This is a genomic window from Streptomyces sp. C36, assembly GCF_040932295.1.
Lineage (GTDB): Bacteria > Actinomycetota > Actinomycetes > Streptomycetales > Streptomycetaceae > Streptomyces > Streptomyces triculaminicus.
In genome coordinates this window covers 1-56,911 of sequence record NZ_JBFQGI010000006.1, presented here as the reverse complement: position 1 = coordinate 56,911, position 56,911 = coordinate 1, and the positions used below count along the sequence as shown (strand labels likewise).

50 protein-coding genes and 3 pseudogenes (1 of these 53 cut by a window edge) are annotated in these 56,911 nt (G+C 69.1%); 32 read left to right on the top strand and 21 right to left on the bottom strand.

Translation table 11 applies throughout. The features are described from left to right. Both AB4K12_RS19335 and AB4K12_RS19330 read left to right on the top strand, forming a co-directional pair. On the top strand, nt 1–1,171 hold the 3' portion of the coding sequence (locus AB4K12_RS19335; protein WP_368435344.1) for a cytochrome P450. The gene continues 29 nt to the left of window position 1, outside the view; the window shows 1,171 of its 1,200 coding nt (coding positions 30–1,200); its start codon lies beyond the left edge, outside the window; the stop codon is at nt 1,169–1,171. 87 nt (nt 1,172–1,258) lie between these two features. Then, nucleotides 1,259–1,678, top strand: coding sequence for a nuclear transport factor 2 family protein (locus tag AB4K12_RS19330; RefSeq protein ID WP_368435343.1), 420 nt, complete (start codon nt 1,259–1,261; stop codon nt 1,676–1,678). Nucleotides 1,679–1,757: 79 nt separating this feature from the next. Here the strand turns inward: AB4K12_RS19330 and AB4K12_RS19325 are convergent, their stop codons facing one another. Continuing rightward, the gene (locus AB4K12_RS19325) at nt 1,758–2,264 is read right to left on the bottom strand and encodes a MarR family winged helix-turn-helix transcriptional regulator (RefSeq protein ID WP_368435342.1); all 507 of its coding nucleotides are present in this window, start codon (nt 2,262–2,264) and stop codon (nt 1,758–1,760) included. Between the two features lie 241 nt (nt 2,265–2,505). Between AB4K12_RS19325 and AB4K12_RS19320 the strand changes: the two genes are divergently transcribed. From AB4K12_RS19320 to AB4K12_RS19305, 4 genes are all read left to right on the top strand, one after another. Next, entirely contained in the window at nt 2,506–3,009 is a 504-nt protein-coding gene (locus AB4K12_RS19320; RefSeq protein ID WP_368435341.1) for a cupin domain-containing protein, read from the top strand. An 84-nt stretch (nt 3,010–3,093) separates the two neighbouring features. Then, nucleotides 3,094–3,747: an HAD-IA family hydrolase gene (locus tag AB4K12_RS19315; protein ID WP_368435340.1), complete on the top strand. Its 654-nt coding sequence runs from the start codon at nt 3,094–3,096 to the stop codon at nt 3,745–3,747. 197 nt (nt 3,748–3,944) lie between these two features. Next, entirely contained in the window at nt 3,945–4,592 is a 648-nt protein-coding gene (locus AB4K12_RS19310; protein ID WP_368435339.1) for a ClpP family protease, read from the top strand. Between the two features lie 4 nt (nt 4,593–4,596). Continuing rightward, nucleotides 4,597–5,205 (top strand): ClpP family protease, encoded by a 609-nt coding sequence (locus AB4K12_RS19305; RefSeq protein WP_368435338.1) that lies wholly within the window; start codon nt 4,597–4,599, stop codon nt 5,203–5,205. 99 nt (nt 5,206–5,304) lie between these two features. Here the strand turns inward: AB4K12_RS19305 and AB4K12_RS19300 are convergent, their stop codons facing one another. Further along, nucleotides 5,305–5,640 (bottom strand): helix-turn-helix domain-containing protein, encoded by a 336-nt coding sequence (locus AB4K12_RS19300; protein ID WP_368435688.1) that lies wholly within the window; start codon nt 5,638–5,640, stop codon nt 5,305–5,307. Nucleotides 5,641–5,816: 176 nt separating this feature from the next. Then, nucleotides 5,817–7,748: a S41 family peptidase gene (locus tag AB4K12_RS19295; protein ID WP_368435337.1), complete on the bottom strand. Its 1,932-nt coding sequence runs from the start codon at nt 7,746–7,748 to the stop codon at nt 5,817–5,819. A gap of 302 nt (nt 7,749–8,050) precedes the next feature. Here AB4K12_RS19295 and AB4K12_RS19290 point away from each other — a divergent pair, with 302 nt between their 5' ends. Together AB4K12_RS19290 and AB4K12_RS19285 are read left to right on the top strand one after the other, a co-directional pair. Continuing rightward, nucleotides 8,051–8,608: a hypothetical protein gene (locus AB4K12_RS19290; protein WP_368435336.1), complete on the top strand. Its 558-nt coding sequence runs from the start codon at nt 8,051–8,053 to the stop codon at nt 8,606–8,608. Between the two features lie 15 nt (nt 8,609–8,623). Further along, nucleotides 8,624–10,243: a purple acid phosphatase family protein gene (locus AB4K12_RS19285; RefSeq protein ID WP_368435335.1), complete on the top strand. Its 1,620-nt coding sequence runs from the start codon at nt 8,624–8,626 to the stop codon at nt 10,241–10,243. Between the two features lie 94 nt (nt 10,244–10,337). Here AB4K12_RS19285 and AB4K12_RS19280 read toward each other — a convergent pair whose 3' ends face one another. From AB4K12_RS19280 to AB4K12_RS19270, 3 genes are all read right to left on the bottom strand, one after another. Then, nucleotides 10,338–11,567, bottom strand: coding sequence for an MFS transporter (locus tag AB4K12_RS19280; protein WP_368435334.1), 1,230 nt, complete (start codon nt 11,565–11,567; stop codon nt 10,338–10,340). 376 nt (nt 11,568–11,943) lie between these two features. Next, the gene (locus AB4K12_RS19275) at nt 11,944–12,513 is read right to left on the bottom strand and encodes a LysE family translocator (RefSeq protein WP_368435333.1); all 570 of its coding nucleotides are present in this window, start codon (nt 12,511–12,513) and stop codon (nt 11,944–11,946) included. Between the two features lies 1 nt (nt 12,514). After that, nucleotides 12,515–14,014 (bottom strand): DUF885 family protein, encoded by a 1,500-nt coding sequence (locus AB4K12_RS19270; protein WP_368435332.1) that lies wholly within the window; start codon nt 14,012–14,014, stop codon nt 12,515–12,517. Between the two features lie 54 nt (nt 14,015–14,068). Here AB4K12_RS19270 and AB4K12_RS19265 point away from each other — a divergent pair, with 54 nt between their 5' ends. The 4 genes from AB4K12_RS19265 to AB4K12_RS19250 all read left to right on the top strand — a co-directional run bounded on the left by AB4K12_RS19265 (nt 14,069) and on the right by AB4K12_RS19250 (nt 18,878). Beyond that, complete coding sequence (locus AB4K12_RS19265) at nt 14,069–15,442, top strand: PLP-dependent aminotransferase family protein (protein WP_368435331.1); 1,374 nt, start codon at nt 14,069–14,071, stop codon at nt 15,440–15,442. Nucleotides 15,443–15,531: 89 nt separating this feature from the next. Further along, on the top strand, nt 15,532–16,161 hold the full coding sequence (locus AB4K12_RS19260) for a DUF6461 domain-containing protein (RefSeq protein WP_368435330.1): 630 nt from the start codon (nt 15,532–15,534) through the stop codon (nt 16,159–16,161). A gap of 224 nt (nt 16,162–16,385) precedes the next feature. Next, entirely contained in the window at nt 16,386–17,969 is a 1,584-nt protein-coding gene (locus AB4K12_RS19255; RefSeq protein ID WP_368435329.1) for a NucA/NucB deoxyribonuclease domain-containing protein, read from the top strand. A gap of 342 nt (nt 17,970–18,311) precedes the next feature. Continuing rightward, nucleotides 18,312–18,878: a hypothetical protein gene (locus AB4K12_RS19250; protein WP_368435328.1), complete on the top strand. Its 567-nt coding sequence runs from the start codon at nt 18,312–18,314 to the stop codon at nt 18,876–18,878. On the opposite strand, the gene AB4K12_RS19245 is transcribed toward AB4K12_RS19250, so the two are convergent. The 3 genes from AB4K12_RS19245 to AB4K12_RS19235 all read right to left on the bottom strand — a co-directional run bounded on the left by AB4K12_RS19245 (nt 18,862) and on the right by AB4K12_RS19235 (nt 21,066). Further along, nucleotides 18,862–19,110: a hypothetical protein gene (locus AB4K12_RS19245; protein WP_368435327.1), complete on the bottom strand. Its 249-nt coding sequence runs from the start codon at nt 19,108–19,110 to the stop codon at nt 18,862–18,864. The two genes, AB4K12_RS19250 and AB4K12_RS19245, sit on opposite strands and share 17 nt — an antisense overlap. 64 nt (nt 19,111–19,174) lie before the next feature. Next, entirely contained in the window at nt 19,175–19,831 is a 657-nt protein-coding gene (locus AB4K12_RS19240) for a helix-turn-helix domain-containing protein (RefSeq protein ID WP_368435326.1), read from the bottom strand. 218 nt (nt 19,832–20,049) lie between these two features. Beyond that, entirely contained in the window at nt 20,050–21,066 is a 1,017-nt protein-coding gene (locus AB4K12_RS19235; RefSeq protein ID WP_368435325.1) for an alpha/beta hydrolase, read from the bottom strand. Nucleotides 21,067–21,141: 75 nt separating this feature from the next. Here AB4K12_RS19235 and AB4K12_RS19230 point away from each other — a divergent pair, with 75 nt between their 5' ends. Together AB4K12_RS19230 and AB4K12_RS19225 are read left to right on the top strand one after the other, a co-directional pair. Further along, entirely contained in the window at nt 21,142–21,723 is a 582-nt protein-coding gene (locus tag AB4K12_RS19230; RefSeq protein WP_368435324.1) for a TetR/AcrR family transcriptional regulator, read from the top strand. Between the two features lie 157 nt (nt 21,724–21,880). After that, a complete protein-coding gene (locus tag AB4K12_RS19225) occupies nt 21,881–23,113 on the top strand; it encodes an MFS transporter (protein WP_368435323.1) in 1,233 nt (410 codons plus the stop codon). A 479-nt stretch (nt 23,114–23,592) separates the two neighbouring features. Here AB4K12_RS19225 and AB4K12_RS19220 read toward each other — a convergent pair whose 3' ends face one another. Further along, the gene (locus AB4K12_RS19220; protein ID WP_368435322.1) at nt 23,593–24,045 is read right to left on the bottom strand and encodes a hypothetical protein; all 453 of its coding nucleotides are present in this window, start codon (nt 24,043–24,045) and stop codon (nt 23,593–23,595) included. Nucleotides 24,046–24,642: 597 nt separating this feature from the next. Then, on the bottom strand, nt 24,643–25,476 hold the full coding sequence (locus AB4K12_RS19215) for an enoyl-CoA hydratase/isomerase family protein (protein ID WP_368435321.1): 834 nt from the start codon (nt 25,474–25,476) through the stop codon (nt 24,643–24,645). Between the two features lie 122 nt (nt 25,477–25,598). On the opposite strand from AB4K12_RS19215, the gene AB4K12_RS19210 reads away from it, so the two are divergent. The 4 genes from AB4K12_RS19210 to AB4K12_RS19195 all read left to right on the top strand — a co-directional run bounded on the left by AB4K12_RS19210 (nt 25,599) and on the right by AB4K12_RS19195 (nt 28,819). Continuing rightward, the gene (locus AB4K12_RS19210) at nt 25,599–25,988 is read left to right on the top strand and encodes a winged helix-turn-helix transcriptional regulator (RefSeq protein WP_368435320.1); all 390 of its coding nucleotides are present in this window, start codon (nt 25,599–25,601) and stop codon (nt 25,986–25,988) included. Between the two features lie 369 nt (nt 25,989–26,357). Next, nucleotides 26,358–26,813 carry a hypothetical protein gene (locus AB4K12_RS19205; protein ID WP_368435319.1) on the top strand — a complete coding sequence of 152 codons (456 nt, stop codon included), beginning with the start codon at nt 26,358–26,360 and terminating at the stop codon, nt 26,811–26,813. Nucleotides 26,814–27,105: 292 nt separating this feature from the next. Beyond that, nucleotides 27,106–27,915 (top strand): hypothetical protein, encoded by an 810-nt coding sequence (locus AB4K12_RS19200; protein ID WP_368435318.1) that lies wholly within the window; start codon nt 27,106–27,108, stop codon nt 27,913–27,915. A 67-nt stretch (nt 27,916–27,982) separates the two neighbouring features. Further along, nucleotides 27,983–28,819: a methyltransferase domain-containing protein gene (locus AB4K12_RS19195; RefSeq protein ID WP_368435687.1), complete on the top strand. Its 837-nt coding sequence runs from the start codon at nt 27,983–27,985 to the stop codon at nt 28,817–28,819. A gap of 163 nt (nt 28,820–28,982) precedes the next feature. Here AB4K12_RS19195 and AB4K12_RS19190 read toward each other — a convergent pair whose 3' ends face one another. Further along, nucleotides 28,983–29,627, bottom strand: a complete 645-nt coding sequence (locus AB4K12_RS19190; protein ID WP_368435317.1) for an MBL fold metallo-hydrolase — start codon at nt 29,625–29,627, stop codon at nt 28,983–28,985. Nucleotides 29,628–29,825: 198 nt separating this feature from the next. Here AB4K12_RS19190 and AB4K12_RS19185 point away from each other — a divergent pair, with 198 nt between their 5' ends. The 4 genes and pseudogenes from AB4K12_RS19185 (at nt 29,826) to AB4K12_RS19170 (ending at nt 32,924) form a co-directional block, all read left to right on the top strand. Next, entirely contained in the window at nt 29,826–30,251 is a 426-nt protein-coding gene (locus AB4K12_RS19185; protein WP_368435316.1) for a MarR family winged helix-turn-helix transcriptional regulator, read from the top strand. Between the two features lie 140 nt (nt 30,252–30,391). Next, nucleotides 30,392–30,640: pseudogene (locus AB4K12_RS19180) on the top strand (IS5/IS1182 family transposase); the annotation flags it as partial. Between the two features lie 303 nt (nt 30,641–30,943). Then, nucleotides 30,944–31,321 (top strand): hypothetical protein, encoded by a 378-nt coding sequence (locus AB4K12_RS19175; RefSeq protein ID WP_368435315.1) that lies wholly within the window; start codon nt 30,944–30,946, stop codon nt 31,319–31,321. A 793-nt stretch (nt 31,322–32,114) separates the two neighbouring features. Then, on the top strand, nt 32,115–32,924 hold the full coding sequence (locus tag AB4K12_RS19170) for a hypothetical protein (protein ID WP_368435314.1): 810 nt from the start codon (nt 32,115–32,117) through the stop codon (nt 32,922–32,924). Nucleotides 32,925–32,991: 67 nt separating this feature from the next. Here AB4K12_RS19170 and AB4K12_RS19165 read toward each other — a convergent pair. The 3 genes and pseudogenes from AB4K12_RS19165 to AB4K12_RS19155 all read right to left on the bottom strand — a co-directional run. Further along, nucleotides 32,992–33,151: pseudogene (locus AB4K12_RS19165) on the bottom strand (diiron oxygenase); the annotation flags it as partial. Between the two features lie 213 nt (nt 33,152–33,364). After that, entirely contained in the window at nt 33,365–34,405 is a 1,041-nt protein-coding gene (locus tag AB4K12_RS19160) for a VWA domain-containing protein (RefSeq protein WP_368435313.1), read from the bottom strand. A 226-nt stretch (nt 34,406–34,631) separates the two neighbouring features. After that, nucleotides 34,632–35,624: a helix-turn-helix transcriptional regulator gene (locus AB4K12_RS19155; RefSeq protein WP_368435312.1), complete on the bottom strand. Its 993-nt coding sequence runs from the start codon at nt 35,622–35,624 to the stop codon at nt 34,632–34,634. Between the two features lie 93 nt (nt 35,625–35,717). Between AB4K12_RS19155 and AB4K12_RS19150 the strand changes: the two genes are divergently transcribed. The 3 genes from AB4K12_RS19150 to AB4K12_RS19140 all read left to right on the top strand — a co-directional run bounded on the left by AB4K12_RS19150 (nt 35,718) and on the right by AB4K12_RS19140 (nt 37,623). Continuing rightward, nucleotides 35,718–36,116: a VOC family protein gene (locus tag AB4K12_RS19150; protein WP_368435311.1), complete on the top strand. Its 399-nt coding sequence runs from the start codon at nt 35,718–35,720 to the stop codon at nt 36,114–36,116. Beyond that, entirely contained in the window at nt 36,043–37,275 is a 1,233-nt protein-coding gene (locus AB4K12_RS19145) for an IS481 family transposase (RefSeq protein WP_368435310.1), read from the top strand. Before AB4K12_RS19150 ends, AB4K12_RS19145 begins: the two co-directional genes overlap by 74 nt. Nucleotides 37,276–37,452: 177 nt before the next feature. After that, on the top strand, nt 37,453–37,623 hold the full coding sequence (locus AB4K12_RS19140) for a hypothetical protein (protein ID WP_368435309.1): 171 nt from the start codon (nt 37,453–37,455) through the stop codon (nt 37,621–37,623). Nucleotides 37,624–37,780: 157 nt separating this feature from the next. Here AB4K12_RS19140 and AB4K12_RS19135 read toward each other — a convergent pair whose 3' ends face one another. Further along, nucleotides 37,781–38,290 carry a VanZ family protein gene (locus AB4K12_RS19135; RefSeq protein ID WP_368435308.1) on the bottom strand — a complete coding sequence of 170 codons (510 nt, stop codon included), beginning with the start codon at nt 38,288–38,290 and terminating at the stop codon, nt 37,781–37,783. 343 nt (nt 38,291–38,633) lie between these two features. Between AB4K12_RS19135 and AB4K12_RS19130 the strand changes: the two genes are divergently transcribed. The 4 genes from AB4K12_RS19130 to AB4K12_RS19115 all read left to right on the top strand — a co-directional run bounded on the left by AB4K12_RS19130 (nt 38,634) and on the right by AB4K12_RS19115 (nt 42,908). After that, nucleotides 38,634–38,951: a helix-turn-helix domain-containing protein gene (locus AB4K12_RS19130; protein ID WP_368435307.1), complete on the top strand. Its 318-nt coding sequence runs from the start codon at nt 38,634–38,636 to the stop codon at nt 38,949–38,951. After that, entirely contained in the window at nt 38,938–39,456 is a 519-nt protein-coding gene (locus AB4K12_RS19125) for an ImmA/IrrE family metallo-endopeptidase (protein ID WP_368435306.1), read from the top strand. Before AB4K12_RS19130 ends, AB4K12_RS19125 begins: the two co-directional genes overlap by 14 nt. Before the next feature lie 693 nt (nt 39,457–40,149). Beyond that, on the top strand, nt 40,150–41,154 hold the full coding sequence (locus tag AB4K12_RS19120; protein WP_368435305.1) for a cyclic GMP-AMP synthase DncV-like nucleotidyltransferase: 1,005 nt from the start codon (nt 40,150–40,152) through the stop codon (nt 41,152–41,154). Continuing rightward, the gene (locus AB4K12_RS19115) at nt 41,151–42,908 is read left to right on the top strand and encodes a ThiF family adenylyltransferase (protein WP_368435304.1); all 1,758 of its coding nucleotides are present in this window, start codon (nt 41,151–41,153) and stop codon (nt 42,906–42,908) included. Before AB4K12_RS19120 ends, AB4K12_RS19115 begins: the two co-directional genes overlap by 4 nt. 67 nt (nt 42,909–42,975) lie before the next feature. On the opposite strand, the gene AB4K12_RS19110 is transcribed toward AB4K12_RS19115, so the two are convergent. The 3 genes from AB4K12_RS19110 to AB4K12_RS19100 all read right to left on the bottom strand — a co-directional run bounded on the left by AB4K12_RS19110 (nt 42,976) and on the right by AB4K12_RS19100 (nt 46,069). Further along, a complete protein-coding gene (locus AB4K12_RS19110; protein WP_368435303.1) occupies nt 42,976–43,989 on the bottom strand; it encodes an SAVED domain-containing protein in 1,014 nt (337 codons plus the stop codon). A gap of 449 nt (nt 43,990–44,438) precedes the next feature. Continuing rightward, complete coding sequence (locus AB4K12_RS19105; RefSeq protein ID WP_368435302.1) at nt 44,439–44,561, bottom strand: hypothetical protein; 123 nt, start codon at nt 44,559–44,561, stop codon at nt 44,439–44,441. Between the two features lie 854 nt (nt 44,562–45,415). Next, nucleotides 45,416–46,069 (bottom strand): hypothetical protein, encoded by a 654-nt coding sequence (locus AB4K12_RS19100; protein WP_368435301.1) that lies wholly within the window; start codon nt 46,067–46,069, stop codon nt 45,416–45,418. Nucleotides 46,070–46,369: 300 nt separating this feature from the next. Between AB4K12_RS19100 and AB4K12_RS19095 the strand changes: the two genes are divergently transcribed. Then, entirely contained in the window at nt 46,370–46,846 is a 477-nt protein-coding gene (locus AB4K12_RS19095) for a hypothetical protein (protein ID WP_368435300.1), read from the top strand. 1,160 nt (nt 46,847–48,006) lie between these two features. On the opposite strand, the gene AB4K12_RS19090 is transcribed toward AB4K12_RS19095, so the two are convergent. Beyond that, nucleotides 48,007–49,038 carry a hypothetical protein gene (locus AB4K12_RS19090; RefSeq protein ID WP_368435299.1) on the bottom strand — a complete coding sequence of 344 codons (1,032 nt, stop codon included), beginning with the start codon at nt 49,036–49,038 and terminating at the stop codon, nt 48,007–48,009. Nucleotides 49,039–50,677: 1,639 nt separating this feature from the next. Here AB4K12_RS19090 and AB4K12_RS19085 point away from each other — a divergent pair. Next, nucleotides 50,678–52,336 (top strand): hypothetical protein, encoded by a 1,659-nt coding sequence (locus AB4K12_RS19085; protein WP_368435298.1) that lies wholly within the window; start codon nt 50,678–50,680, stop codon nt 52,334–52,336. A 531-nt stretch (nt 52,337–52,867) separates the two neighbouring features. Here AB4K12_RS19085 and AB4K12_RS19080 read toward each other — a convergent pair. Further along, nucleotides 52,868–53,293 (bottom strand): annotated as a pseudogene (locus tag AB4K12_RS19080) (transposase family protein); the annotation flags it as partial. Nucleotides 53,294–53,448: 155 nt separating this feature from the next. Here AB4K12_RS19080 and AB4K12_RS19075 point away from each other — a divergent pair. Further along, on the top strand, nt 53,449–56,070 hold the full coding sequence (locus AB4K12_RS19075; protein WP_368435297.1) for a DnaB-like helicase C-terminal domain-containing protein: 2,622 nt from the start codon (nt 53,449–53,451) through the stop codon (nt 56,068–56,070). Nucleotides 56,071–56,911 lie beyond the last annotated feature (841 nt).

Below are 56,911 nucleotides of genomic sequence, written 5' to 3'. Positions count from 1 at the left end.
AGCCTCCGAACGGGACCGGACCTGCCCCTTCGACCCGTCGCCGGATCTCCTCCGTATGCGCGAGGAGGACGGCCTGCCGCGGCTGCGCGTCCTCCACCCGATTCGCGGCGAGATCGAAGCCGTCGTCATCACCCGGTACGGCGACGTCCGGGCCGCCTTCGCGGACCAACGCCTGGTGACGGGCAACGGCATCGACCCGGCACTGCCGCGTACCCTGTTCAACCACCCGGGCTTCCTGCCCGCCTACAGCGGTCCGGAGCACGCCCGCCTCCGCCGCATGCTCACCGGCAGCTTCACCGTCCGCCAGGCCGAGCGGCTGCGGCCCGCGATCGAGATGATGGTCTCCGACCACCTCGACGCGATGGCGGAACACGGACCCGTCGTCGACCTGGTCGAGGCGTTCGCCCTGCCCATTCCCTCGCTGGCGATCTGCGAACTGCTCGACGTCCCCTACGGGACACGGTCCATGTTCCAGCGCTGCTCCCAGGTGATCATGGATGGGACGGCCGACGCCGAACGCCTGGTGGCCGCCTCGGCCGAACTGAACGCCGCCATGGCCGACATCGTCACCCGCAACCGGGCCACCCCTGGGGACGGGGTGCTGGGCACGGTGGTGCGGGAGCACGGCGCGGAGCTCACCGACGACGAACTCATCGGATTCGGAACCACCCTCCTCGTCGGGGGACACGAGACCACGGCGACCATGCTCGCCCTGAGCGTGCTGGCCCTGCTCCGCGATCCGGACCAACTCGCCGCCCTCCGCGACGACCCCACGGTCACCGGCACAGCCGTGGAGGAACTCCTGCGCCATCTCGCCATCCCCGCACCGCTCCTGCGCACGGCCGTGGCCGACGTCGACCTCAACGGCCACAGGATCGCCGCGGGCGAGCACGTGCTGCTCTCTCCCCTGACCGCGAACCGCGACCCCGGCCTCGTCCCCGAGCGCCCCGACGACCTCGACCTCCACCGTCGCCCGGTCGCCCAGCTGTCCTTCGGCTTCGGCGCCCACCAGTGCCTCGGCCAGCAACTGGCCCGACTGGAACTGAGGATCGCCCTGCCGGCCCTGCTCCGCCGCTTCCCCACCCTCCGACTCGCCGTCCCCGAAGCCGACCTCCGCTACCGCCAGGGCTCGACGGTCTACGGCGTCGAGGCACTCCCGGTCACCTGGTGACCGGTCGGCCATGCCACTCACCCGCGGGTCCAGCGCGGGCAGCACGGCACCGCCACCCCCACGTGCCGGCCGCCTATGCTGCTCTCCATGCCGGGTCTGCCGCAGCACCCCAACATCGAGACCGCCGTCCGATACCACGAGGCGGTCTCCCGAGGAGCCGTCGGCGCCGAACTGGCCCGCTTCTTCCACGAGGAGGCGGTGCAGCAGGAATACCCCAACGCCCTCTTCCCCGACGGCGTCCGGCGCGATCTGCCCGCCGTGCTCCAGGCCGCGGAGCGGGGCCGCGCCATCCTCAGCCGTCAGCGGTTCGAGGTGCGCAACGCGGTGGCGGCCGGCGACCAGGTCGCCTTGGAAGTCACCTGGACCGGAACGCTCGCCGTCCCGCTGGGCGACCTCCCCGCCGGTCACGTGCTGCGTGCCGACATCGCGGTCTTCCTCGAATTCCGTGACGGCAGGATCCTGGCTCAGCGCAACTACGACTGCTACGAACGCCCGGAACCCACCTGAGCCCGTCGCGCCGATTGCGGCGCTGTGGCGTCCCTGACCTGGGGTGTCTGAGCGCCTGCTGCTGCCGCAGTGATCGCCGTCAGCCGAGTGTGGTGTCGCCCTGGGCGGTCAGGATCTTGCGCAGGCCGGAGGAGATCTGCTCGCGTTCCTGCGGGTCGAGGGGTGAGAGGATCTCCGCGTAGTCGCGCAGGTGGGCGGCGAGCGCGTCGACGGCGAGGGTTTTGCCGCGTTCGGTGAGGCGGATCTGCACCGAGCGGCGGTCGCTGCTCTCACGGACGCGTTCGACCAGGCCCTTGTCCTCCAGGCGGTCGAGGCGGTTGGTGACGGCGCCGGCGGTCACCATGGCGGCCTTGACGAAGGCTCCGGCGGTGAGGGTGTAGGGCGGTCCGGAGCGACGCAGCGTGAAGATCATGTCGAGTTCGCCGAGGTTCAGGCCGAACTCGTCGGACAGCTTCTTGAAGTGCCGGTCGTAGACGCGCTGCATCCGCTGGATGCGCCCGAAGACCTCCATCGCCCTCAGGGCGTCGGCCAGCTCGGGGCGCTCCTCGCACCACTGCTCGGTGATCAGGTCCACCGCGTCGGTCATCCGGGTCTCCTCCCACGCCATTTGTTTCAACCTTAAGAAACTTGCCGTCGAAGGACAAGCGTGATTTTATTTCAACGTCAAAAGACCGCAGCGTTGAAACACTTGTCCGGAGTGCCACCGTCCTGATCCCCGATCGGCTGGGCAGCGCGCTCCCGTCATCCGCCACCGATCCCGATGGCGAGCCCACTCCCGCCGCCCGGACACCACGGCCAGCGCCACAACCCTTATGAGAGGCCCCGCCATGTCCTACCCCGCCGCCCGCTACCACGGAGACAAGGGCGAAGTGAACGCCTCCTTCCGTACCGCGGACACCCCGCCGGACCTCACCTCGCCCCGCGGCGACGCCTACCGCTACCTCGCCACGCACGAGTCCACCGGCGGCGAGTACGGCCTGTACCAGGTGGACCTGGCGGCGCGGGCCGCCGGCGCCAAGACCCACTTCCACAAGGCGATGTCGGAGGCCTTTTACGTCCTCTCCGGCGAACTGGAGCTCTTCAACGGCGACAAGTGGGTGACGGGCCGCACCGGCGACTTCCTGTACGTTCCGCCCGGCGGCCTGCACGCCTTCAAGAACGTGACGGACGAGCCCATGTCGATGCTCATGCTCTTCTCCCCGGGCGCCCCGCGCGAGGAGTTCTTCGAAAGGGTCGCGGAGATGTCGCAGCGCGGCAGCGAGGAACTCAAGGAGTTCCGTGTGCGGCACGACAGCTACTTCGAGGAGGACTTCGGGACGGGGGCGGTGTAGCGGGCTGCCGATAAGGATCCTGGCAGGAGGGTCGAAGCACCGCCGGGCGCCTGCCGTATCGAATCACCAGGTACGCTCCCGGCCATGCGACTCCCGGTTGACGCCCTTCTGTTCGACAGTGACGACACGGTCGTCTCCATGCGCTTGGTGGCCGGTGGCGCGTGGCGGCAATGGGCGGAGTCGTACGGCATGACCTTGGAAGAGGTGATGGCCCGGGTCCCGGTGCACGGCCGGCCCGCCTCCGCGATCATCGCGGACCTCATGCCCGCCGACCAGGTGGCCGAAGCGCTGCGGCGCCTGGAGGACGCCGAGGTGGCCGGCGCCCTGGCAGGCGACGTCACCCCGGTGCCCGGAGCCGCCGAACTCATCGCCGCACTGCCCGCGGACCGTTGGGCCGTCGTGACCTCCGGCACCCGTCGTGTCGCCGAGGCCCGGCTCGGGCAACTCGGCATCCTCCCCAAGGTCCTCGTCACCGTCGACGACATCACCCACCACAAACCTCACCCGGAACCCTTCCTCCTGGCAGCCGAGCGTCTCGGCGTCGCCCCTTCCCGCTGCGCCGTGGTCGAGGACTCTCCGGCCGGGCTGGCCTCTGGGCGCGCGGCAGGCATGACGACCATCGCCCTGACCACCACGCACGCGGCGGACAGGCTTGAAGCGGATGTAACCGTCAAGGACCTCACCGCGATTTCCGCTCACGTCTCGCAGGACGGACAGCTCGAGATCACGGTCGGCTGACGCCCAGGCACATACGGCATGTTCGTGAGGCAGGGCCGGTCGCCCGACTTCGTCGGGTGGCTGCCGGCGTGTACCGCTACGGGCCTTCGCTCTGCCCTCGGCGAATCTGCCGGGGGCAGAGAAAGCTGTCGCGGGGCCGCGGACGGCCGGAGAGTGGTGGAGACCCGACCACACCACCGACCGGCCGAGGAGACCTCATGTCACCCCTCTTCTCACCCCTCGCCCTCGAACCGCGCGCCACCGACGGCGACGCGTCCCCGACCCGCTTCGACGACCACCTCGCCTCGCTGCTGCTCATGCAGCGCATCGTCTTCCTCGGCACGGAAGTCAACGAGGCCTCCGCCAACCGCGTCTGCGCACAGCTGCTGCTCCTCTCCGCCGAGGACCCCCGCACCGACATCGCCCTCTGCATCAACAGCCCCGGCGGCTCGGTCACGGCCGGGCTGGCGATCTACGACACGATGCGGCTGATCCCCAACGACGTCTCCACCCTCGCCATGGGATTCGCCGCCAGCATGGGGCAGTTCCTCCTCACCGTCGGAACACCGGGCAAACGCTACGCCCTGCCGAACGCGCGGATCATGATGCACCAGCCGTCGGCCGGAATAGGCGGCACCGTCGCCGACATCGCCATCCAGGCCGAGAACCTCGAATTCACCAAGAAGGCCATCGAGCGCATCACCGCCGAGCACACCGGCCAGTCCGAGGAGACCGTCTCCCGCGACGGCGACCGCGACCGGTGGTTCACGGCGCGGCAGGCGAAGGACTACGGCATGATCGACCGCGTCGTGGAGTCCCTGGAGGACGTCCGCCCAGCCGGCACCAAGCGACGGATCGGACTCTGACGACATGAGCCAGTACACCATTCCCACCGTGGTCGAGCGCACCTCGAACGGGGAGCGGGCCTACGACGTCTTCAGCCGGCTGCTCTCCGAGCGCATCATCTTCCTCGGCACGGAGATCGACGACGGCGTCGCCAACGTCGTCATCGCTCAGCTGCTCCACCTCGAATCGTCCAGCCCGGACAGCGAGATCGCCCTCTACATCAACTCCCCGGGCGGATCCTTCACTTCCCTCATGGCCATCTACGACACGATGACCTTCGTCCGCGCCCCGATCTCCACGTTCTGCGTCGGCCAGGCCGCCTCCACCGCGGCCGTACTCCTCGCCGGCGGAGACCCGGGCCGGCGCTTCGTCCTCGAACACGCGCGGATCCTGCTGGGACAGCCCGCCAGCGGGGGCCGGCAGGGGACCGTCTCCGACCTCACCCTGCAGGCCAAGGAGATGCTCCGCATCCGCTCGGAAGTGGAAGAGGTCCTCTCCCGGCACACCGGCCACGACGTTGCGACCCTGCGCGCCGACATGGACCGCGACAAGGTCTTCACCGCGCAGGAGGCGGTGGAGTACGGCCTCGCGGACGCGGTCCTCAGCCGCCGGGTCCTGCCGGCGGCCGCGTAGCTGCGGGGGCGGGTGGCCGCGCTACGGGGGTGGGCGGCCACCCGCCAAGCCGACGCCAGCCGGTCAGGAAGGCGATCAGGCGGGCGATCAGGAAGGCGATCAGGCGGCGAGGCGCACTTCGCCCTGACGCGGTTGTGCCTGCGGCGCTGCCCGGCCGACCGAGCGGACGTGCGTACGGCTGGCCAGGCGGATGAGCTCCGCCTGGACCAAGGCGAGGAGCTCGGCCAGGCTGAGCCCGAGCGCCGTGGCGGCGGCCGCGAGCACTTCGGAGGACGCCTCCTTGAGGCCGCGCTCCACCTCGGAGAGGTAGGGCATGGAGATCCGCCCGGCGTCGGCCACGTCCTTGAGCGTCCGCTTCTGCGCCAGCCGCTCCCGGCGCAACACCTCCCCCACGACGTTCCGCCACAGGGGCTCCCGCGCGGGGCGGAGGGGGATGACACGGGCGGGCGCGGGCGCGGGGTTGGGCGCGGGCTTCGAGGCTTGGGTGCTCACCCCTCCAGCGTAGAAGCACGAAGGCGGCCAGGGACTGGTCGAGCGTTCTGCCGCCCGCGAAACCGCGGCGCGGAGTTCGCGTCGTCACCGAACTCGACACCGTTGACTGTGCAGGCCCTTCAGCCGAGCTGCGCGGTTCTGCTGGCAACGAGTCGGCTGTCGGCGAAACCCTCCACGCGGGCCGATTGAGCGGTGGAGGCGTCGGGGATGGTGATGTCGGCCTGGCCGTCGATGAGATCGACGGAGTTGCGTGGGCGCTGGTCGACGTAGACGTCCAACCGGTCGATGTTGGTGGCTTGGACCTTGAGCCGCAGAGCACCGTCGGTCGTGGTCGCTTCCGTGATGGCCACAGGGTGTGGCGTTAGGCCCTTGAGGATCTGCCCAGCGCGCTCGAAGAGGTCGGAGTTGCCCTCCAGCAGGTCCCGGCGGGTCATTCGGTACGGCACGTCCGGGGTGATGCCGAGGTCCTCCACCGGCGTGCCGGAGTTGGCGCCGACCCGCAGGGTACGGCGGATCGCCACCCGCATGCCGGCTCCCTTCGGCAGCCGTACGTACGGAGTGTCGGCTTCGTCCTCGAGGAGTGCTACGAGGCGCTCGTGTTCCCAGACGTTGGCGCCGCCGGCACCGGTGTTCTCGTCGGTGCCGAGGACGGGGCCGATCTGGTGGTCCTGGAAGCCGGCGGCGAAGATGTCGGTGGCCGAGTAGCAGCGAGCGTTGGTGATGAGGACGACCGGGCCGAAGTACTGCTGGCCGATCGCGTTGGCGCGTTTCTCGGGTGTGATGGGGACGGCGCTGGAGAAGGTGGAGCCGATCTCGACGGCCTGCTCCATGGAGGGCACCCAGGCGCCCAGCTCATCCTGGTGCTTGCGGCAGATCCGTAGGTTGAGCGGGGAGTTGATGAACTGCGTCGGCTCGGGTGTGATGGGGCGCGGGGTGAGCGTCTGCAGCGCGAACTCGGCGTTGAAGATGATGCCGCCGCCGTTGTCCCGGACGTCCAGGATCAGTCCGCGGTCCGGCATCAGGCCGAGCAGGCGGACGAACTCACGGACGAATCCTTCCACGTCGCGCTTGAGGAAGGTGAAGATCCGGATGTAGCCGAAGGTGCCGGAGGAAGTCCGCACCTCCTGTGCCCGGAACACACCCGGCATCGAGGTGGCCATCTCGCCGGCGCGTACCTCGGGGGCGGCCTCGCCTGCTTCGAGAGCCTTCTTCTGAGCGACGACCTGCGGCGCGAACAGCATCACCTTGGCACGGTTGGCTTCGTCCATGTCGAGGTCCAGGCCCTCGACCAAAGCGGTGCCCATCGGCGCCTGCGCCGTGACGAAGGGCGGGAGATTCTCCACGATCCGCCAGATCTCCCGCAGCTCGCGCTTGGTGCCGCTGTCGTCGGTGTAGCTGACGGTCACCCACTCCTCGAACGGGGGAAGATGCGTGCCGAGCGACCGCACGGTCAGCGACTGAGTACCTCGGCTGCGGCGGGCGGCGGTGTTGCTGCCCGCGAAACGGGCGGCGTTGAGATCAACGGCCTTGGCGATGGGGATGCCGCTCCAGTGGGTGATCTCGACGCCGGGTTCGAAGCCCGGAGCGGAGAATCCCTGGGCCACATGGGTGACCATGAAATGCTCGCCCCGGTCGTCTTCGTACCGCTCGACGAGGAACGGCAGGTAGGCGACCTTGCCGGCGTAGGGGTCGGGGAGCAGATAGTTGGTGTGGAGGTCCCTGACCGAGTGGAAGATCTCCGACATCTCGGCGTGGAACATCCACTCCGGGGGTTTGGTCGTCTCGGTCTGCCGCTCCAGCCGGCGGCGCAGTACCCGTAGACGCTGCACCGGGTTGACGGCGTGCATCGCCGTTTTGAGCGGCAGGTGGACATAGTTCTGCTCCAGCATGAGCTTCGCCTGGTCCACGATCAGCCGGCGCTCGTCCAGCGTCAGGGTGCCGGCGCCGGCGAGGAAGTCGGCCAGCCCGGTGGACGAGGCCAGGTGTTCCCGGACAGGATCGGCGGCCTGTGAGACGAAATCCGGGGCAGAACCGTCGGCTGGGTGGGCCATCGTGTATCCCGAGGTTGTTGGAACGGGTCTCTGGAGCTTTCGATCTCAGTTATCGGCCGACGTCCGCAGGAATGTGAGTGTCACAACCATCATTCGCCTGAAAAGACGGGCGCAGCCGGCGGAGTGGGAGCGCATCGAGCAGCTGCTCGCCGCCGCGGCGCCGGGCACGAGCGGGCATCGGTGCTCCGGTGCACCGGGAGGCACCCGACCCCCGCGGCCGGGTCCGGCTGGACATGGACCGCACCAACACCGCCCGTCACGAGCTCCCCGCCTACCCCTTCGACCCCCCGGCCGCGGGAGAGATGCCCGGCCTCCTGTACCGCCTGGAAGCCGAGGCGGCGGTCGCCGCGCTCGCCGTCATGAGCGAGGAGTGGCAGGCGGATCCCGCCCCCGTCCGTACTCGCCCGGACCGGGAAGCCGTGCCGGCGGACGCCCGGATCCTGCTCGGCAGGTACGGCTCCGCCGCGCAGTACTGGACCAACGTGACGGCCGCCGCTTCGGACCCAGCCCCGGACTTCGTGGCGGCGGGCCTGCAGGGCACGTGCTCCAACATCTTCCTGACCTCCGCGCACCTCAACGGCCTCGACCTGTTCCACGACCTCGGCCTGATCGCCGTGTCCGGCGACGAGGGCCCGTACGAGCGCGAGGTCACGGTCGATGTTCTCGGCGGAGAACCGGGGCCAGCGCAGCCGGTTGTCCCCTTCGGACAGCACGCCCACCTGGCTGAGGCACACGTTCTCCTCGGCCGGTGGATCGCCAGGCGGACTGCGGCCCCGGGTGGGGGTACCCGGAGCGCAAAATCGTCGTGGGCAGATCAGGTATTGATCGTTTACAGTGCCAAGGATCATCAACTCCCCTAGGGAACAGGGCGTTTCATGGCGATCACGCGTAGGTCCGTACTCAAGGGCTCGTCGGCCGCGGCCGCCGTACCGTTCGTCACCAGTGCCGCCGGGGAAGCCGCCGCTTCCCCTTCGCCGACGGCGCCCGGGCCGCTGCTGCAAAGCCGGCCGCACCGGCTGGGCGCGCCAGGAGTCCTGGGCGTCCACCTGCAGTTCGGCTCGGACCCGTCCTCGGAGATGACCGTCTCCTGGATCACCCCGCAGTCGGTCCGCAGGCCGCAGGTGCGGCTCGGTTCTCCCGAGGGCGGGCACGGCGGCCGCCTCGTCGAGGCCGAGACGCGCACCTACCGGGACGGGCTGTCGAAGGAGGAGGTGTACGTCCACCACGCCCGGATCACCGGCCTGCGCCCCTCGGCCACGTACCTGTACACGGCCGGGCACGACGGTGCGACCCCGGAGACCGGTTCGTTCACCACGGCGCCGCGCGGCCGCGCCGCCTTCACCTTCACCAGCTTCGGTGACCAGGCGACGCCCAACCTGCGCCGGGTCATCCACCTTCCGGACGGTGTCCCTTCCCCCGTCAACCGCTTCCCGCTGCACACCAGCAGCCAGGTCGGCTCGCCCGCCTCGGCGGACATCGTCTCCGCCGTCGAGCGGGTCGCCCCACTGTTCAACTTCGTCAACGGCGACCTGTGCTACGCCGCGATCGCCGGTGCGTGGGGCACGAGCCGGGCGGCGACCTGGGCGGACTGGTTCATCAACAACAGTCGCTCCACCCGGCTGCGCCCGTGGATGCCCTGCGTGGGGAACCACGAGAACGAGAAGGGCAACGGGCCCATCGGCGCGGCCGGCTACCAGACCTACTTCGCGCTGCCTTCCTCGTCCGCCTCCTCCGACGAGGAGACCCGGGGCATGTGGTACGCGTTCACGGTCGGCGCGGTCCGCTTCATCAGCCTCGCCAACGACGACGTGGCGCTCCAGGACGGCGGGGACACCTACATCAGCGGTTACTCCGGCGGTGCCCAGCGTCGCTGGCTGGAGCGCGAGCTGAAGGCCGCGCGGGCGGACCGGGGCATCGACTGGGTCGTGGTGTGCATGCACCAGCCGATGATCTCCAGCCACCGCAGCGCCGGCAGCGATCTGGGGGTGCGCCGGGCCTGGGGTCCGCTGTTCGACGCGTACGGGGTCGACCTCGTGGTCAGCGGGCACGAGCACCACTACGAGCGGTCGCACCCGGTGCGCGGCACCCTGCCCAACGAGGCCCGCACTCCTGTCCCGGTCTCCACCCGCACCGACCTGATCGACACGGGCAAGGGCACCGTTCACATGGTCATCGGCGCGGGCGGCAACATCGCCACAAGCCAGGACGACCTCTTCGACAGACCCCAGGCCCGGGTCCTGGTCGGCCTGAAGGACGACAAGACCTCCTCCGGCCACCGCGAGCCGGTGTGGATCCCCGAGGAGGCGCCCTGGGCCGCCGTCCAGGACCGCAAGTACAACCGCGGCTTCGCCGCGTTCGACGTCGATCCCGGCGACCGCCGCGAGGGCCTGACACGGATGCGCGTCACCTACTACACGTTCGACGGGCCCCACGGCGACCTGACACCCGTCGACACCTTCACCCTGCAGCGCCCGCGTTCGGACGCGCGCCACTGAACCGACCGGCACTGGCGGCCACCTGGAGGCTGAGGCAGAAGCCCCACGCATCCAGCGGCCGGAGTGCCGGCGGCGCCGGGCCCGGGCGCGCTGCTCAGGCGGCGGGCCGCACGCTGAGCGCGCGGCGCCCCACCAGCGACCTCCGGCTCGCCGTCGCCACGAGCAGCGCGGCCGCCGCGGCCACCCCCGGCACGGCGTAGCCCGCGGCGCCCAGGTGCTCGACGGCCCAGCCGCCGGTCGCCGAGCCCGCCGCTATGCCCGCGAGCAGGCCCGTCACGGCCAACGTCATGCCCTCGTTCAGGCTGCCCGGCGGGGTCAGGCCCTGGACCAGGTTCATGCCCGTGACCATGGAGGGCGCCGTCGCCATGCCCGCCAGGAGCAGCGCGGCCGCGAGGAGCGGCAGTCCGCCGCCCGCCGCCGTCGTCAGCAGCGGCAGGAGTGCCAGGGCGGCCATCGCCGCCAGACAGCGCGGGAAGCGCGCGGACGCCGGGGAGGCCGGGCGCCTCAGCCCGTAGAGCAGGCCCGCCGCGCACGAACCCGCCGCCTGAAGGCCCAGGACGGCGCCCGCGGCCGCCCGGTGGCCCTGCGCGTCGGCGAAGCCGATGGTCACCACCTCCAGCGAGCCGAACAGCGCGCCGGTGCAGATGAAGACGGCCAGGATCGCGGCGAGTCCGCGATTACCCCGCAGGGGCGAACGCTGCTTCAGGGGAGTGGCCGATATCGGGGGTTCGGTACGCTTCTGCGCCGCGAAGAGCACCGCACCCGTGACGAACATCAGCGCGGCGGTGAGCGTGCCCGCCCCGGGGAAGAAAGACGTGGACAGGAACGTCGCGAGGGCCGGGCCGAGCATGAAGCACACCTCGTCCACGGCCTGTTCGAAGGCGTTGGCGGTGTGCAGGGCGGCCGGGTCGCCGCGCAGGAGGTGCGCCCAGCGGGCACGCGACATACCGCCCGTGTTGGGGCTGGTCGCCGTCGCCGCGTACGACGCGAACAGGGTCCAGGCGGGAGCGTCGGCGTACACGCACAGCACCAGCGACAGCGAGCCCAGCGCGGCGAACGCGGCGGCCGGGACGGTGACGCGCGCCTGGCCGTAGCGGTCCACGAGCCGGGCCGTCCACGGGCCCGCCAGCGCCGTCGCGGCGAGGCCCGTCGCGGTCACGGCGCCGGCCAGCGTGTACGAACCGCGCTCGGCGGAGATCATCATCACGGCGCCGACGCCGAACATGCCCATGGGCAGCCGGGCGAGCAGGTTCCACGCGGTGAAGGCGCGGGCGCCGGGGAGGGCGAACAGACGGGCGTACGGATTGGAGCGGAGCGAGGGCATGTCCTCAGCCTCGCCGCGCCCCGGTCGCGCGGTCCAACACCTGATCGCTCGCCATTCACGCACATCTGTTGTGGACTGCCGTGCGTGCCCTACGACATAGAGCCTCGGCTCGAAGCGCGCCTGGGCGGCGAACTGTCGGCCGCGCGACGCGGCAGGTCACGCTCACCGCCGAAGGGAGCGGCTGCCGCCGTACGCGCGGCGGGTGCTCGCCGCCCACGACCAGCTGGACGCCGCCTGGGCCATCGAGGAGGCTCGCGGCGAGCGGCACATGGTGTTCGTCGAGCGTGGACTGGCCTCGTTCGATCCGGGACCAGCGAGCCTGATGGGGCTGAGTCGCCTCCGATCAGCACGGCGCTGCGGGTCGGTCGATGGGGCGTCACGCGAGTGCCGCGTAGCCCGCGAGCGCCAGGTGGATCACCCCCGGCCACCGCCCGCCGACCCGCAGCCGGTCGCCCACCGCCGCCCCGGCCAGCGCGTAGCCGAGATCGACGGCCAGCGCCAGCGCGAAGAACACCGCGCCATGAACGAGCAGCCCGGCCTGCGTCGTCGCGAACTGCGGCAGGAACGCCAGGAAGAACAACCCGACCTTCGGGTTGAGCAGGTTGACCAGTACGCCGTCCCGGAACATACGACCCGCCGACTCCGGGACGATCGGGACGCTCGGCGCTGCGGCTGCCGGCCGGGGCCGCAGGGCACGCAGCCCCAGCCAGAGCAGATAGCCCACCCCGGCCCACCGGATCGCGCCGGACGCGACCGGCGAGGCGGCCAGCAGCGCCGCCACACCGGCCACCGCGAGGCCGACATGGGCCAAGGTGCCGGCCTCCACGCCGAGCGCGGACAGCAGCCCGGCCCGGCGGCCGTGCGCGGCGGCGCGGGTCACGATGTACACCATGTTGGGGCCCGGCACCGCGATCAGCACCGCCGAGGCCAGCACGAACGCCCACATCTCAGTCCCCCAGCGCCCGGTCGAGCAGGCCCAGCGGCGGCGCGCCGAGGCCGAGCAGCGCCGCGTGGAACCGGCCGAGGGTGAACCCGGAGCCCCATTCGGCCCGGGCCCGGTCCCGCAGGTCGAGGATGGCCAGCTTGCCCCACGTGTACGACATGGTCAGCGGCTCCCGGAACACCCGGTGCACGGCGGCGTCGGCGGCCGGCCCGGCGAGCAGGGCGTCCACGGTGAACCGGTGGCGCGCCTCCGCCACCGACATCGTCCTGGCCTGGAAGCCGATGGTGCAGGCCAGCCGCGTGATCCGCAGCAGCGCGTCCCGGGCGACGCTCGCCACGAACCGCGGATCGCCGTCCCGGAAGCCCTCCTCGACGGCGAGCTGCTCGCAGTAGTGCGCCCAGCCCTCGACGAAGGCGGCGGAGTGCAGGGTGCGCCGGACGTCCCCGGCGGCGCGGCGCAGCGCCCGGCCGTGCGCGTGATGGCCCGGGGCCGCCTCGTGCAGGGCGATGTTGGCCAGCCCCGACCGGTTGTACAGCGACAGCCACTGCGCGCTCCGGTCCGCCGGCCAGCCCGGGGCCGGCGGGGTGATCCGGAACCAGCTCGGCCCGTCCGGCTCGTACGGCGCGGCCATGGTCAGCGTCGCCACCTGGTGCGCGTCGGTCGGCGGGGTGACCCCGACCCGGCACTCGCCGTCCAGGTACGGCACCAGCCCCCGCTCCGCCGTCCACGCCTCGACCTCGGCGACCAGCTCGGCGGCCAGCTCCAGCACCCCCGACGGCGACGGGTGGTCGGCGAGGATCCCGGCCATGGTCACCTCCGCCGGCACGGCTGGGTCGATCCGGCCGCACGCCTCGATCAACCGGTCCCGCCACGCGTCCCGTTCGGCGTCGAGCCGGGCGGCCAGCGCGGTCAGGTCCACCTCGACCGCCTCGGTCGCCCCGGCCAGCCGGGCCAGTGCCGACGCGCCGAGCGCCGGGTCCGGATCGCCGGTGCGGGCCGCGTGCCGCAGGTGCGTGGTGAGCCGGTCGAGGGCGGCCCGGGCGGGCGGCTCGTCGGCAACCAGGTGGGCCAGGCCCCGGGCCGTGTCGAGGGCCGTCTCGGCCAGCGGCGCCGGCACCCGGTCGAGGGCGGCGATCGCCGCGTCCACGGCGTCCGGCCAGCCCGCGAGGTGCGTCCGGCGGGCGGCGGCCCGCTCGGCGGCCGGGGCGTACTCGCGGTCGTAGCAGGTGACGTCGAGGTTCTCCAGGTGCGGGGTCGGGTCGAACCGGTGCAGCTCCAGCTCGCCGTAGCGGACCCACAGCGCGTGCTCGAAGGCGGAGAGCTGCCGTTCGTCGTGCGGGTCGGCGACCGGGGAGCCGCCGAGCGCGGCCAGGCCGCGGCGTACCCCGTCGGGGGAGAGGTCCTGGAGCAGCCCGTCGTACTCGTGCCGCCCCGCGTCGGTGCGGGTCGCCGGCACCATGAGATCGGTTACCGCCCGCAGCCGGGCGTCCTGCGATGTGATCATGGAGTCGAGTCTTGTCGGCGCGGCGGCCCGTCACCCGGGCCAATGGGGGGAGATGTGGACCGGAACTGGACCGCGGCCGAGCTGGCCGAGATCCTGGGCGACTGGGCGACCGCGCCGGGGCCGCTGTACCGGCGTCTCGCCGCCGCCCTCACCGTCGCCGTGGAGGCCGGCGACCTCGGGACCGGTGAACGGATGCCGTCCGAGCGGGAGCTGGCCCGGGCGTTCGGGCTGAGCCGGGCCACCGTCGTCGCGGCCTACGACCTGCTTCGGGACGCCGGCACGCTGGACACCCGCCGGGGCAGCGGCAGCCGCGTGCGCGGCGGCCCGGGCAAGCGTGGCCTCTCCGGGGCCGAGTCCGGCACGGCGGTGGTCCGCAGGCTCGCCGCCGGGCCCGGCCCACTGATCTCCCTGGCCCGCACCACCGGTGAGCCGCCCACCGACCTGGCCGCCGAGCTCGCCGCCCTCGCGGCCGAGGACCTGCCCGCCCTGCTCGCCGATGCCGGCCACCACCCGCGCGGCCTGCCGGTGCTCCGCGAGACCATCGCCGACCAGTACACGGCCGACGGCCTGCCCACCACCGCCGACCAGATCGTCGTCACCACCGGGGCCACCCAGGCGATCAGCCTCGCGATCACCTGCTTCGTCCGCCGCCGCGCCACGGTCGTCGTCGAGTCCCCGGGCTGGCCCGGCTGCCTCGACGCCTTCCACGCGGCGGGCGCCCGGCTCGCCCCGGTCGGGCTGGACGTCGAGGGGGCCGCCGTCGCCGACCTCGCGCCGGCGTTCGCGGCCGGGCCGGCGCTGGCGTACCTGATGCCGACCTTCCACAATCCGACCGGCACCCTGATGTCGGCCGCCCGCCGCCACCGGATCGGTGAACTCGCCGCGCAGCACGGCGTGCCGGTGCTGGAAGACAACGCCTACTGCACCACGCTGGGCACGCCGCCGCCCCCGCCGTTGGCCGCGTACGCGCCGCGCGGCGCCACCGTCCTCAGCGTCGGCTCGGTCACCAAGACGATCTGGTCGGGCCTACGGGTCGGCTGGCTCCGGGCCCCCGCGCCGATCGCCGAGCGGATCGCGCGCCTGAAGACCCTCGCCGACCTGGGCAGCCCCGTGCTGGACCAGGCGCTCACCGCCCGGCTGTTGAGCCGGACCAGGCCGCCGGACACCGAGCCGCTCCGCCGACTGGCCCACCTGGAGGCGGCCCTACGCGCCCGGCTACCCGACTGGCGGTGGCGCCGACCGGACGGCGGCTCGGCGCTGTGGATCGAACTGCCCGACATGGACGCCCGGGTCTACGCCCAGGTCGCGCTGCGGCACGGAGTGGAGGTCGTGCCGGACGCGACGCACATCCGGGTGCCGTTCACCCTCCCGGCGGCGACGCTCACCGAGCTGGCCGAGCGGCTCGGCCGGGCCTGGGACAGCCGGTAAGTCCTCGGCCCGGCGGGGCCGGTACCGCCGATGGCCGGTACGATCCCGACCGGCCTGCCTGCGGACAGCCGACACCAAGGAGGTCCCTGGTGAACGACCCGGGCCCGCTGAATCTGGTCGAACGCTATGGGGAGGGTTGGTGCGTGACCCTGGCGCACCGTCCGCTCGCCGAGTCGCTGGACGCCATGGGTGTGCCCGCTGAGCGGCAGACCGAGGTGGCCGCGCCGAACGGGGAGGGCACGGACGTCGATCCGCCTCCGCTGCTGGCCTCCCGTTCCCTCCCGGACGGCTGGACGCTGGTGGTGGAGACCTCCGGCACGACGGGCTGGACCGGCGAACGCGACGACGTGCTGGAAGCGCTCACCGAGGGGGGCGGGCGGGCGTTGACCGTCGTCGTCGACCCCTCGGTCGACGTCGTGGTCTACGCCGAGGACGGCGAGGTGGTCCTGCGCTTCGTACCTTCGCTCGCGGAGCTGGAGGGCCCCGGGGCCGAGCGGTTCCGGGACCGGCTGGAGAAGGCCGGGTTCTTCCTCGACGAGGACGGCTCGCTGCCCCCGGAGCTGGATGACCTGCCGGGTGGGCGGCTCGCCGTCCACGGTGCCGAACTCGTCTGGGGCCGTCGCCTTACCGCCGACATGTTCGACGGCGCGGCCCCCTGGATCGGGGGAGAGCCGCTCACGGACACGGCGCCCCCGGCCGGGCTGGCCGAAAACGACTGATTGACAACGGCGGACCGCTCGCCCCCGACACCTTCGGCTTCGTCTTCCACTAGCGTGCTCGAATCGACCCGCACGGGGGGGTGCTCGAATTCGGAAGCCCCCTTGCGCGTCGAGAGATGTCATGCGCACCTCAAAAATCGCACCCGAGGCTGTCCGGCCCGCTCACCCGGACCGGTGAGGAGCGCACTTCACGTCAGTGACGTTCAGCGAGACAGGAGTGCACCGTGCAACCCTTTCGCAGAGGCACCGTCCATCACGCCAGACTCACCGTCCGCGGCTCTCTCGCCGTCCTCGCCGCCACGGCGGCCCTCATCGCGCCGACCCTCCTCACGGCCCCCGCGTCTGCCGCCGACGCTCCCGCCACCGCGTATCGCAACACCCTGGACAACAGCGGCGGCCCCAAGCCCATGCCCACGAACGCGCCGGAGGGCGCGGCCGAGCGGCCCGTGACCATGGACGTCGGCATATCCTCCGAGGACCTCGAGCGCGTCCGCAACGGACAGCGCCCCAAGGGCACCCTTGGCACACAGCCCCTCCGGACACTCGGCGAGACCGTCCCCGCGGAGTCCTTCACCGAAGCGGCGGCCGCGGCCCGCGCCCAGCTCAAGATGCGGTACGAGGCCCGCGCCGCGGATGACGTCCCACCGTCCTCCCGCCCACCCGCCGAGATCAAGGACACCCCCAACGCGGAGCTCCTCAAGGAGTGTTTCGACGGCAAAGCCGACAGCGACTACGGCAACTACGTCAACCGCTACACGTACTGCCAGAGCCGCAAGATGACCATCCGCTTCTTCGAGATCAGCCCCAACAAACCGCCCAAGTACCACGCCACCACCCGCTTCGTCTACGAGCTCTTCGCCCAGGGCGACAACAAGAACCGCCACATCCGCGTCTTCGGCCGTATGAAGCCGGGTTCGGCGGACTACGACTGGCCCTGGTACGACGACCTCCTCCAGACCCCGAAGATCATCAAGATGACGATGACGGGCGAGTGCGACGCCCCCGTACGCGAATGCAGCGGCCTCAGCGGCTCCCCGAGCCTCCCCTTCGGCTCGTGGAACAGCAACCGGACCTGGTTCGCCTTCGACATCGCCGACAGCTCGGGCTCGGCCGGCACCGCCCAGGGCCGCGACAAGATCTCCTTCAAGCGCTGGTACCTCGGATTCAGCGCCAAGGGAGAGGGCTACGAGACCATGCTCCCCGGCCGCAGCTCCGCACCCCTGATGCGCTGTGACTCCGGCCAGTACTTCTCCCCGGCCCAGAAGAACGCCTGCGTCTTCCCCGGCTCCCTGCCGATCCTGAACTACTACGCCACTCCCGGTTCGCCCACCGAACAGGTCGGCAAGCACATCGCCGACGCCCAGTACACCCCCGACACCACCTACCCTCGGACAGCCCCGGCCGGCACCCCGAACCCCCGCGCCAAGCGCATTCCCGGCGCGTACTTCAACGCCCCGCTGCACCGCATCACCGAGGCCGACCCCGAGTGGAAGACCAACAACGCCCACAAGAACGCGGCCTGCAAGGACCGCGGTGACTACAAGGGCATGGGCCTGCCCGCGGAAAAGCAGCCCAAGAGCGGCCAGCAGTGCGACGAGTATCCCTTCCGCACCACGCTGGAAGGCGCCGCGAGCAAGGACTGGGACTTCTCCGTACGCGCTGTCGACCGCTCCGACAACGCCAGCGCGGGCAGCCGCCTGAAGCTGTACGTCCTGCACGAGCGGATCCTGCGCTGGGACGCCGGCCTCGCCGACCCCCAGCGGTCCAACGACGCCTACTGGGTCAACATCCGCTACTCCACCCGCTGACCTCCGCCCCCGGCAGACCTGGCCGATCCGGTCGGCCCGGCCCGCCCCCGTCCGTCCGACGGAGGCGGGCCGGGCACTGTCCGGCAGCGGGCCGCCGGGCCCCAAAGCAGTCACGATGCCGGCCGGCGCGAACCCGACCACACCGCCGGCGCGTCGCCCTGTGCCCGCAAGGCGGGGGATCGCCGGCGCCCCGGGTATGCCGGAGGCCACCGGACAGGCGGAGACAGTGGCGCGGTCGAGGCGCGCGACGGGCCGCGACGGGCGCTGGGCCGGACTTCCGATGCCCCGGAGGGACGCGGTCGGCGCTTCTCCGCTCCCGGCCCGGATATCTAGACTGCTGGCATGGTTTCGGGGGGCTGGGGATGGTTTACGACTGTCGCGTCGATCCTGATCGGCCAGACCACGGTTGTGACGATGGGCTTCATCAACAACCGCTCCCAGACCAGGCGGGAGGCGCGGGCCAGGCTGGCCGAGCAGTACAAGGTGATCACGGAACGCCGTGAGACGTTCGAGCTGGCCCAGCTCGTCGAGGTGAACACCCTGCTGCGGAACGCCATGACGTCCCTCCACGCCTTCGGTTCGGCCAGGCGGCACTACCGGTCGCGCCTGCGGGAGGACCCGGCCGCGCCGCCCGAGACCTACCGGCAGCCGATGCTGGACGCTTCCGCCGCGTCGGACGCCGCTCTCGACACCTTGCGGTCCCAGATCGGCTTCATCCTGGCGGATGACGTCCGGGCGCTGGCCGACGCCGCGGAGAAGGCTCTGACGATGGCCGCGGCGGGCGTCCTGCTCGACCAGTCGATCGACTCCGGCACCCTGGGCGCAAGGGCCAACGCGGCGTACGAAGCCCTGGCCGCCCGGCTCCGGGACATCTACGCGACCCGAGAGTCGGCTATGCCGACGGCTTAGGGGTCGGCTCCGGAAGTCCGAGCCTGGCCAGGAGATCGTCCAGGTCGGAGGTGGTGAACTTCCACGGGAACGGCTGTGCTGCGGCGTTGTAGCGGTCTTCGAAGGCTCGAAGCCGGTCCCCGGCCTGGACGAGGTCGGTGAAGTCGTTGGGCGAGACGACCTTGCGCTGGACGACGGAGAAGTAGATCTCCACCTGGCTCAACCAGGAGGCGTGGATAGGGGTGTGGACCATGACGGCGTTCGGGAAGGCGATGGTCAGCCGATCGGCGGCCTTCTTGCCTCGGTGTGAGGAGCCGCTATCGACGATCCAAAACACCCGCTTGGCCCGGGGCGAGGGTGGGGTGGCAGCGGCAGCGGGCCTGGATGGAGGTCTTCTCATCGGCGCTGACGACGTACTCATCCTCCCCAAGCGGGACGCCGCCCCAGGCGCGGGCGTACAGGTCCGGAACATGCTCGGCCATGGGTTGGAAACCCGGGTCGGTGATGAAGATCCAGGAACGGTGCCGCCAGGGCTTGAGCGCGTCCTCGCCCAGCCATCGACGCACGGTGGAGGCCGACACGGGCGTGGCGATGCCCTGTTCCATGGCTTCGCGGGCCAGCTCCGGGCACGACCAGCGCGACAGCGGCACCCTGGTCTCGGCGGGCAGTCGGCAGGTCAACGCCTTGACCCGGGCGGCCTGCAGTGCGGTGAAGGACGCCGGGCGGCCGGTGCGCTTTCGATCCGTCAGGCCCGCAAGACCCAGCTCGGCGAACCGCCCCCGCCACTTGCGCACCGTGTCCAGATGCGGCCCCGTCTCGCGGGCGACGCGCGCATTGGAGCGCCCGCGCGCCGCGTGCAGCACGACCTGCGCCCGGACACGCAGCCCGTACTCGGTCTTGCCGTAGGCCGTCGTCTTCAGCCGCTCGCGCTCGGTGGCGGTTGGGGCTATCGGACGGGCCGGGGCAACGGGCATGGGGCGAGGGCCGATCGGGAGAAGTGGATCACGACAGGCCGCAGCCTGCCGTATCCTCTCCCCGACCCGTCCGACAGGATGTGGGCACGCCCGCATCGCTTGGCCGTAGCCGAGTGCCTGCACGTGATGCCTGGACCGTTTGACAGGTGACTTTGACCGCTCGGTTCGGGGCGCGGGTCGCCGGCGGACGCCGCGGCCCGTCCGTCGGACTCGCTTGGTCAGCGGCCGCCGGGGCGGCCGAGGGCGTCGCGGAGGAACTCGGTGATCTCCGACCGTGCCGCCTCGGCCTGAGGCACTACGGCCGGCATGCTGACGAAGGCGTGCGTGGTCTCGGGGAACTCGGTCAGCCGCGCGGGCGTCCCGGCCGCGCGCAGACGCTCGGCGTAGTGGCGGCCGTGGTCGGCCAGCGGGTCATGGCTCGGCACCACCACCAGCGCCGGGGCGAGCCCGGTGAGATTGCCGGCGTGCAGTGGAGACAGCGCACGGGGATCGGTTCCCGAGGGGACGGCGAGCCGGTGCAGCAGCCGCAGTTGGGGAACGGTCAGGGTCGGGCTGTGGGCGTGCTCGGTGACCGAGGGGTGGTCGAACATCGTCCCGGTCACGTCAACGAGGGGGTTGACCAGCACCTGCGCCCGCAGTTGCAGGTCGGCCTCCCTGGCGCGGATGGCGGCCAGGGCGGTGATCAGTGCGCCGCAGCTCTCGCCGAACACAGCGATGCGCGCCGGGTCGATGCCCCAGTCGTCGGCGTGCCGCACCAGGTGGTCGAGCGCGTCCCAGCCATCGTCGGCGGCGGCCGACAGCGGAGTGTCCGGGGCGAGGAGGCGGTGCTCGACCGAGACGACAAGGGCCGACAACTGGGCGGCGAGATGGCTGTTGATCCAGTCGCTCTGCACCGCCGTGCCCACGAACCCGCCGCCGTGGACGTGCAGTACGAGGGGCAGGGCCGCTGCCCGGTCGGCGGAGCCGGCGCCGCGTTCGCGCACCGGCCGGTGGACCCGGACCGGCAGGCGGCGGCCGGGCAGCGCCAGCGACTGCCAGTCGATCGCGGCACCGGGGTCCGGCATCCCGGTGATCGCCCGCATCGCAGGCGACGCCCGCCTGCGGTTCTCCGCCCCGCGGTAGGCGGCCAGTTCCTCGGCGGTCATCGCCGCCCAGTCCGGCTCGCCCCCCAATGCCTGCTGCCGCAACCCGCTGCTGCTCGCCGACGGCTGCCGCGCACCGCTGTCCCCGCTCATGCCTTCTCCTTCCCGAATGGTTTCGCTACCTTAGGTATCGATACCTAAGGTAGCGAAACTAGCTATGGTGAGGGAATGACTCGAACGCCTCCTTCCGCCCGACCGCCCGGACGCCCGCGCACTGGCATCGACGCCGAGGTCTTCACCACCACGCTGAGCACCGTCCAGGAACTCGGCTACGCGCGGGCCACGGTCGAACGCATCGCCACCGCGGCCGGCATCGCGAAGACGACGATCTACCGCCGCTGGCCGTCGAAGGGCGCGCTGATCGTGGACTGCCTCCTCGACGCGTTCGGCCCGGTTCCGCTGAAGGAGGGCGCCGACCGGGCCGAGCTCATGTCCTCGACCATCCGCTGGATCGCGGCGACGATCGGCGAGCCCGGGGTGGGCGACGCGTTCGCGGGCGTGTTCAGCGACGCCGTCAGCGACCCGGCCCTGCGCGAGATCCTCTCCGCACGGTTGCAGGACCCCTACCGCCTCGCCCTCCAGGACGCGCTCGACGAGCCGGAGAACAGGGTCCTGTTCTTCATCGATACCGTCGTCGGCACCCTGCTCCACCGGATGGGCATGACCGGCGAACCGATGGTCGATGCCGATGTCGACGCCCTGGTCGCGATGGTGCTGCCGCACTTCGCCCGCGGCGTCGGTCCGACCTGACGATGGATCGCCGACCCGGCAGCGCAGACCGATGCTGCGGCCGGGGCAGACGGCGTCGGGCAGGGCTCGCAGGTTACGCGAGGACGAGACGGACATCGGTGCACGCCCCCCCCCGCTGATCACTGACATTGACGATTCACGAGAAACAGGAGGCGCCGTGCCGCGCTCCGAACCACTGCCCCGCACCGTCCGCCTGCTGTTACTCGCCCGGGTCGTCAACCGACTCGGGGCCTTCTCACTGCCCTTTCTCACCGCGCTGATCAGCACAGGCCACGGCGCGAGCCTGGCCACCGCCGGGCTGGTCAGCGCCGCTTTCGGGCTCGCGACGATCCCCTCACGGCTGGCCGGGGGACACCTGGCCGACCGAATCGGTCGGCGCACGACCATCGTGCTCGGGCTCTGCGGATGCGCCGCCGCACAGCTGGCGATCGCGGCCTCCGCGTCGGTCACCTGGGCGGTCGCCGGGGCGGTGCTGCTCGGACTGGCCTTCGAGCTCTACGAGCCCCCGAGCCAGGCGATCATCGGCGAGTCCGTGCCGGAGCAGCACCGGGTGCGCGCGTTCAGCCTGTTCAGCGCCGCGCTCGCGGCAGGTGGCATGGGCGCCGGGCTGCTCGCCGCTCTCCTCGGCCGCTGGGACCTGCGCTGGCTCTTCGTCACCGACGCCGCCACCTGCCTGGCCTGCGCGCTGCTGATCCGGCTGGCCCTTCCCCGCGATCGCCCGGCACCGCCCGAAGCGGTCCAGGACGACACCGCCGTACGACCGCTGCGCGACCGAGCCCTGCTGAGCGTCCTGGCCACCGGCACCGCCTACGCCCTGATCAACCAACAGACCGTGATCACCCTGCCGCTCGCACTCGCGCGGCAGGGCCTGCCCGCCGCCGACGCCGGGCTGTTGTTCACCGCCGCCGCGGCCACCACCGTGCTCGCCCAGCCACTGATCCGCCTGCCCTGGGTGACCCGGCTCACCACGCCCGTCGCACTCGCCCTCGCCCATCTCCTCCTGGCCGCGGGGCTGACCGGCTACGCCCTCGCCCGCACCCTGCCCGCGCTGCTCGGCTCGGCTGCCGTGTGGAGCCTCGGCGATCTGCTGGTCATGGGCCGCGTGTACGCGCTCGTCACCGACCTCGCGCCACCCGGCGCAAGCGGCCGCTACCTGGCCGTCTTCGGTACCAGCTGGGGGATTGCCGCGACGCTCGCACCCGTTCTCGGCACCCAGCTGCTCTCCCACGCGGGGACGACCGCACTGTGGTCGGCAATGGCCGTGTTCTGCCTACTGCTCGCCGCACTGCATCTTCGTGTGACACCGGAGCCGGCCCGGGCACCGCGACGACGCGCATCAAGGGAGCGCAGGCCGGACAAGCCAGTGGCTGCACCCAGCCCGCGACGCTGACCAACAGCAGAACGGACCGCCACCCGGTAGCCGTGGCGGCTGCGCGGTGCGCTGCGCGTCGAGCCGTAGCCGCCACAAGCCCTGAAGGCCGGCGCGGGCCCGCTCGCCGCCGGGCCCAACGGCAGCCGACGACGCTCACCAACCTCGACGAAGTCCAGCTGCAGGGCACGCTGCAGCCGGATCATGTCCTCGTTGTCGCGGGCGCTGTACTTCTCGATGCCCATTGCGAGACACGCACGACGCGTTCCGGGAGGCAGGTCGTCCGCGTTCGCGGACCTCCGGGCGCTGAAGACCCATCGCAGTCCGGCTTCGGCCGAGCCCGAGGGCGGCGATCTCCGCTCCGCCGGACTCGGCGGATCCCGGTGCGGGCTGGAGCCCGAACCGTAGTGACCGTCGTGCCGGGACGCGCCACTTCGTCATGCCGGTGCCCTTCCAGCGGGCGTGCGTGCTGGAAGGGCGGTGGGGCTGTGGTGGGGCTGTTATGCGCCGAGGACGATCCCGCTGCCGTCGCGGTAGTGCCATCCACGGCCCAGGGTGTTGCAGTGGACGGCGGAGTAGCCGCCGTTGCTCACGTCAGCTCCTCTGAGAGTCTGCTTGCGACCATCGGCGTGATCGCACCAGGCTTTGGCGTGGTAGGTCCTTTGGGTGTTGCAGGTCACCCAGAAGGCGTTGCGGTCGGAGGCGGGCGTGCAGTGCGGTGGGATGCCGCGGATCGAGGTGGGTTCCACCTCGGTGGTGACGGCGGTGGCGCTGGTGACTGGTTGTCGGCTCTCGCCCGCTGATGCCGGCGTGACCAGTGCGGCCGCGGCCGCGACCGTAGCCGTGGTCACTGCGAACCCTTTGAACAACCCACGCATGGTCTCTTCCCCTTTCGGGTCTTCGCTGTCGACGGTCTTAAGGATGGCGACAGCGGAAAGGGGTGTCATGAACATGGGTCGTCCCGGACAGCCTACGGGGCGTCCGGCCTGGTCAGAATGTTGTCCGAAGGCGTCCCGGACAAGCCCTGCCGCGGCCGATCCCGGATTGTGGCGAGCGGCGCAGACCGGCTCGATCAGGGTGCAGCGGGTTTTGGACGCGTCGCTGGGGTACAGGCGCCGAGAGATCACACGACGTGCCGTGACCCGACCGACGTAGCGGCTACGGCGATCGCTTCGATCCGTCGCCCGCCTGGATCAGATGCCCTCTCAGGGGACAAGAACGACTTCGCCGAAGGGGATCTCCTCGTGCACGGCGGTACGCAGGGTGCCGGTGCCGTGCATCCGCCAGAGCTCGCGCAGCCAGCGGTCGTTGGTTCGGGCGGGTCAGTCTCTTGCGGCCGCGCAGGCGGGGGCGGGTGTACCGGCCGGGGTGTGGATGGGCCGGGGACTGACCGCGCTCGGCCTGGCGGTCGGCGGCGTGGTGACGGAGCGCCAGGCGGAGCTGTTGTTCGGCGAAGGCCGGCACTCGGACGCGGACCGGATCGAGGTCGTGGTCGACAGGACACTGGTGAGGAGGTGGGCCATGGTCCGGGTCCTACCATCTGGGTCCTATCATCCGGCCAGCTCCCGGAGCAGTCCCTCCAGATCGCGCTCGCCGTCGCGGGTCTGGGCACCGTGGGCCAGTCCGCCGCGGATCAACCGCTCGGCCGCGGGGCGAACGACCTGGCCCGCCCAGGCGTCGTGCTCCCGCAGGAGACCTTCGGCCAGGTCATCGGGGACGATGGCGCGCTTGGCCGCCGCGATCACACCCTCGGGCAGGGCGGCGATGTTGTGGGCGAGGCGGTCGACGATGTCGTCGAGCTCGCCGGCAGGGACTGCCCGGTTGACCCAGCCGTAGCGCTCCGCGGTCTCGGCGTCGTAGAGGTCGGCGCCCAGCACCACCTCCAGGGCACGATTGCGGCCGACCCGGCCGGCGAGGTACTGCGTGCCCCCTCCACCGGGGACGATGCCCATGAGAGCTTCGATCTGGCCTATGCCGGCGCGGCCGATCGCCGCGAACGCCATGTCCGCGGCCGTGACGAACTCCGCCCCTCCTCCGCGCGCCATCCCGGCAAGCTTGACGATGGTCACCTGGGGCTGGTGCCGGAGCAGCTCTCCCAGGGCCTGGAAGACGTTGACGCCGTCCGGAAGGTCGGCCGCGAACTTCTCGAAGGCGTCGGGCGTGTCGACGAGCGTCATGTCGACGTGGGCGATGAAGAACTCCGGGTCAGCGCTGTCGAACACGATCACCCGAACCGAGTCGTCGTCCCTCAGCGCGGTCAGCAGGTGCCGGAGGTCGGCCATCAGGGCGACGTTCAGGACGTTGACCGGTGGGTTGTCGAGGGTGACGCGGGCGATGCCGTCCTCGAGGCTCACCCGCAGGGTCGCGTAGGCGTGGTGGGTCATGGAGGTCTCCGATCGGTACCAGGTATGCATCTAGGTTCCTGATGCATACTTAGAGTGTGATGGTGGGCGACCCGCGTCAATAACGCACTTTCGGCATCGCAAGGATCGCGGAGGATACCGACATGGCCATTTCTGAAACCGACGCCGACGCCGGCACCAACACCGTCTACCGGTCCGACTGCCCCAGCCGCCCGATCCTCGACCAGATCGCCGACAAGTGGTCGATGATGGTGATGGCAGTCCTCGACAAGCCCACTCGGTTCAACGAGATCAAGCGCCGTCTTGAGGGCGTGACCCAGCGGGTCCTGACCCAGACCCTGCGCCGCCTGGAACGCAACGGGATGGTCGTGCGCCGCGTGCTGCCAACCTCGCCGGTCGGGGTCGAGTACTCCCTCACCCCGCTCGGCGAATCCCTGCGGGAGCCGTTCGGCCGGTTGTACGACTGGACGGTCGACAACGCGGACGAAATCCGGGCGCACCAAATGGACTACGACCGACGCGTTCAGAGCTGAGAAGGCGTGCCCGAGAACCCCATCATCCTGAGCTGACTCGCCCCGGCACCGCTTCGGCGCACCAGCCCCCAAACCCGCGGTTCCGATGCCGGCTCTCACGCGGCGGCTGACGCTTCCCGTCGGCCGTACTGTCGGTTCCGTGGTGGCGTAGGTGCCGGGGAGCAACCGCCAGTGCCATCACTCAGGTCAACAATCCGAGTGGGGCTGATCATCAACCGCCGTCGGAATCGGTGCATAAGCGCTGTCGCTCGACGTCGATGGAGCCGCGCCCCGCCGAGAAGACTGTGCGGCCCCTGCCCGAACTGCGGGCAGGCTGGCGCGCCTCGGCGGTCCGCAAGTTGGATGCTGCCGCGGGCAGGTGCCGCCGCGATGCCGGGCGCCGTGAGCCCGTTCGTCGATATTGCACTGGCGGCCGTCGACATCATCGCCGTGGTCTACGTGATGCGTGGCAGCTTCGCCCGCCGGCACCTGCTCGCCGAAGCCCGCCGCCACCTCGGCGAGACCCTGCGCGGGCAGCGCCACCACCCGGCCTGGACGACTGGATCGCCGATGTCGCGCTGCGGCGGCACGCCCCGGACACTCACCCGGCCCCGGCCCGGCCGCCGGCCGCCACCACCGGACCTGATCACCTACACCGCCCGATGGCACCGCCCCCGTCCCCGGTGGGTGAGCGCCCTCGACCGTCAGGTGCGCGCGGCGAGCGCGTATGAGCGAGCCAAGACCGCCAGCCGCATCCTGGGCGCGCGTCCAGGCGCATCGCGAACGCACCACCGCTCCTGCGGAGCCGTCGGCAGTCAGGGCCGTCAGGAGAGGCCGTACGACTGACCCGGCAACCTGTGCGCTCACCGGAGAACCTCGCCCGCCTCGCTGCGCTCCAGCAGGAGGCCGGCGAGCGGTCCCAGAGCGCACGGGAACGTGAGCAGAGGCGCCACGCCGCGCCCATACCGCCCCCCGGGCCGCGATCAGCGCGCGTACTCGCCGCACCAACCCGGGCAGAGCCAGAGGCCGTCACCACACTGAGCCTCTGCCAACTTGAAGTCGCAGGTCAAAGGGCTGGTGTGACTGGTGGTCGGGGTGCTTACGCTGGTCGGGGGCGGCAGTCAGTGGGGTAGATCGTTTGCCAGCGCAGTCGTTCAAAGAGAAACACGATGCAGCAGCGTCGGCGGGTGTGCGAGCCTTCTTCTCCCAGACACCGAACGAGAAGACTCTGATGACCCGCGATGACGCCCTTAAGCAGCTCAGTCATATCGCGCGCGAGAGGGCATTCGGCAGGCACGTCGGGTCGGACCGGCTCATCCAGGCAGGGCTGGACGCGCTGATTGTCGGGGTGGAAAGCCCTTCTCTGGCCATGCTGGCTGGCCTGCTCAGGAGCGAAGAGCCCGAAGCTTCCGCACTCTTCGACCAGGTATTGGAGGAGTTGGGACTGCTCTTCCACTCGCCAGCTGATCCTCGGGCCGCAAAGTGGGCGATGGCTTACTGGGTCGCCGGTCAGGTCGCCGACGGATCTCTGGATCCTGCCACCGGCACCTACCTCATCTGGGCAGATATCGCCGAGGACCTCGGCTTTCCCGAAGAGCTGGAACCGCTTGTCCACTGCGCACACAACCTGGACGGCTGGGAAGAGAGCTGGGGAGTCTCCCTCAAGGAACTCAACAGGGAAGCGATCGAGGCCGCGAAGAAGTTCCTGAGCGAGCAGCCGACAGGACAAGCGGGGGGGCTGACCGTCCGGTTCTTGTCCGCTGTGGATCAGCGGTCCTCTACGATCCGGTGCATGCTCGGATCCCGAGCTGCTGGAACGGATCACCGCGCGGCGCGCGGAACTGGACGTACTCGAAGAACAGCTGGCCAAGCACAGGCAGAGGTGCGGACTGGTTGTGTGAGGCATCCCTCTTCTGTTGTTGTGGTGTTGGTGGTCTGGGAGGGTTGACCATGTGGTCATGACCTCTTTGCCTCGCTCGCCGTATGTCGGTGGCCGTCCGGATCCGGTAGGCGGGATGGCCGTGCTCGGTGGAGAGTCCGCTCTCGCCCGCGGGTACTTGCTGGACAACGCGCGCGCCGAGGCGGGCGAGCGGTTCGTCTGGCTGGCCGAGTTGTTCGATGGTGTGACGCGCGGGCACTTCGGCCGGCTGGGGGTCGGGGCCGGCTCGCGTTGCTGGGAAGTGGGGGCCGGTGGCCCCGGGATTCCGCAGGCTCTCGCGGCGGCTGTCGGTCCGAGCGGGTATGTGCTGGCCACGGACATCGATCCGTCGTGGTTGAAGGCGGGCGACGGGTACGAGGTGCGCCGGCACGACGTCGCTGCTGATCCGCCCCCGGAGCCGGGGACGTTCGATCTGGTGCATGCCCGGCTGGTGCTGGTTCATGTGCCGGATCGGGCTCGGGCGTTGGCCACGATGGCGGCAGCGCTGCGGCCCGGCGGCTGGCTGCTGGTCGAGGACGCCGATACCGCTCTGCAGCCACTGGCATGCCTGGACGACAGCGGCCCTGCGCAGCGGCGGGCCAACCGGCTGCGCGACGCGGTCCGGGAGCTGCTGGCGCGCCGTGGTGCGGACCTGCGCTACGGCCGGACACTGCCGCGGGCATTGCGTGAGGCCGGTTTGGTGGATGTCGCCGCGGGGGGCTTTTTCCCGGTCGGCGGGCTGGCCTGCGACCGGCTGGAGGCGGCGACCATCCGGCACGTGCGCGGCGAGCTGCTCGCGGCCGGTCTGTCCGACGACGCCGAGATCGACGCACACCTGGCCGCCATCCACGCGGGCGAACTCGACCTGGCACTCGCGCCGCTGATCTCGGCCTGGGGGCGCCGTCCGGCCGAGCATCCTCGGGCACTCGGTTAGGTGCGGATCCAGGCGTTGTCCGACCTGCCCATAGCGCTGTTCGTCGGGGGAGGCCAGGTAGCTCGCGCAGGTGCGCGCTGTGCGTCACCGGGGCTGGGGCTGGCTTTGTCCACTCTCTGGTTCCATGGCTTCCGCTGGCTCCGTATCCGTGGGGAGCGAGTTCTTACAGCTGGACGGTGGTGCCGGGCTCGAGGCGGTCGATCGGGGTGCCGGTCAGGCCCTTCTCGCCGAGGAGATTGGCGGTGGAGTGCTGGCCGAGGTCGCTGAGCATGAGTTCGTGGATCTGGATGATGCGCTCGGGCTTGACGGTGCGGACGTAGTCGGCGGCTTCGCCGAGCTTTGTCCATGGGCCGCTGGTCGGCAGCAGGAGGGTGCGTACGGGAGCGTCGGGCGCGAAGTAGGCGTCGCCGGGGTGGTAGACGGCTCCGTCGTCGAGGAGGTAGCCGACGTTGTCGGGGCACGGGATGTCGGCGTGGATCAGCGCGTGGCGGTGGCCGTGGACGGTGGCGGTGATGGAACCGATGCTGAAGGTGTCGCCCGCGGCGACGGCGTGGACGCGGCCGTCGTGGCTGCCGAGGGTGGCTGCGACCGTGGCTGTGCCGTAGACCTGCAGCCCGGGCTGGGCTTCGAGAGCGGCGGCGACGAGCTTTTCGTCGAAGTGGTCAAAGTGTTCGTGGGTGATCAGGACGGCGTGAGCGTGGGTGACGGCCTCTGCCGCGTCCGGGGTGAAGGTGCCGGGGTCGATGACCAGGCGGGTGTCGTCCTTCTCGAGCGTGACGCAGGCATGGGCGTGCTTGGTGAGCTTCACAGCGGGTCCTTTTCCGAGCCGACCGAATATCTACAACCAGACTGTACAGTGCGGTTGTAGGCATCGTTGCCGTGGGCGTCGACTGTGACGTAACCCCCCCCCGCTACGGCGAGGGCCTGTGGGTGCTCCTGGAGTACCAAGGCAGACAATGGAGCCAAGGTGTACAGTTTGGTTGATGGATGTGGGTAGGCTGGCACCATGGACGAGAATCAGCTGGCTGAAGAACTTCGCCTGACCGTCGGGCGGCTCGTACGCACTGTGCGCACTGCCGACAAGATGCCGCCCGGCGAGGCCGCCGTCCTGGGCTACCTGGACCGCGGCGGCCCGCTGACCACCGCCGATATCGCACAACAGCGGGGAGTCAGTCACCAGTCGGCTGCCAAGGCGGTCAAAGAACTCCTGGCTCAGGGCCTTGTGCATGCCGAGGCACACCCCAGCGACGGGCGCAAGCTGTTGCTCCACCTCACGCCGACGGGAAGTGGCCGTCTGGCCGAGGAGCGCAGAAGGCGTGCGAACTGGCTCGGCGCCGCGATCAGCGATGTCCTCAGTTCCGATGAACGAAAGACGCTTGAGACGGCGCTGCCTCTGCTGTCACGCCTGACCACGCACTTGAATGGCAAGTAGCCCAGGGACTGTCGTTTGGGTCATCGAGCGCTGCGCATTGTGAAGTTGCAGGTCACGAGTCTGGTGTGCGTGATGTTCGGGATGCCCATGCTGGTCGCGCAAGGATGACTTCGGCGAAGATCGTCGGTCGCTGGGCCGCGTGGAACGACGCTGGCGTGTGGGACCAGCTGCATCTGGTGCTGCTGAAGAAGCTGCGGGTCGCGAAGGAGCTGGACTGGTCGAGGGCGGTGATCGGCTCCTCCCACGCCTCGGGCCGCTCGGCGGGGCCTCAGAGCGGCCCCAGTCCGGTCGAGCGTGCACGTCCGGGCAGCAAGCACCACCTGATCGTCGATGGCCAGGGCATCCCGCTCGCTGTCTCGCTGACCGGCGGGAACCGCGATTACGTCACGTGGTATCGATGGTGTGCCGGCTGCTGGCCCGCGTCGATGGTGGCGCGCTGGATCGAGCGGTTGGTCGCTGGCTGGCTGATCGCTGTCTGAAGGTGGCTGGTGCCGCTGGTCTGCGTGGAGTGTCGGTGGTTGGCAGGATCCTGCGCGGTGCCGCCATGGCAACTGGCTGCAAGGTGCACCTGTTCGCCGCTGTGGAGGAGGGGCTGCGGGCCTGGTCCTGGCTCAGGTGGATGTCGGTGAGGAGACCGGCGAGATCGCCTGCTTCCGGCCCCTGCTGGATACCGCCGCCGACTGGCTGGGGCGGTGATCACTGCTGATGCGATGCGCATCCGGCGCGAGCACGCCGCCGCCTGCCTGCTGGGCCACGCGGCCCACTGCATCGTGATCGTCAAGGGCAGCCAGAAGCACCTGCGCCGACAGCTGACATCCCTGTCCTGGAAGGTCATCCCGCTGCTGGGCCGCACCAGGCAGACCAGCCATGGACGATCCGAGGTCCGCCGTATCAAGGTCGCCACCGTCAAGGACGTGCCGTTCCCCGGTGCCCGCCAGGCCATCCGGATCAGACGTCGTCGTATCCCTCCGCCGCAACGCCCGCGACCCACGCCGCCCGCTCGCCCTACTCGGCGGACGCACGTGATCACAGAACGCACGCCACACGACTGCGCCGAGGCTCTGGGGTGAGGGGCTGGTGGGTGTGCCGGGCGCGATGTGGGTGGAGTACGTGAACTTCGCCTGGTCTGCTGTGGTCGGTTGATATGACGGGCGGGGTGTCGGGGGAGGTGCCGTGGGGATGAGGCGGAAGACCGCGCACGGTATGGCTGCCATGGTGCTTGTGGCGATGGTCGTGGTGGGTGGCTGCGGAGGCGAGGACCGTGATCCCGCGTCCGGGCCGCGGGAGACCGGCGACGGTTCGGGTGAGGGCGTCCCGCCGGTTTCCCCACCCGTCACGCGCGCGTCACGGTATCCGGGGTGGGGTCCTGGGCTGACGGTCGCTCCTTCTCGAGGGGCTGCCACACAGCCTGCGACTTCGCGCCCGGCCGCTGGTGGAGGTCTGTCCTTGCCCGGGGGGCCGGGAAGTCCTTCTCGTAGGGGTCCGGACGAGGGCATTCCTGCGGTGTCTCCTCCACCGTCCACGAAGAGGCCGGGCGGGTGGAATCCCGGCCTGCGTCCCACTCCTACCCCGGGTGCCCCGTCCGGGCCGGTTCCCCGGCCTGGGGCCACGCGTCCCGTGCCCGCTGGAACGTGACGGGCCATGACGGTTCCTCCGGTGCCGGGGCGTGGCCGCTCGTTGGTGGGGCGTCTGGGCCTGGCGCGGTTTCTTCGCGGCCGCCCGGCCCCGCCTGCGGCCCCTCCTCCCTCTCCGGCCGGACGGTCGCTGCCACCGGTGGCACCGGTGGCACCGGCGGGAGCGCCGTCCCGGTCGCCGGATCCCGGCTCTCGATCCGGCGGAAGGGTCGAGATTCTCAACGCTGTCGTGGCGGCGGGTTCGTTCTGTGCCGCTTTGATGTTCTATGCCGGTGCGGTGGGCAGCAGCTCCTATTACGCGTATTTCCATGTGTCCTACGCGTCTTTGGGGCTGAGTTTCTCGGAACTCGCGCTCGACAGCCTCCGGCTGATCACGATGCCGGTGCTGATGGGTTTGGCGTTGGTGATGCTGGTGCCGGAGCTGCCCGCGTTCCTGGGTTCTCTGGGCCTGCCGGACGGGTGGGTGTTCCGGGCCCGCCGTCTGGGTCATTCCGTGGCCGCCCGGTACCCCTGGTTCGTGGTGGCTGGTGTGTTGCTGATGGTGCTGTGGCCTTTCATAGCGCCGCTGAGATGGACGGCGCCGCTGCTGGTCGCGTCCGGGCTCCTGCTGGGTCAGACCCGCGCCGCGCGACGGGCCGGAGGTGGACCGGTGAGCGGGCGGCCGGGCGGAGAGGGGGGCGGGCGGCGGGCTCTGACCGTAGCGTTGGCGGGTTTGTTCGTGCTGTGGGCGGTTGCGCTGTCCTCCGGCCGGCAGGGTGAACAGGAGGCGCGGCAGGTCGAGGAGCGGCTGGTGGAGCGGACTTCCGTCGTGGTACTCAGCACTGATCCGCTGGCTTTCTCCGGCAGTCCTCGTCCTGGGATAGAGGACCTCGGCAGGGAACGGCATTACCGTTATCGCTATACCGGGCTGCGTCTGCTGGTCGAACGGGACAAGCGGTACTACCTGTTGCCGCTGGGCTGGCGTCACCGTACTGACCCGACCTATGTCATCGAGGACGACGACAGCATCCGCGTCGAGCTTCACCCGGGGGTGCAGTAGGACCTCGCAGGGTAACGGGCGGGGGAGGGGGGAGAGAGACCGGAGGGCCCGGCTCAGGTCGGCAGGCGCCGGAGCTCTTCCACAGCCGTCGTCCGGTGCCCCTCATGAGGCCGGTGTCGTCGAGGAAGCCGGTCAGCCGTTCGGCGCCGGCCCGCATCACCTCGCGCCGGTGGCCGCTGGCGCGGACCTGGGCGGCGGCCTTGCGGCGGGTCGAGGGCGGTGTTGGAGGACTTCGTCCGGGTTGCTGCCGGTCCGGGCCATGCTTGGGAGCGCGGGGACCCGGCACACCGCACGGTCGTGCTGCCGTGCTGCCGTGCTGCCGTGCTGCCGGGCTGCCGTGCCTGCATGGTGTGCGTCGCCTCAGGATACGAGGCCTGCCCAAACAGTTTGCTGTATGCGAGGGAAGCCCCGCCGGTCGGACCGGTGGGGCTTCCAAGGCGTCAGTTCATAATCAGTAGCCGCGTGTTCGGTACCAGCTTCCGGTTGACGCTGGTGCTCTGCACGAAGATGGTGTAGTCGTTGTTGTGGTCCGGCTTGACGCGGATTTCCGTGTCCGGCAGGCCGAGCAGGGTCCGGGCTTCGGGTCCCGTGTATACCCGGTCCGTCTTCTTCTCCAGTACCGCGATGTGCTTGCGCGCCTGGATTTTCTCTGACTTGCTCAGCTGGTAGTACGCGCAGCCGGTGCGGTAGGTGTGCCCGCTTTCGGTGACCCAGGCCCGGATGGCCGTTTCGCGGTCTACCGGGATCAGCTGGTACTGCGACGGATTCACGGGAGTGAGACCGGCTGCCTTGATGGTGTCCTCATTGACCGCCTGTGCACCCGTGGAGAATACCGCCCGGGATCCGCGGATGCCCTGGGAGCGGCCGACCATGAATTTCTCGGTGGCCTGTTGGATGACCTGCCCGGCCTCTTCCAGGCCTTGTGTGCTGGTGGCGTCCCAGATGGCGATGTTGTCTTTCGGGAAGCCGCACTGCATGGCCTCGCGCTTGCCCATCTGGTCCGGTACAAGGACGGCCAGCGTCCAGTTGTCTTCCTGCGTCTCGGTCATCCTGGCCACGGCCTGCACCAGTTCACGCGGATCCCTGGCGGGGGCGTCCGGGCAGCGGTGGCTTGCGTTCTCCTGGCCGTCGGTCAGTACGAATGTCAGGAAGCTGTGGTCGCCGTACAGTTGCGCGGTCTGTGCCAGCTCCTGCTGCGACTTCAGCGTGGCCGCCAGCAGAGCTGTCATTCCGCCGACCCGGTACAGCTGCTTCAAGGACGGCATCCGCAGCACGTCCTTGTCGTAAATGACGCACTCCACCTTGTCCGCGAAGACATACACAGTGACGCGGGTTTCCTGATCGAGTTCCTTCGACCGGCGGGTCAGATAGGCGATCTGCTGGTCGGCGACTTCGACGACTTTGCGGCTCAGGCGTGACATGGACGAACTGGCATCCAGTACAAGAGCAACGTGGTTGATGTAGTTCTGGTTTCCGGACATGGCCGCTCCCCCTTTTTTCCGACTCGATGCTCAGATCTTCCCACCCACCACTGACAATCGGCCTTGGGCGCCAGACGGGACGCATACCGCCGGGGGTGCCGCGACGGGGCGGTGGCCATCACACCGCGCGCTGGCGCATTGATCCTTGAGGGCGGTCCACGGTCACCCGGCGGACCGCTCGGTGACCGTGGCCGTTGTGCCATCTCATGACATTGGTTCGTTGCTGTCAGGCTTGGCGGGCGTAGGACGCGAGGCGATCGGCAAGCCCGGTGACGAGGTCGCGCAGTTCAGCGGGGCGCTCGATGACGAACGGCCGGTCGAGTGAGGCGAGTACCGCAGGCAACCAGTCGAGCCGCTCCACCCGCAGCTCGACGCGCAGCCAGCGCTCGGCCGCCGACCGGTCCCCGCCTGCGACAGGCTCGTGCTCCTCCAGGCTCGCGACGCTGGCGGGAAGGTGGGCGCGGATCTGCTCGACCGTCCCGTGGATCCGCAAGGCCACCTCATGCCGGTACTCGGCCGTGGCGAAGCCTGACAACACGCGCTGTGCCGGACCGGGACCCGCCGGCGCTTCGAACGAACCGGGCAGGGCCCGCGCGTCCGCGATGCGATCGAGCCGGAAGGTTCGGTCCTCGCCGATCCGGGCGTCCTTGCCCGTGACGTACCACCGGCCCGCATGGGCGACGATCCCGTACGCGTGCAGTGTGCGTTCGCTGCGCCGTCCGTCGCGGCCGGTGTAGCGGATCGAGACCGGCCGGCGGTGGCGCACCGCATCGGCGATCGTGAGCAGGACCCCGGCATCCGGGGTGTCGAAATCATCGGGCTGATCCGTGAACGCGAGAGCTTCCAGGAGTGTCTCGAGCCGACGGGCGACGCGCTTGGGCAGCACCCGCCGGATTTTCGCCGACGCCGTCTCGCTCGCCGTGCGCTCCGCCGTCGTCAACCCTGCCCGGCGGCCGGCGACCAGGCCGAGCAGCACGGCCAGCGCCTCGTCGTCGCTGAGCATGAGCGGAGGCAAGCGGTACCCGGGGGCGAGCCGGTACCCGCCGTAGCGGCCGCGCACCGATTCCACGGGCACGTCCAGGTCGATCAGCTGGCCCACATACCGCCGCACGGTGCGCCCTTCGACGCCGAGCCGGTCGGCGAGTTCGGCCACGGTCCGGGTGCCGCCCGACTGCAGCAGCTCCAGGAGTGTCAGCACGCGGCCGGTGGGTCGAGGCATGTTCGCAGCCTAACGCGAATACAGGACCGATTCTGTCCGCTATTTCTCCTAGCCTGCGACGTGCACGCCTCCAGCACAGCCAAGGAGATCCCCATGGACTTCGTCTCGATCCGCATCATCACCAGCGACGTAGCGCGCCTCGTCGAGTTCTACGAGCGAGCCACAGGGGCGCGGGCGACGTGGGCCACCGAGGACTTCGCCGAACTCAAGACCGCGGGCGCCACCCTCGCGATCGCCGGCACCCGCACCGTCCCGCTGTTCGCCCCGGGCTCCGCCCGCCCGGCGGAAAACCACAGCGTGATAACCGAGTTCCTCGTCGACGACGTGGACCGCGTTCACCAGAACCTGACCGGCTTCGTCACCGGCTTCGTCACCGAGCCCACCACGATGCCCTGGGGCAACCGGTCGCTGCTGTTCCGTGACCCCGACGGCAACCTCGTCAACTTCTTCACCCCCGTCACCCCAGCGGCCATCGAAAAGTTCGCACGCTGACGCCACGCACAGCCGCTCACGCGGGAGCCCTGAGATCCCAGGGCTCCCGGTGAACGCGGCCGCCGAGTCCAGGAGCGCCACCAGCAGGGGACATCGCAACGCACCGCTGACCCTCGAAGGACGTCTGCGCTTGTGTCCGCGGATCGACGCCGGACCTCCGATCGCACACGTCGCTGCGGGAGCCGGGATCTCCCGCCGCCTTGCCAAGTGGTACGCCCGCTGGCGCGCGCGCGGCGAGAAGGGACTGCTCGACCACTCCTCCCGCCCCGCCACCAGCCCCGCCCGCACCCCCGAGGGCATCGCCGACCTGGTGGAGGCGCTGCGGCGGCAGACCAAGCACGAGTCGGCCCGGCTCGCCGCCGACCTGCAGCGGCTGCACGGCGTCACACTCGCGCCGACGACCGTTCACCGCATCCTGGTGAGGCGAGGACTCAACCGGCTCCGGGATCTCGATCCACCGACCGGCGAGCAGCTGCGCGAGGTCATCCGCTACGAGCACGACCGGGCCGGCGACCTGGCCCACGTCGACATCAAGAAGCTCGGACGTATCCCGACCGGCGGTGGCTGGCGGATGCACGGCGTCGGCACCGAGTCCGCCCGCGCCTGCGAACGCACCGGTCCCGGCACCGGCAAGGTCGGATACACGTACCTGCATTCGGCGCTCGACGACCACTCCCGGCTCGCCTGCACCAAGCCCCTGGACGATGAGAAGGCCGTCACCGCGGTCGCCTTCTGGCACCGGGCCGTTGCCTTCTTCGCCGCCCACGGCATCACACCGATCCGCCGCTGCCTCACCGGCAACGGCGCGTGCTACCGGTCTACGACCTGGGCTGACGCGCTCGCCGCGACCGGTACGAAGCACAAGCGGACCAGGCCATACACGCCGCGCACGAACGGGAAGGCGGAGAGGTGTAACGGGACGCTCTCCCGCGAGTGGGCGTACGTCCGCGACTACACAGCCGAGCGTGAACGCCGCGTCGCACGCGCGGAGTTCATGAACTACTACAACCATGAGCGGCCGCACAGGCCCAGGCGGAGTCCGGGTCCGGGGCCAGGACCTGCCTGGTCAACATCGACACGCAAGCGACCCAGTGCTTCGGCACGCTCCGCGCGGCCGCCGCCGCCTCCACACAGGGGCGGGTTACCGATGCGTCCGTGACCGGTAAGGACGCCGCGAGCGACCGGAAACTGGTCGACAGACTTCGTAAGTCCTCCGCTGCGAGAGGCAACGTGAACACCGAGCTCGCCATTCTCTGCAAGCACTGGAACTTCGGCGGCGCGTCGATCACCCTCAACGGCAGTGCATGCAAGACCGGTAACAGCCGGGACTATGTGGGTGAGTTCACCGAACCGGGCAGACAGGACCACCTCGGTCATTCCCGTCGCCTGCTGGATCGAACTGTGGGCCGACCCGCACCAGACCGGCACGCATCAGGAGTACCGGGACTCCACGCCTTATGTGGGCGATGCCATGAACGACCGGGCCAGTTCGTACGCCCTCCTGTAGACCGTACGCCTTGTTCGGCTGCGGCTGCGCCTTGGGGCCCCGGCGGTCGAGGTCACCGCGGACGGGCCAGCTGCGCACAAACCCCGATCCGGCATGGGTGCGCGAGTAACTCTCCCGTGTCACGTGATCGGGACGCAGCCGAGGTGAAAAGAAAGGCTTAAAGGGCGTCTTGTTTTTGCTGGCGTGTGTGGGTGTGGGTGCTGTGGTTGGTGGGTGTGAGGGTGAGGACCGCGGCGGTGCAGGCGAATCCGATGAGTGTGCCGAGGGTGTTGGTGGTGAGGTCGTTGATGTCGGCGCTGCGTCCGGACCGGGTCAGGTACTGGGTGGCTTCGATGGTGAGGGAGCCGAGGAATCCGCACAGGGCGGCTTGGTGCCAGCGCACTGGGAGGAGTGCGAGAAGGATGCCGCTGGGGGCGAACATGAGCACGTTCAGCACGGCGTCGAGGATGTCCGCTGAGTTGGTGACGTCCAGTGGCTTCAGGTTGAGGGTCTGGCCGCCACCGGAGGGAGTGCCGAAGGTGAAGTAGACGACGATGGCGGTCCAGAACCACAGCAGCGCGAGGGCGACCCGCCGTGATATCTGCCGGGGGTGTCTGCGCAGGGTGGTGGCGGTGTAGATCGCTGCACCGCCCAGAACACCGATGAGGAAGGTGATCGGGAAGAACATGGCCGGACGCTAGCAGCCGGTTATAAGAGCACTCTTTATCTGGTGACACGGCTTCCGATGTCGGGCGGCACGAGGGTTCTGCTGGCGCACCCGCGCTGGCAGCCCGGCCTTTTCGGCACCGGCGAGCACCCCTTGCCGTGCCGTGAACAAGACGGCCTGTTGTCAGTGCGATCGGCGCGGTTCGCATCGCCCACGGGCGAGCTCGCCGCCCATCCCTGACGGGAGAGGCGTAGCTGAATGGAGGTGAAATTCCTCTCGCCCGTGTGTGCCGCTAGGTAGGGCCTGGCAGTGCTCAGGGCAGGGCGCTAGGTTGTCAGGGAGGCTGGCGGCGCTTGGGGGCGATGTGAAGGAGCGGGAGTTCAACGAGGCCGTGTCCCGGCTGATCCGTGAAGCTCGGATGCGTGCTGGGATGACGCAGGAGTACGTGGGCCGGCGTGCGGGGCTGTCGCGCGGGTCGATCACGAACATCGAGTCCGGTACCCAGACCCCGCCTCTTTATCGACTCGCTCTGATCGCTGCGGCGGTGAACGTGGATCCGTCCGACCTGCTTCCCCGGCTTCAGCTCGACGAGGCGTCCGGCCTCGCCGCGCGTCATGCTGCCGATGTCGCCGCGGTGTGGGCGCAGGCGTCGAAGAGGATGGATGCCGGTGGCGAAGGCTGACCTGGCGGCTCGTGGGCTGCTGCGAGAGTTCCGGATTGATGCGCCGCCGGTCAACCCGTTCGAACTGGCCGGGCGGCTCGACGTCCTGGTTGTTCCACAACGCATGGACGACGACGTCTCAGGCATGCTCCTGCGCAAAGACGGAAGCTGTGTCATCGGCGTCAACCAGGCGCACTCGTTCGAGCGGCAACGTTTCACGGTGGCGCACGAGCTGGGGCACCTGCGCCTGCATGAGGGGCGTCCGCTGATTCTGGACACCGACGTACGCGTGAACTATCGCAACGCGGTGTCGAGCATGGCCACCGACCGCGAGGAGGTCGACGCCAACCGATTCGCCGCGGCGCTGCTGGCTCCGGAGGAGATGGTCCGCCGGGCGGTGCAGCGCGTCAGCTTCCGGACGACGGACGACCTTGTGCGGGTCCTGGCTAAGCAGTTTCAGCTGAGCGAGATGGCCATGACGTACCGCCTGATGAACCTCGGCATCGTCTGCGGCCCTGCTCACTGACAGGGCACCGCCCGGGCTGCCGGCCCGGCCCTGCCGCGCAGCGTGCGTACCCTTGCTCGCCGGGTCCCGCCCTCGGCGCCCGGGACGCTCCCGTCCCTTCGCTTCGCCCTCGGCTGCCCCAGGGTCGGCGATGGCGCATTGAACTCGTCCTTTGCGACGGTGCACTGAAGAGACGTCAGCCAGGCTGACATTCAAAAATGCCTTGCGCGAGTGTCGCCCTGTGTGGTGTCCTGGTTACGGTAGAGAGTGACCGGCCTCTTTGCGTATGAGGTGGCCCCTGCTCGGCGTGAGGCTGACCGGAGAGTCCACCCCTCGGGCAGTACCGCGTGCACGTGCCTGGCCATGACGGCCCGGCACCGCTGACCGGACGGCACCGATCTTCACCTGATGGCTAGCCTCGCGCCAGCCCCGCAGCTGACGCGAACCGGTCGTCCCTCCTTCGAAGCGCCGTGGCCGACGGCGTCCCAGCGAGCCGGAGCCGCGCCGTGGCGCTTGCGTAACACCTCCGTGCGAGCACGTCAGACAGTGCTTGACGGGAGCGCCCGCACGCCTTCACACCATCCACCACCCTCCGCGGCCGCACCTCATGTCGTCATGCCCGACGACATGACGGTGACGCACGCAGCCTCATCACGCCCAGGCGACATACCCCTGAGCCTTCCGCTGACTCAAGTACAGAAAGGAATCACCGCTATGCAGCACATCAAGGGCTTCGAGGCGTTCCTTCGGGACACCGTGAACCTAAGTCAGGCCAAGCTCGATCTCCTCGCCACCCGCGTCGAGGCCATCTACAACGCCCTTAAGGCCGACCCCGAACTCGGCCTGCTGGTCCTCGGCAAGAAGCCGCAGGGGTCCTGGGCGCAACGCACCATCGTCAACCCCGTCGGCGACAGTGAGTTCGACGCGGACTTCATGCTCCACCTCGCCGAGGTCGTCGAGTGGGCCGACAGCCCGAAAACGTACATCGACAAGGTCTACGCCGCGCTCCACCGCCACAGCGTCTACGGGGGCATGCCGCACACCCGCAAGTGCCGTTGCATTCAGCTGAGTTACGCCAACTCTATGCACGTCGACATCGTGCCCTACCTGCACCTGGCGGACGGCCGGGAAGTGATCGTCAACCGCGACGACAACCGGTGGGAGCAGACCAACCCGGCCGGGTTCACCGCCTGGATGCAGAAGAAGGACGGCATCGCCGACGGTAACCTGCGCAAGGTCATCCGCCTGATGAAGTACCTGCGAAACCACCGGAAGTCCTTCTTGGGCACCCGCTCCATCATCCTCACCACCCTGCTCGGGGGGTGCATCGACGAGACCAAGGCCGTCAGTGAGCCCGGCTGCTACGGCAACGTGCCCACCGCCCTGCTCACCATCGTTGAAGACCTTGACGCCTGGCTGCAGAACCGTCCCGACAAGCCCTCCATCGCTGACCCCTCCGGGTCGGGCCTCACCTTCGACCACCGCTGGGACCAGGCGACCTACAGCTACTTCCGCGACCGCATCCACACCCACGCCCGCCAGATCCGCGAGGCCTACGACGAGCCGGACTACGACCGGAGCGTGAGGCTGTGGCGGAACCTGTTCGGCGACTCCTTCCCCGACCTGCCCCGCCCCACCGCCTCCGTCACCCCGACGACGGCCAAGTTCACGACCCCGCTGGTGATCACCACTACCTCCCGCACCGGGCGCGCCGGATGAGCAAGCGCAAGCCGCCCACGGCCCGCCCCAACCCGTGGCAGCGCCAGCTCCTGGACCAGCTCACGGCGCTCGCAGCCGCGCACCGCCCCGACCTGCGCGTCACCGGCCGCCCCCGCACCGGCGCCGACGGCCTGGTCCGAGTCCCCATCAGCGTCCGCACCAACGACATGCCGCACGCGCCGGGAGGCCTGCTCCTGGGGGAGGCCGAGGACTTCATCCTCGGCCTCCCCGCCGCCCCTACGATCCCGCCCCCGATACAGACCACCCACACCCGGTTCGCCGGCACGGCGCACGTCCTGCAAGGCAACCGCCTGTGCCTCTACCTCGACCCCGCCCGAGAATGGGATCCCACCGCCGGAATCGCCCCCGTCATGAACCGCCTGTGGCAGTGGCTCACAGACGCGGCTGCCGGCAACTTCGACCCCGACACCGCCCTCTACCACCCCGTCGGCGGCATTCTGCACTACACACCCGGCGCTCCCACAGTCGTCGTGCGAGAACCCGTCCCGCACCGGACGGCCACAGGCTGGCTCACCCGGCGCACCGCCGACCGACTCGATCTGACCAGCAGCCCCGCAGACGAACACAGCCACCGAACCCCGGTCCTGCCCGTGAATGCGCTGCCCCTGGGCGCCGGCAGCACACTGGCCGAGCTCATGACCGTCATCGACTCCGCCACCCCCCACGCGTCCGGCCCCGCCCCGAAGCCGGACGCCCCATCCTCGGCGCTGCTGACCGCACTCGCCGCCAGCGCACTGCGCGGCCTCGACGGCACCGCCCAGCACTTCGTCCTGGCCGTCCGGCACCCCACCACGCCGACAGCACCCCCGTTCCTCCTCGCCGGCCGCCTGCAGCCCCAAGCCGGCGACGCTCTGCGCCACCTCGCCCGCCGCAGAACCCCCAGCCGCCTGGGCAGCCTGCCCGACGAACTGCGCCACGCCCGCATCGAATGGTGCTACCTGTCCGACGAACGCCCAGAGACCACCACCCGCCGCGACACACGGCGTCCCGTCCACGCCCTCCACGGCGCCCACGTCCACATCTGGGGCTGTGGCGGCATTGGCTCATGGGCAGCCGAGCTGGTGACCCGAGCCGGAGCCTCACGGCTTACCCTCAGCGATGCCGGCCGCATCACCGGCGGACTCCTCGTCCGGCAGAACTACACCGAGGAACACATCGGCATGACCAAGGCAACAGCCCTAGCCCCACGCCTCCGCGCCATCCGGGACGACATCACCATCGACATCGCCGACCCACCCCCCGCCCCCGCGCTCCTTGAAGCCGCAGACCACGCCGATCTGATCATCGACGCCACCGTCAGCATCACCGCCGGACGCTTCCTCGACCTCCTCGCCCAACGCCCGCACCGCAAAGCCGTCCTCGCCCAGATGGCCACGGACAGCCTCACCGCCAGCCTGGGAATCCTCACCATCGCCGCCCCCGGCACCCAGGCGAGCCTGTCCGCCATCGACCACGTCGCTGGTGGTCACGTCCTGGCCGACCCGAGCCTCGAGCCCTACCACCCGCTGTGGACTGAACCTGCCCCAGGCGACGAACTTCGCCCCACCCGCGGCTGCTCCATCCCCACCTTTCACGGCTCCGCCGCCGACCTCATGGCAACCACCGCCACCCTGATCACCCTCCTGAGCAATCAGATGCGCCACCCCGTATCAGGAACCCACCTGTGCGCCCAGCCGCACACAGGGATCCTCCCGGCACACCGCTTCATCGCCCACACGCATCCGGAGCCGTAGACCGGTCGTCCCCAGGCCCCCGGCCGGGGCAGGAACCGACCGTCCCGGCGTGCCGCTCGCTGCCGTGTCAGCCGGTGACCTGTCCCACCTCGAGCGTGGGCACGTAGCTTCCTGCCAGCCGCTCGTAGATCACTAACTGCGGGTGGACCTGCGGATGATGGGCACGGCCCAGCGCCACTGCCGCAGACATGGGGATGGCAGGCAGAACATGCAGGCGCCGCAGTGTCTTCGCCTCGGCCTCCAGCCGCGCGAAAAAGGTCCGGAGCGTATCCTCCAGGCACCGCAGGGACGCACACTGGCGCAGTATGTCCGGACACGTTGCCGCGTTGGTCGGGCTGATCTCGTAGCGGCGCAGGTCCGCAAGTTCCTCCGGGACCTCGTGCGGGGCTATCGCCCCCGAGACGTTCATGATCACCACAGCTTCGTCGCCGTCCTGCCCACCCTGGACCGGACGCACAGCGAACTCCGTGACCGGGCCGCTCTCAGCGGGCCACACCCAGGACTGCTCGGGCCGGTGACGCTGGTAGATATCCGTCGGCACGGTGTCGTCCAGGCGCAACCCCAAGTACACCAGCAGCGGCAGGCGCGCGAACCCGAACACGCTCACATGCTGCACGGAGCCACGCTCAATGCCCGGCCGCAGCTGATGCCTGATCACGTCATCGATAACCTGCACCGCTTGCCGGTAGTAGCTGCGGCTCGCCGCGGCAGCGGACGACGCGCTCCCCGCCGCAGCGGACCCCTCACCAGGCGTGTGCTGCAGATTGATCTCCACACCATGCCGGGCGTAGGACTCCAAGAACAGCGGGAATCGGTGGCACGCCGTCACAGCGTTCGCGGCGGTCTGCCGCGACAGTTCCACAGCATTCCCGTGCACCGACCCCAGCATCCGCACCACCGTGGTGGCACGGTCCGGACCCAGCCCAGTCACATGCCTAATGCGGTCCTCATGCTCCTGCTTCAGACGACGCAGCCACGCGACAGTGAACACGTCCTGCGTGGCCTTGGCGTCGATCTCGGTGTGCTGCTGAGCGCACAGCAGCATCAGGTTGTCCGCCTCGTCGCGCAGCGCCTCGTCCAACGGATACTCCCCCCGCGGTGAGCGCGCATCCGTACTCTGCCCGACGATGTGCGCGAGCTCTCCCAGGCGCAGCGTCCGCCCCGACATCGGCCCCTCCAACAGGTACGCGTTGCACAGCACGCACCGGCCCCCGCTGCGAACCCACACCTCCCGAACCGTCTGATGCGAGAGACTGCCTCGTCTGCGCGTCTCGCCGCCCCCGCTCATCTCCGCCGCCTTCGTCCGCCCTCATGCCCTTCAGGTCCGACGCTAGGCGACAGTCACTCCCGTATCCGGCCAACTTGACAAAGACAGGGCGATCAAGAGGCGGCCGCGCGAAAAGCCGCGCGCGAAACCGTTGGGGCCAACGAACTGGCTGCCCAGAGCAAATCCGGGCCCCCCATCGGCGGGCCCGCGATCCTCACGCAGACAGCCCGCGCAGGCCTGTCGCCACGGTGGCGCCGGCGCCGTCAGCCAAGGGGCAGGGCAAGGTAGTGGGCGGTGTCGTACAGGACGTCACGAGTAAGCGACTCTGTGCCGTCGAGGATGGCGAGCTGGGCGGCCATCCCGATCAGCGGCGTGAGGTGCTCCATGAGCCCGTCAGTGATCCGGTACAGGCGTTTCTCGTGCTTCCAGGAGGCTGACGGGTTTGTGGCGCCGCAGCCGGAGCCGGCTGTCGAGCGTGGCCAGTGTGCTGACCCATTCGTCGGGGTGCTCCTTGTGGCGGGGAGGCAGCTGGTTGGCCCAGAGTGCGGGGATCGAGCGCTGCCGGATGGGGGCAGTGGGCTCGGTAGGGCGGCGTGAGCGGGAAGCATGCGGCGAGAGCTTCACGGAGGATGTCGTTGGAGCCGATGCCGCTCCAGAAGACGGTCAGCTCCAGCTTATCGGCGAGGTAGTCGAAATAGTTGAAGGTCGGCTGCAGGTCCTCGGGCCGCAGCCAGTCGATGCGGTCGACCGGACAAACCTCCGTGCGGGCATGGCGCATCACGTGGACGGTGGGTCCGGTTGAAGACGGCCAGGGCCGCGGGCCAGTCGGCGGGTGAGCCCGGTTCGGGCGGGGCGTTGACGCAGAGACGGGGATAGGGCAGGCGGCTCCACCGGGCGCTCAACAGTGCCCGGCACCCCGCCGGCCACCGCGCCCGCTGCTCCGAGCGCGCCAGTTTCGCCCTGCTCCTGGACACCGCCCGCGCCCGTGGCTGGATCCAGATGGACGTCCACGACTTCGTGGCGATCGTTTGTGAGTACCGAAACGTCGTCCATCTGTGCAAACAACGAGAACGCGGTGGCGTACCCGACCGCGACACCGTCGGCATGTGATGGGAACCCGTTCTTGCTGTTCTCAACGGCCTCGAGACCAGCCGATAGAGAGGTGCTTGCATGTCACCGCCGATGGCACCGTCGAGTGCGGGTATGCGACACGGTGGCGCCTCTCGTCGGGGCTAACCGCTCAGTGGCTGCTGTCCTGCTGCTTGCGGCGTCGGCGGTGCTCGCGTTGAGCCTGGGCGCGGGCGCATTCGCGGGTGCAGTACTTAATGCCACTGGTGCGGTTTTGTCCGTATTCTGCGCGTCCGCGTTGACGTACAAAGGGCCGGCGGCAGGTTTCGTTGGCGCATTCGCGGATGGTGGCGTCTTCGGCGAGGTGGTTGTACAGCTGGAGGAAGGCGACCGACAGGATGGTGGGATAGCGGTCGGTGAGGCTGCCGATGCCGATGCTGAACGGCTCGAGTGCGGCGTTCAGCTCGCTCACCAGGTCGCTGATCCTTATGTCCAGAACGAGTTCGCGCAGGTGGCCCAGATCGCGCGGCCACACCTCCTCCCGATCCGTGTTCTCGGAACGCCACTCAGCCAGCTGTTCCTCGCAGACCTCGGGCTCGATGAGCGCGTCGAGTCCGCCCTCCCGCCGCAGTGCGAGCCAGGTGGTGATGGCCGCCTGTGCCTCCCGGATGTGGAGCGTGGCCAGTTCGCCGTACAGGCAGAATGGCCCGTAGCGTGGGTGTTCGCGCTCGGTGAGTTCCTTGAGGCGCTCGTACTCGTCGGCATCCCAGCTGCCGGTATTGATGCTGCCGCCCAGGTGTCCGTAGGTGCGCATCATGGTGGCCACGGCGTCAAGGTTGGCCGGGTCAAGTTCCATGAATTCACGCAGGTAGAAGTCCTCTGGCAGCGGGGACGGTCTTTTCCCTCAGATCGCAGATGGGGCTCCCAGGCGATCCACTCGCCATCGGCTCGCGCTCTGGGCACGGGCCTCAACTCCGGTGCTGGCACACGAGTTCCGGGCCAGAGCGTAGGACGAAAACGTGGGTCTACGTATGCCGCCATGCGGGGCATCATAGCCATGCAGGGGTAGCACGAAAAGGGAGTTGTTCATATCACGCAACCTGGAACGGTGGGAGGGGCAACCAAGATGACTAACTGGCAGGACCGCAAGCAGGTCGGTGACGCGCACGAACAACGCGTCGCCGCTGAACTGCAGGCACGCGGGTGGACGGTCCAGCGCTGTGGGCAGGGTATCTACCCGCCCGCGATCCGGCAGGCCTTGGCACGCACCGACTCAACGCTGCGGTACTTTCCCGACTTGATAGCCGCCCGCGACGGCGAACTGGTCACCATCGACGCCAAGGATCGGCTGCCGAGTACCCACACGGACCGCTACGCGATCAGCACCGCCACCCTGAAAGCCGGCCTGCTCTTCACCGCCACCCACGCCCCTACGCCGCTCTACTATGTCTTCGGGGATCTGAGAGTCCTTACCCCTTCCGAGGTCCACCACTACAGCACGCACACTCGCCACCACCCCAGCGGAGCGTGGGTGATGGTCGCCACACGCCGGGCCCATTCCTTCGAGGAAGTCTTCGGCACGAACACTGCTCTGGCCGCCTGAAGTAGTCAGATGGCCCCACCAGCTGTCCGCCGACACGTATCGATGGCCAGCAGCCTCGCCTCCGTGAGTACGCCAGTTGGCAGGCAGCGACCGCCGGTCTCGCCATAAGACCGTGCCCGGCTCGACTTCACCGCCGCGCCTGGCACTCCGGCGACGCGCGGCTGCGCCACTTGACCAGCACACAGCCGATGCGGTCGCCGTCCAACGGACCGTGACGCGCTCGGCAGCGGGATAGCTTGCCGACATCCTGTGATGTGAAAAGTAGGGAGGTAGATGATCGTGCGGCCATCGCGCTGGAGGCGGTGCCCCGACCGACGGGGGAGCGCACTCCCGCGCTGCTGCGCAGTCTGGACCCGGATCTGTCACGCAGGCCTCCACGGGAAGTACGGTCTCTTTCCCCCGCCGTTCGCGGGGGCCGCGAACGGCAACGGTGCCAGGTCTGCCGTCAGCATCGTTCACGACGGTGTTCAAGCCCAGGCAAAGTCGGCGGGCGTAAATCGCCTACCGCGCGCAGCGAGTACGAACGACGGCTGGTTCAACAGCGCAAAGAAGAAGAGACACAAGAACGCTGGCGGCTGCGATGCAGCAAGCCCTCACCGCCCTGGTGGAAGACCACATGTTGAAAGCTCACGGCCCGCAGCTGGGGCGATGTTTCCTGTGGCTGTCTGGGGTGTGGGCAGGGCTCCAGGTGGGAGCACTCGCGGTATGTGCGGCACGTTGCCGACGAGGCTGTCGGTGGCAGACGATCGTGGTCGACCTGTCCGCGTGCCGCCTGGTGTGAGCAGCTCTCGGGCGTCACTGCTTCGGGCCGGGGAAGCGGGTCCTCGGGCGTTGGCCGGGCGGGATGAGATCGGGCAGCGCCATGCTGGTGGGCATAGTGGGGACTCGTCAGCGGTGGCTGTCCGGCGCACTGCGGGCAGTTGCTGATCTGGTGTAGCCCGCGATGCTGCGGGGTCGTCCGCGGCCTGGTGCGCGGGGCGTGTCGTCGTGGTGGTCTTCGCGCCGCCCGCCTGGCGGTCGGCGCGGGTCAGTGGTGGAGGCGTCGCAGACTGTTTCGGTGCTGTGTTTGTGGTGTGCGGCGTGAGTTCGTTGATGCGGGCTGTCGTTCTGGTCGGGTTCGGTCTGGTGCGGTTGCGGGGTCAGGTGTCAGCCCTGCAGGGTCAGTCCAGGTCGTCGAAGAGGGGCTCTTGTACGGACGGTCCGGTGCGGGGGTGGGGGAGAGGGCGTGAGTGTTCCGTCGGCGGTACCGCAGTGCCTTCAGCGCCACTGGTGAGTGCGTGGTGGCACGCTGCCCTGAGTGTGGGGAGCTCGTGTGGTGACCCGAGCAGGCGGAGGAAGTCCGGCACCGTCCAGTCGATCAGCGCGCCCTGGCGTGAGAGGTACAGCCCTACCGTGTCGATGGCGTAGTCGTCGCTGTAGTCGAGGAGGAGGTAGCCGGCGAGCTGGTAGATCTCGGCGCGGCCCAGGCGCTGAGGGCGGATCGTTGCCTTGCAGTCGATGAGCGTGCCGTCGAGGATAAAGTCGGCATCCGCTCCACCGACGTGGGCGGAGCCGTCGAAAACCGGTCCGCAGATGCGCTTGTGTGCCGGAAGGTCCCGGAATCGGGTGAAGGGCCCGGGGGAGGCGGCAAGGGCCATCTGTTGGCGGATGTCGTCGACGATGTAGCCCGGAACGGCATCTGCGAGGTCATCCAGGGTGGCTTCAGGTGAACAGAAGCCGAGATTGTTGCCGCGGATCCAGCCGCCGCAGCGGTAGATGGCTTCGAAGCTGGAGGCGAGATGGCACAGGCGGATCAACCGGTCCTCGGCCTGTGTCTCGAGAGCCAGTGGCTGCCCGGCACTGTCTTCATGTTGACGCAGTTCTGCCAGCAGCTCTGTGCCGGCTGCCTGCACGGTGGCGATGACCTCGGGTGCGGGCCAGCCCTCGTCATCGAAGATTGCCCGCAGGACACCCTCACTGATCGGCTGACCCGTGGGTGCCCCCAGACTGATGCGGAGCCGGTGGTCGATTGTGTGACCGAGCATCGGGTAGTCCGGCCGTTTCCCCGGTCCCGCGTCGGGGGCTACGGGTGGGCTGCAGGGGGCCAGGCGCCGGCGTAAGTCGGCCAGGACAGCATCGGGTCGAGGAAGAAACTCGGTGAGGAACCGGGACATTGCAGAGGTGGAGTCCTTGAGGGACGAGGTGAGACTCATGCACGCATCGTCGCGGACAGGTCTGACACCATCCCACCGCAGAACCGTTTCCCTCCTTGACGTGACGGCAAGAACAAGCCGCACCTACTGCACGGAACCCCGACAGCGTCCCCCGTCTGCGCAGCAGGTTCAGTAGTTACTACGCGATTTTGCGGCTGTATCCAGCCAATTCCGTCCGCCTGGGAGCCGCATGCCTCCGAAGGGAATCGAAGCTGACCTATGCATCGACGGGAACAGACGTACTGACTGCAGGGGAAGCACGGGATCTCCTGCCCGGCCCGGCGGCCAGCCTGGCTTCTGAGATGACCGAAGCCAGTGGACGGCCGGCCACGCGACGAAGAAGGCGGTGACCACCGCTGCGGCGAGTGCGCGGAAGGCGTGACGCTCCCCGCGCAGCCCCATGGCTACCTGTCATGCAGGAGAGGCGAATGTTATTGCGGTTGCCTCGGTTACGCCGGTCCTGGCCGGTGCGCCCCCGGTCAGGACCGGCCCGACTGCCGTGGGAGCATTCGGCAGCGGATTACCGGGTGGGGTGCTGCTTGGGGGTGCGAGGCGGGCGGTTGCGCCGCTACCAGCATTACTCGCCGGCACCCTTGGATGTCGCCCGGCCTGTTGTGTCCCATCGATTGATGCCACCTCGATGTGGGGGAGCGGTGGCCGCTCAGGCGGTCGTCCTGGGACGGTCCTCTTCCTCGTTCTACTGGTCCGGAGTGCTGGCAGACGGGCGATACCGAGCTGGGGGAGAGGAATGACGACGGTTTCGGTGCCCCGCATCCCGAAGCTTCGGGGCGGGTGTCACCTGGTTCACCTGCCGAAGAAGGCGTCTTCGCCTGTGGGTAGATCCCCGGAGCGGGGGAGGGCTTCTTCGCTGCGCCCTGGTCCGCTTGTCCTGTGTTTGTGGCATGTCTGCCTCGTCTGCCTTTCGGAACAGAAACCAAGGGATATGAAGGCTTCACTGCGGGCTGGCGTCTGAGAATCGAAAGTAAATAAGGGCGATTGCAGTGATTTCCATGGCGACGGGGGGCAGACCGCTGACAGGGAGCAGGGATGTGATCTGAACCGCCACCGGCAGCTGCTCCTCCACCATCGCAGCAAGACGGCCATACTGGGCGGCAACCGACCGTCAAGCCGCCAGCACCCAGCCGCCTGGTCCGATGCCCGTTGCGGCACGGCTGGGTCGTACTGGAAACCGCCCCGCGTGGCAGCGCTGCCCTGGCGCGTCGGGCTGTGCTGGCAGAGGTACACATCGCCCACTACGCCGCAATCATGCGGTAGAACGCGGAACTTGGTCATATGCCGACGACAGGCACCCAAGCTGCCTGTCAGTTTCCCAGCTCTGCCCGGGAGGACGCGCCCGTCCAGGACCTACCGGCCAGGCTCGTTGACGAGCCTGGCGAACCTCGCAGGGCCCGCTTCCTCTGCCACGGGCGGAGTCCTGAAATGGGCCCAGGTGGCAAGAGAACAACCCGGCTGTGCCCGGGCAGCCGATCTGGAGGCCAAGTGCGGCTTCCGAGACACCCTCGACTTGACCGCCGCCACTCACCGGGGCTGTCAAATCCCTTCGCGAGGTCGTGCGCAAGGGAGTGGACTCTTGTCCTAGCCGGACCAGACCATGGGGACGGTGAATAGAGTGCGTGGCATGAGCGTGATGTTGATGTTGAGGGATGCCCATTCTCCGTTACGGGCTTTCCTGGAAAGCGAGTTACCCCACACAGGGCGGTTACGGGAGGCCTACCGGGCAGCGTTGCCTGCGGGCATGGCGGTGGTGACACCCCAGGCACCGCTAGGAGAGCCACCCAAGTGGTCGGTTCTGGCGACGGCGATCGACTGCAGACTTCGCCTGGCCCTGACCAGCGGGGAACAACCGTTGAGAGGGATCGAGGACGGCATCGCAGCAGCATCAAAGGCCCTTTCCACCGCTCCCGACATCGCAGCCGCTGTCGCCGGCTCCGGCCGGGACCTTCTCGCACTGTTGAAGAGCCTCGCAGGCCAGCACCACCCGGAGGACCGTAACAGACCGCTGCAGCGCGACCCCGAGACAGAGGACAGGCTCGCCCGGGCCTGCTATGGCGCCGCCCTCTTCAAGGGGGTTGGCCACTGCGCGGACCCTACCGTGAGCCGTCTGCTGCGGCACGTAGCGCATCCACACCTGACACTGGACGAGCTCCTGGCAGGTGTCGAGGACTACGAAGCACGCGACACCTCAGAACTGACCGCTGTAGCCGCAACCGCTCTGGCTCCCCTGCTCCAAACCACAACCCCGCAACAGATCACCCTCGCACCAGCTTTTCCCGCTGGCGGTGGGCACGACGGACTGGAAGGAGACTGGCTCGCCGACGGCCTGCTCATCGACGTCCACGCCACGATCCGCCCGGAGCAGCTCCCCCTCTCAGACATTCATCACCTGGCCACCTGCCTGCTCCTCGATCGTGATGACGAACTGGGAATCACAGGCGTGGGCTGGTACTCCGCACGAGCGGGAGCACTCATCCACTTCGAGGCCGCCGAATTCCTCCGCCTCCTAGGCGCCCGCCACACCCTGCACAACCTGCGCAGGCATCTGACACAACTATGGAACCGCCCCACCCCAGCCCCCCGACCGCTCCCGCAACCACCTACACACCCACCTGCCTCAGCGAAGGCAGAGCCAGCCACCCTGCCTCTGCCCCGCCCCCGGCGCTTGCAGATCACCCACGGCGAACGCCACTACGAGCTGACCCTGACCCCAGACCCGGCCGGCACCTGCCAGGCAAGCGCCATCGTGCTATCCCCGGGCGGCGAGATCCTCAGCCACTTCACCACCACCGTGGAGATCACCGACCTCGAGCCCCTGGGCCGACTGATCCACCTCGCCTCGCAAGAAGCCCCCCAGCACACCCCGTCGCCCGCCACCCGGAAGTCTGCACCACCCCGCAACGGACAGAGCTGGAGCAACGAAGAACTTGACCAGCTGCGCTCCTCGAGCGCACAAGGCGTGGAGCCCGACGTCATCGCGCGCCTGCTCGGGCGCAGTGAACGCTCCATAGCCTTCAAACTCCACCAGCTGCGCCTCGCACCATTCCCCACTGACCACGTCAAGCCACCGGCCGCCCCTGCACCTGCCTCTCCGCCCGCCTATACCGTCGAAGAAGTGCGACGCACCCACCCTCGCGCGTACGAGCGCTGGACACCGGAAGAAGCTGCCCGATTACGGCAGCGACACGACCAAGGCGCCTCCATCGGCGAGCTTGCCCAAGAATTCGGACGTAACGAAGGGGCCATCATCAGCCGCCTCGGCCTCAGGCCCCCCACCTCCTGACCAGCGAAGCGCTTGCCGGGCCCACCGGTCGCCTCCTGCGGCGCCCGGTCAAGGCTCTTGCACCGACCATCATGGAAAGACGCCCCGGGGAGTGCCTGCTTGAAGGAGGCTTCCGCCGTGGCGACTGCAGCTCCCGCGTGAACGCCTGGCCCACGCCTGTCCCCAAGATCCCCCATCCCAGGAGCACCAAGCACAAGATGCTGCTCTTCACCAGGCCGAAGGCAGCGAGTGGGCCACCAGCCGCGCGTCGGCCCCCGCGACGACGAAGCGTCCGAAGCAACCGACCTCTCCAGCAGCGCTGCAGAAGACCGTCGGCGGCCTGCAGACTCCCACCTCGGCCTCGTCGCCCTGCGCTACGCCCGCGCCAAAACCCCTGCTTCCCGGACTAATTGACAAGAGTGTGGCGCTGAACCCCTCGCCTGCCCGCAGACAGGCTGCATCCCGGCTCCCTCGCGGCCGGCTGTGATGTCAGGCAGGAGCCGGGTTCGGTATTTCACGGGTATCGGCGACCCGGCGCGCCAGTGCGTCCTCCATCCTGTGCCGCTTGTTCTGGCTGTGGTAGGGCTTGTCCGCGGTGATGCGGCCGGTCGGGATCAGCGCCCCGTCAACGATGCCGAAGTCTCCCTCACTAAGCCCGACCAGGGCTTCGTGCAGGTCGGGCGCTTGTGCGGCGAGGACGTCAAGGGTTTCGTCGGCGTATCGCCAGGCAGTCGCTTCCGATCTGAAACCTTCCTCGGACTGCGCGAACGTCTCGTTATTGCGCAGATGCGCCAGCGCCAGGAGGGCCTGCTTGAAACGGCCGAGCCCTTGCCAGGGAGAGTTCAGTTCACGTCGGCGGGCGTGGCTTAACCAGGAGACAGGCTCAACCAGCTTGTGTGGAACATCGAGCGTGGCGGGATGGCGGAACCACCAGCCTCCTGCCGGGTAGCCTACGACGCCTCGGCAGGCACAGGGCATCGTGACGTGCGAGTAGCACGGGGAATGTCCCTGACTGGGAACATGCCGCCAACGTGACACACCCTTACGCCTCGCGCCCTGGCGCGCCGCAGCATTCTTACGCTAGATTCTTACGCATCTTGCGTGTCTCTATGGGGAAGGGAAGCCCAGCAGACATGGCCCAGCATGCATCAGGCGCAACACCAGGGAGCCCCGGCCGGCGATGGGGGATCGACGAGGCACGCAAGGCTTTGTATGACCTAGTGGAAGCCGCTGCCACGACAGGACAGTCCGTACTGATCGGCCGCGGCGCCAAGTGCGCCGTGCTCTCCCCGCTCAGTCACCTTGACGCCATCAGGCAGGATCTGTCTACCCTGCCGGCTACCCCGGTCACCACGGCACGTAAGAAACTTGGGGACCTGCTGGCCGCCGCAGCCACCGGCACCCCTCAGCTCCTGTTGCACCGCCGCACACCAGCCGCAGTTCTCCTTCCTGCTACCCCTCCCGCTGCTGCCGCGGCGACGCCAGCTTCCGCCGCCCATGCAACCACTCCTACACCCGGCAGCACGCTGCCGAACCCAGCGCCCGCCACCCGCCGCCTGACAGCCTTGGATGAGGTCCTGGATGAGGTCCTGACACCCGGTGCGCCCGGCCCAAGCTGCCAGGCGGCTTCGTTCGGCCTTGACGCCCTTGACGACATGCTTGGCGGTCTCCGTCCAGGCACGCTGACACTGGTCGCTGCTGCACCGGGCGCCGGAGGAAGCCTACTCACCGCGGCCGCCGCCCGTCATACCGCCCTCACCCGGCAGCTCCCGGTGCTGTATGCCGCTTCAGGACTGACTCGGGCAGACATCGCAGCACGGATCATTGCTGCTGAGACGCCAGTGGACTACCGTCGGCTGCGCTCGGGCGCCCTGACCGCTTCGGAGGAGCAAGACGCCTCAGCAACGCGCGCCCGACTTGCTGGCGCGCCCCTGCACCTGGATGACGGCGCCGATCTGACCGCTGAAGCCATCACGCAAACCGTTCCGGACATCACTGGCTTGGCACTGGTGGTGGTCGACCGGCTGCAGTACGCCCACGACCCCGTGGTGCCACTGTCCGGTCCCGCACTACCCGCTGTCACCCGGGCCTTGGCGCATCTTGCCCGGACCCGGAATATTCCGGTACTGGCCGCGCTGGACACCGACATCCCCGACGTAGTAGCAGCACTGGACCCGGACGTCGCCCTCACTCTGACCCGTACCGGAGAGCACACCCAAGTCACCGTAGCCGAGCGTGACTTCGGGCCCCAGGCCACTATCAAGCTGCGCGCCCAGCTGGCATACGCGCGCTTCACCGACGCTGTCACCACCCCGGCTTCAAGCCCCGTACAGACCGCTGAAGCACTCAGCGCCCCGCCCGCCCCAGTCGTCGACACCACGCAGGCTGAGCTGTTCGAAGCAGCTCTCCCATATCTCAGCGGCTCTTCTACCGGCGTCTCCACCCGTGTGATCAGCATCCTGGCCGCGCTGCGGGAAGCCACAACCACCAACGCCACGACTCTGCCCGGCCTACGCGCGGCAGCTATCGACCTCGCAGCCAGCGGACTGCGCGTGCCTGACACAGGTGAGGGCCGGCGGCTCGCCGTGGCCTTGCAAGCATTTGCCGCAGCTTCCTGCACCACCACGCCCGAATCGACGGCCGGGGACACAGCCAACAGCCCGCACCAGGTTGCATCCACCCATAGCACTCCGGCACCAGTGGAGTCACCGGCTACGGCTGCGCCGAGGCCTGTATGGCAGCAGCAGCGTGTGAGTTCCGCGAAGGCCAGCTTGTCCGCGTTCATCTCCGACCGGGTGGGCCGCGCGCTTGAGGCACACGGAGGCGATGCCGACGCAGCGCTGAAAGCACTGGCCGGCAGCGGTGGTTCGGCGATTCCGGATGTGATGGAGCTGTTCGAGGCGACGCGGGTGGAGACGAACTATCAGCACACGACGTACCCGAAGTTGCCCGAGCCTCTGACCCGCAAGCGGCGTGATGGAGCTGATGAGGTGTGGGAGGCTCGGCCGAAGTTCACTAATCCTTCGGTACTTTCCGGTACGGAAACGACCGAGCTCGATGTCAACGCTGCTTACCTCGCCGCGCTGCAGTCTGCCCATCTTCCGGTCCGCACGATTACCCATAACCCGGAAGGCTGGGACGATCTGGCTAACTACGGGAAGGGCCTTGATCTTTCGGGAATCTGCCGGATCGATCCGGTTGACTGGGAACACCCTGAGTTGCCCCATCCTCTCGGAGATGATCGGGAGACGTCCGGCACGTTGTGGGTACCGACGTCAGTGGTACTGAGCCTGAAGGATTTTGCTTCACCGTCGTACGGGGAACTGTGCACGCTACCCGTGATCAGGGAGGCTTACGTTGCAAAAGGCAGTGCGTCTCTCTTTAAGACACTGGTAAACGTGCTTAATGAGGCTCGTATGCATGCTATTTTGGAAGGAGATGAGCTGACGAAGGCTTATATTGCTGCGATGTACGCCAAGTTGGTTTCGACGATGGGCGACAGTCGTAAGAACCACGAACTACGGCGCCCTGAATGGCAGCACATCATCCGGGGGCAGGCATTCTCTAACCTGCGACGGAAGGCGATCCGCGCGCATCAGGCGGGACTGACGGTGGTTCAGGTAGGTGGCACGGATGAACTCCACCTTGCCGGTGATGTGTGGGCGGCTCGTTGGAACGGAAAGCCGCTGTTCGTGGAGGGACGTGCCTTGAGTCAGATCAAGGTCAAGAAGTTTTCCCGAAAGGGTGAGAAATGACGTCTCGCCGGCCACGTCGGCCGCACACCGGGGGGCCCTTGGGGAACTGGGGGCGCGGACCTGATAGCGGCGGTGCCGCTTTTGGCGAGCAACTAGACGCCGAAGTCCTAGACCTGATGGAAAGCGGAGACATTACGCCACCGATGGTCGCCTCGCCGAGTATTCGGGCCCAGCTGGACTACCTGAATAGCCGAAAAGGCGGACGCGAGGCGATGGACCGCGCAGGCATCCCTGCACGCACACGTCGAGGCTGGAAGACCCGAATCCCCAGCACCGCCAGTCGTGAGCGCATCAACCATGCCTACTGGCAGCTCCGCTCCACTAATTGGAAGCGCACTGGGCGAACTCCATCACTCGCTGTTCGTGAAGCTATCGCACTTCAGCTAAAGGAGAGGGGCTATGGAAAACGGATGAGCATTACCCCTGTTGATTGGAGGGATGTCCACAAGCAAGCCCAGGGAGCACAGAAGGAAGCTAGTGAACGAGAGATTCGCCCCAGTCAACGCAGTTGGGGGGGCCTGGTTGACGCATGGTCGTCTGATGACGAGACGGTCCTTGACACAGCATGGATGAGTTTTGCAAGCGAAATTGACTCACCGCCAGAGCTATATTACGAAGTTGCACACATCGGATTCTCCCTATAGGCGTCCATGTCGGTGCAATGTGGGAGTTTAGCTTTGAGCTGCTGCTGACAGAGATGCGCACAAGTGCGCCGGAGCTTAAATTGCCGCGCAGTGGCGATTTAAGCGAGCGGTCCGCAGGACCGCAACCTTCCTCGGTCCGCAGGACCGCCCCTCCTCACGCCGCGCAGCGGCGGCGCTCCGCGGCTGCGCAGCAGCCC

Bases quoted from the DNA above. Each gene is read 5' to 3' on its own strand.
- AB4K12_RS19205 (WP_368435319.1), top strand. From the start codon at position 26,358: ATGCCGGGCGCCGTGAGCCCGTTCGTCGATATTGCACTGGCGGCCGTC.
- AB4K12_RS19120 (WP_368435305.1), top strand. From the start codon at position 40,150: ATGCAGCACATCAAGGGCTTCGAGGCGTTCCTTCGGGACACCGTGAAC.
- AB4K12_RS19285 (WP_368435335.1), top strand. From the start codon at position 8,624: ATGGCGATCACGCGTAGGTCCGTACTCAAGGGCTCGTCGGCCGCGGCC.
- AB4K12_RS19085 (WP_368435298.1), top strand. From the start codon at position 50,678: ATGAGCGTGATGTTGATGTTGAGGGATGCCCATTCTCCGTTACGGGCT.
- AB4K12_RS19230 (WP_368435324.1), top strand. From the start codon at position 21,142: ATGACTCGAACGCCTCCTTCCGCCCGACCGCCCGGACGCCCGCGCACT.
- AB4K12_RS19290 (WP_368435336.1), top strand. From the start codon at position 8,051: ATGCCCGGCCTCCTGTACCGCCTGGAAGCCGAGGCGGCGGTCGCCGCG.
- AB4K12_RS19280 (WP_368435334.1), bottom strand. From the start codon at position 11,567: ATGCCCTCGCTCCGCTCCAATCCGTACGCCCGTCTGTTCGCCCTCCCC.
- AB4K12_RS19105 (WP_368435302.1), bottom strand. From the start codon at position 44,561: ATGGAGCACCTCACGCCGCTGATCGGGATGGCCGCCCAGCTCGCCATC.
- AB4K12_RS19220 (WP_368435322.1), bottom strand. From the start codon at position 24,045: ATGTTCATGACACCCCTTTCCGCTGTCGCCATCCTTAAGACCGTCGAC.
- AB4K12_RS19115 (WP_368435304.1), top strand. From the start codon at position 41,151: ATGAGCAAGCGCAAGCCGCCCACGGCCCGCCCCAACCCGTGGCAGCGC.
- AB4K12_RS19245 (WP_368435327.1), bottom strand. From the start codon at position 19,110: ATGGTCCACACCCCTATCCACGCCTCCTGGTTGAGCCAGGTGGAGATC.
- AB4K12_RS19320 (WP_368435341.1), top strand. From the start codon at position 2,506: ATGTCCTACCCCGCCGCCCGCTACCACGGAGACAAGGGCGAAGTGAAC.
- AB4K12_RS19210 (WP_368435320.1), top strand. From the start codon at position 25,599: ATGGCCATTTCTGAAACCGACGCCGACGCCGGCACCAACACCGTCTAC.
- AB4K12_RS19135 (WP_368435308.1), bottom strand. From the start codon at position 38,290: ATGTTCTTCCCGATCACCTTCCTCATCGGTGTTCTGGGCGGTGCAGCG.
- AB4K12_RS19095 (WP_368435300.1), top strand. From the start codon at position 46,370: ATGACTAACTGGCAGGACCGCAAGCAGGTCGGTGACGCGCACGAACAA.
- AB4K12_RS19235 (WP_368435325.1), bottom strand. From the start codon at position 21,066: ATGAGCGGGGACAGCGGTGCGCGGCAGCCGTCGGCGAGCAGCAGCGGG.
- AB4K12_RS19160 (WP_368435313.1), bottom strand. From the start codon at position 34,405: ATGTCCGGAAACCAGAACTACATCAACCACGTTGCTCTTGTACTGGAT.
- AB4K12_RS19215 (WP_368435321.1), bottom strand. From the start codon at position 25,476: ATGACCCACCACGCCTACGCGACCCTGCGGGTGAGCCTCGAGGACGGC.
- AB4K12_RS19185 (WP_368435316.1), top strand. From the start codon at position 29,826: ATGGACGAGAATCAGCTGGCTGAAGAACTTCGCCTGACCGTCGGGCGG.
- AB4K12_RS19075 (WP_368435297.1), top strand. From the start codon at position 53,449: ATGGCCCAGCATGCATCAGGCGCAACACCAGGGAGCCCCGGCCGGCGA.
- AB4K12_RS19330 (WP_368435343.1), top strand. From the start codon at position 1,259: ATGCCGGGTCTGCCGCAGCACCCCAACATCGAGACCGCCGTCCGATAC.
- AB4K12_RS19240 (WP_368435326.1), bottom strand. From the start codon at position 19,831: ATGCCCGTTGCCCCGGCCCGTCCGATAGCCCCAACCGCCACCGAGCGC.
- AB4K12_RS19150 (WP_368435311.1), top strand. From the start codon at position 35,718: ATGGACTTCGTCTCGATCCGCATCATCACCAGCGACGTAGCGCGCCTC.
- AB4K12_RS19250 (WP_368435328.1), top strand. From the start codon at position 18,312: ATGGTTTCGGGGGGCTGGGGATGGTTTACGACTGTCGCGTCGATCCTG.
- AB4K12_RS19295 (WP_368435337.1), bottom strand. From the start codon at position 7,748: ATGGCCCACCCAGCCGACGGTTCTGCCCCGGATTTCGTCTCACAGGCC.
- AB4K12_RS19090 (WP_368435299.1), bottom strand. From the start codon at position 49,038: ATGAGTCTCACCTCGTCCCTCAAGGACTCCACCTCTGCAATGTCCCGG.
- AB4K12_RS19155 (WP_368435312.1), bottom strand. From the start codon at position 35,624: ATGCCTCGACCCACCGGCCGCGTGCTGACACTCCTGGAGCTGCTGCAG.
- AB4K12_RS19325 (WP_368435342.1), bottom strand. From the start codon at position 2,264: ATGACCGACGCGGTGGACCTGATCACCGAGCAGTGGTGCGAGGAGCGC.
- AB4K12_RS19195 (WP_368435687.1), top strand. From the start codon at position 27,983: ATGGCCGTGCTCGGTGGAGAGTCCGCTCTCGCCCGCGGGTACTTGCTG.
- AB4K12_RS19305 (WP_368435338.1), top strand. From the start codon at position 4,597: ATGAGCCAGTACACCATTCCCACCGTGGTCGAGCGCACCTCGAACGGG.
- AB4K12_RS19275 (WP_368435333.1), bottom strand. From the start codon at position 12,513: ATGTGGGCGTTCGTGCTGGCCTCGGCGGTGCTGATCGCGGTGCCGGGC.
- AB4K12_RS19310 (WP_368435339.1), top strand. From the start codon at position 3,945: ATGTCACCCCTCTTCTCACCCCTCGCCCTCGAACCGCGCGCCACCGAC.
- AB4K12_RS19315 (WP_368435340.1), top strand. From the start codon at position 3,094: ATGCGACTCCCGGTTGACGCCCTTCTGTTCGACAGTGACGACACGGTC.
- AB4K12_RS19270 (WP_368435332.1), bottom strand. From the start codon at position 14,014: ATGATCACATCGCAGGACGCCCGGCTGCGGGCGGTAACCGATCTCATG.